Origin of the sequence: Methyloceanibacter sp. wino2 (assembly GCF_003071365.1) — a bacterium.
In the GTDB taxonomy this organism is placed as follows: Bacteria; Pseudomonadota; Alphaproteobacteria; order Rhizobiales; family Methyloligellaceae; genus Methyloceanibacter.
The window spans coordinates 2,939,869-2,994,358 of record NZ_CP028960.1 but is presented as its reverse complement, the minus strand read 5'-3'; the positions used below and the strand labels follow the sequence as shown (position 1 = coordinate 2,994,358).

Sequence of the window (54,490 nt, the reverse complement as noted above, 5' to 3'; positions counted from 1 at the left end):
CTTTGATGCGACCCTTGTGCATCTTGCGGAACTTTGTGCGTTTCGGTTGCAGCATAATTCTTAAGTCCTGCCCTTAGCCTTACGCCCGTGCGGAGTCGCGCCGACCACCGGAACGTCCGCCCTCTTGTGCCTCAAGGGCCTTGGTCTCCTGGGCCATGGGGTCGTGCTCCATGATCTCGCCCTTGAAGATCCAAACCTTGATGCCGATGATTCCATAGGCCGTACGCCCCAGCGCCGTCCCGTAGTCGATATTGGCGCGCAGCGTGTGCAGCGGCACACGGCCCTCGCGGTACCATTCCATGCGCGCGATTTCCGCGCCGCCAAGCCGGCCCGAGCAATTGATGCGAATGCCGAGCGCGCCCATGCGGACCGCCGACTGCACCGCCCGCTTCATGGCCCGGCGGAACGCCACGCGGCGTTCGAGCTGCTGGGCAATACCTTCAGCCACCAGCGTCGCGTCGACCTCCGGCTTCCGCACCTCGACGATGTTCAGGTGCACTTCGGAGTCCGTCATCGTCGCCAGCTCTTTGCGAAGCGTCTCGATGTCCGCGCCCTTCTTACCGATCAGGATGCCCGGACGAGCGGTGTAGACCGTAACGCGGCACTTCTTGTGCGGACGCTCCACGACGACCTTCGAAATGCCGGCCTGCTTGCGCGTCTTGAGAATGTGCTCACGCATCTTGAGATCTTCGTGCAGCAGGTCTGCGTACTCGCCACGCGAGGCAAACCAGCGCGAATCCCAAGTGCGGTTGACACCGAGCCTAAGCCCGATCGGGTTGACTTTCTGTCCCATCAAGCAGGCTCCTCAACTTGACGCACGACCACGGTCATCTGCGAAAACGGCTTCAAAATCCGAGCCGCCCGGCCCCGTGCACGCGCCTGAATGCGCTTCATCACAATGTTCTTGCCCACATAGGCTTCTGACACGACCAAGGCATCGACATCCAGGTCGTGATTGTTCTCTGCGTTCGCGATTGCCGACTCCAAGGTCTTCTTGACGTCCTTAGCGATACGCTTGCGCGAGAAGGCGAGATCGGCCAGGGCGCGATCGACCTTCTTGCCCCGAATGAGCTGAGCGACGAGGTTCAGCTTCTGCGGGCTCACGCGGATAAGCCGGGTGACGGCCTTCGCCTCGGTGTCCTTGAGCGTGCGCTCTCTCTGCGGCTTGCCCATGACTACTTGCCTCTCTTCACTTTCCTGTCGGCGGCGTGGCCGTGATAGGTGCGCGTCGGCGAAAACTCACCGAACTTGTGACCCACCATGTCTTCCGTCACCAGAACGGGCACATGCTTCTGCCCGTTATGAACACCAAACGTCAGTCCCACGAACTGAGGAAGAATGGTGGACCGGCGCGACCACATCTTGATCACGGCGTTGGAGCCGCTCTCACGCGCCTTCTCAGCCTTCTTCAAGAGAAAGCCGTCGACGAACGGGCCTTTCCAAATCGAACGTGCCACGTCTTATCCCTTCTTCTTCTTCAGATGGCGGCTGCGCAGAATGTACTTGTCGCTCGCCTTGTTGGTGCGCGTACGCTTGCCCTTGGTGGACTTACCCCAAGGGGTGACCGGGTGCCGGCCACCGGACGTCCGTCCTTCACCACCGCCATGCGGATGATCGATCGGGTTCATCGCCACACCGCGAACCACGGGCTTGCGGCCCTTCCAGCGGCTGCGGCCAGCCTTGGACAACGACACGTTCGCGTTGTCCGGGTTGGAGACCGCGCCGACCGTCGCCATGCAGGCGGCCGGAACCATGCGCGTTTCGCCAGAATTCAGACGCAGGATCGCGTAGCCGGAGTCACGGCCGACGAGCTGCACATAGGCACCCGCGGCGCGTGCGATCTGGCCGCCCTTGCCCTGCTTCATCTCCACATTGTGGACGATGGTGCCGATCGGCATGTTCGCCAGCGGCATCGCGTTGCCAGGCTTCACGTCGACCTTTTCGTCGGCGATCACCTTGTCGCCCGGCGCCAGACGCTGCGGCGCCAGAATGTAGGCCAGCTCGCCGTCATCATACTTGATCAGTGCGATGAACGCCGTGCGGTTCGGATCGTATTCCAGCCGCTCGACGGTCGCCGCGACGCCGTGCTTGGTCCGCTTGAAATCGACCATGCGGTACGAACGCTTATGACCGCCGCCGCGATGCCAGATCGAGACGCGTCCCGTGTTGTTACGGCCACCCGACTTGGTCAAGCCCTCCGTGAGCGGCTTGACCGGCTTGCCCTTCCACAGATGGCTGCGGTCCACGAGCACCAGTTGACGCTGGCTCGGCGTGGTCGGTTTGAATGTCTTCAACGCCATCGCGCTAGATCCCTGTCGTCACGTCGATCTTGTCGCCTTCGGCGAGCTTGACGACGGCCTTCTTCGTATCCTTCTGGGTACCCTTGATGCCCCGGAAGAACTTGGTCTTACCCTTGCGGGTCAGCGTGTTCACGGCCACTACCTTGACGCCGAACAGCTTCTCCACCGCGTTCTTGATCTGCGGCTTCGTCGCGTTGAGGCGAACCTTGAACACCACCTGATTGGATTCGGACGCCTCACTCGATTTCTCGGTGATCACCGGAGCCAAAATCACGTCATATGCTTGCAGCGCACTCATTTAAACCGAGCCTCCAGCGCCTCGAGGGCAGCCTTGGTCAGCACGAGCTTCTCGTGCCGCAAAATGTCGTACACGTTGATGCCCTGGATCGGCAGCACATCCACATGCGGGATGTTGCGCGCCGCGAGCGCGAAGTTCGTCTGCACCTCGGCGCCGTCCACGATCAGAGCGGACCCAAAGCCCAGCTTCTCGAACTGCGTCTTCAGCGCCTTCGTCTTGGCATCCTTCATGTCGCAGGAATCCAGGACGATGAGCTCTTCGGCCTTCGCCTTCGACGACAGCGCATGCTTCAGGGCCAGAGCGCGAACCTTCTTCGGCAAATCGAAACCGAAATTGCGCGGCTTCGGACCGAAAGCCTTACCGCCGCCACGGAAGATACCGGGCTTGGCGCTGCCGTGACGCGCACGGCCCGTCCCCTTCTGCCGGTACATTTTCGCGGTCGTCGCCGTGATCTCCGAACGGTCCTTCGTCGCAACCGTACCGGCGCGGCGCTTGGCCAGCTGGTAGCGCACCATCCGGTGCAGCAAGTCGGCGCGCGGCTCAAGCCCGAAGACATCTTCGGACAGTTCCACGGTTCCCGCCTTCTTGGCGTCGAGCGTTGTTACATCCGCTTTCATTACGCGTTCTCTCCGCCCTCTGCCGGCTGTGCCGCTTCTGCCTCGGCAGGAGCCTTAGCTGCAGACTCTTTGACCGGCGCTAGTTCCTCGGAGCCCTTCCGGAACGCACCGGGAACCGGTGCATCCTCGGGCAGCGCCCGCTTGACCGCATCGCGCAGGAGAACCCATCCGCCCTTGGCGCCGGGAACGGCGCCGCGGATCATGATGAGACCGCGCTCGGCATCCGTCTTCACCACGCGCAGATTCTGCGTCGTGACGCTGACGTCACCCATGTGGCCGGCCATCTTCTTGCCCTTGAACACCTTGCCGGGATCCTGGCACTGGCCGGTGGAGCCATGGCTTCTGTGGTTGATCGACACGCCGTGGCTGGCCCGGAGACCGCCGAACCCGTGCCGCTTCATGCCACCGGCAAAACCCTTACCGATAGACGTTCCCGAGGCGTCGACGAACTGCCCTTCGACGAAGTGGTCGGCGGTGATCTCCGCGCCCACATCGATCAAATTCTCCGGGCTCACCCGAAACTCGGCGACTTTGCGCTTCGGCTCGACATTCGCCACGGCGAAACCGCCGCGTTGAGCCCGCGTCAAACGCTTAACTTTGGCACGGCCGGCACCAAGCTGAACGGCGGTGTAGCCGTTCTTTTCCGCGGTCCGCTGACCGACGACCTGGCAGTTCTCCAGGCGCAGCACCGTTACCGGGATGTGTTCCCCGGCATCGGTGAAGATCCTGGTCATACCGACCTTTTGCGCGATAACACCTGATCGCATCGAACTAATTCCTTGCCTCGTCCCGCAACCGGTTAAAGCTTGATCTCAACATCCACGCCGGCGGCGAGATCGAGTTTCATCAAAGCGTCGACCGTCTGCGGCGTCGGATCGACAATGTCGAGCAGCCGCTTGTGCGTCCGCATCTCGAACTGCTCACGGCTCTTCTTGTCGATGTGCGGCGAGCGGTTCACGGTGAACTTCTCGATACGGGTCGGCAGCGGGATTGGCCCGCGGACATCCGCACCGGTACGTTTCGCCGTGTTGACGATTTCCTTGGTCGACGCATCGAGAATGCGATGGTCGAAGGCTTTCAGCCTAATTCTTATGTTCTGGCTCTGCATCTCGACGGCCTTAAGTTAGAGAAACGCGCCGCCCCAAAACGGAGCGGCGCACTTCCCAAATACCCTTACTCGATGATCGACGACACGACGCCGGCGCCGACGGTGCGGCCACCTTCACGGATAGCGAAGCGAAGCTTCTCTTCCATTGCGATCGGCACGATCAGCTCAACGGTCATGGCAACATTATCGCCCGGCATCACCATCTCGGTGCCTTCCGGCAGCTCGACCACACCCGTCACGTCGGTGGTGCGGAAGTAGAACTGCGGACGGTAGTTGCCGAAGAACGGCGTGTGGCGGCCACCCTCTTCTTTCGTGAGGATGTATGCCTCGGCCTTGAACTTCGTGTGCGGCGTCACGGAACCGGGCTTGGCCAGAACCTGACCACGCTCGACACCTTCACGGTCGATACCACGGAGCAGGCAGCCAACATTGTCGCCCGCCTGGCCCTGATCGAGCAGCTTACGGAACATCTCAACGCCGGTAACGGTCGTCTTCGTCGTCGGCTTAATACCAACGATCTCGACTTCCTCACCGACCTTGACGATGCCACGCTCGACGCGGCCGGTCACAACGGTACCGCGGCCGGAGATCGAGAACACGTCTTCGATCGGCATCAGGAACGCGCCGTCAACCGGACGATCCGGCTGCGGGATGTACTCGTCGACAGCCTTCATGAGCTCAAGAATGGCCTTCTGACCGATCTCGGGATTGCTATCCTCGATCGCGGCAAGAGCGGAGCCCTTGATGATCGGGATATCGTCTCCCGGGAACTCGTACTTGGACAGAAGCTCGCGAACTTCGAGCTCGACGAGGTCCAGAAGCTCCTCGTCATCGACCTGGTCGACCTTGTTCAGGAACACCACCAGCGCCGGCACACCGACCTGACGCGCAAGCAGAATATGCTCGCGGGTCTGCGGCATCGGGCCGTCGGCGGCCGACACCACAAGGATGGCGCCGTCCATCTGCGCCGCACCCGTGATCATGTTCTTCACGTAGTCGGCGTGACCCGGGCAGTCCACGTGCGCGTAGTGGCGGTTCTCGGTCTCGTACTCCACGTGTGCCGTGGAGATCGTGATGCCGCGAGCCTTTTCTTCAGGCGCCTTATCGATTTCATCGTAGGCGGTGAACGTGGCGCCGCCGGTCTCAGCCAATGTCTTGGTGATCGCAGCGGTCAGGGTCGTTTTACCGTGATCGACGTGACCAATCGTACCGATGTTACAATGCGGCTTTGACCGGTCGAATTTCTCTTTAGCCATTGTGGCTCTCCATTCCTCTCACCAGAAAGCTAAAACTCATACGCCCAATCGCTTAGGCGAACTTTGCTTGCACTTCTTCAGCCACCGCCTGCGGAACCTGCGCATAGCTGTCGAACTGCATCGTGAACTGTGCCCGTCCCTGACTCATGGAACGCAGCGTGTTCACATAACCAAACATGTTGGCTAGCGGGACCATGGCATTGATCACCGTCGCGTTGCCCCGGGGCTCTTGGCCTCGGACCTGACCGCGGCGGCTGGTAAGATCGCCAATGATACCGCCCACATATTCCTCCGGCGTCACCACTTCAACCTTCATCATCGGCTCAAGCAGTTTCGGCGCAGCCTTTTGGGCTGCTTCGCGGAAGGCCGCGCGGGACGCGATCTCAAACGCCATGACAGACGAGTCGACGTCATGCGACGCGCCGTCAACCAGCGTGCACTTTACGTCAAGGATCGGGAAGCCGGCGAGCACACCCGCATCGATGACGCTCCGCACGCCCTTCTCGACACCGGGAATGAACTCCTTCGGCACGTTACCACCGACAACCTTGTTCTCGAAAATGAAGCCCTCGCCCGCCTCGGCCGGCTCGATCTCCATTTTCACCCGAGCGAACTGACCCGAACCGCCAGTCTGCTTCTTATGGGTATAGTCCACATTGGCCGGCTTCGTGATCGTCTCGCGATACGCCACCTGCGGCGCGCCCACATTGGCCTCGACCTTAAACTCGCGCTTCATGCGATCGACAATGATGTCGAGGTGAAGCTCGCCCATGCCCTTAATGATCGTCTGTCCGGATTCGTGGTCGACCGTAACGCGGAAGGACGGATCCTCCTGAGCCAGCCGGTTGAGCGCCACGCCAAGTTTCTCCTGGTCGCTCTTGGTCTTGGGCTCCACGGCAACCTCGATAACAGGATCCGGGAACTCCATGCGCTCCAGAATTACCGCCTTGGCCGGATCGCAAAGCGTGTCACCGGTGGTGACGTCCTTGAGACCCGCAATGGCAACGATGTCGCCGGCATAGGCTTCCTTGATGTCTTCACGGTGATTGGAGTGCATCAGCAGCATACGGCCGATACGCTCTTTCTTGTCCTTCACCGTGTTGAGCAGGCTCATGCCGGTCTCGACCTTGCCCGAATAGATGCGGCAGAAGGTCAGCGAACCGACAAACGGGTCGTTCATGATCTTGAAGGCAAGCATCGACAGCGGCGCATCGTCAGAAGCCGGGCGATCGACCTCTTCCTCCGTCTTCACGTCGATGGCCTTGATGGCCGGCACGTCGAGCGGGGACGGAAGATAGTCGACCACCGCGTCAAGAAGCGGCTGCACACCCTTGTTTTTAAAGGCGGAACCGCAAAGGATGGGCACGAAATCGAGGTTGCAGGTGCCCTTCCGGATCAGCTCTTTCAGCTTCTCCTCGGAGATCTCCTTGCCTTCGAGATAGGCCTCCATGGCCGCCTCGTCGACTTCGACAGCCTGCTCGATGAGCGCCTCGTGATACTCCTGGGCCTTGCCCTGAAGGTCGGCCGGAATGTCCTCGTCGTGGAACGTGGCGCCGAGCGACTCGTCGTCCCAGATCACCGCCTTCATGCGTACGAGGTCAACGATGCCCGCAAAGTCCGACTCAGCACCGATCGGCAGCTGCAGCACGATCGGGTTGGCGCCGAGGCGCTCCTTGATCGTCTCGAGCGACATGAAAAAATCGGCACCGATCTTGTCCATCTTGTTGACGAAGATCATGCGCGGCACGTGGTACTTGTCGGCCTGACGCCACACCGTCTCGGTCTGCGGCTCCACGCCCTGGTTGGCGTCAAGCAGCGCGACGGCGCCGTCGAGCACACGCAAGGACCGCTCGACCTCGATCGTGAAGTCCACGTGGCCGGGTGTGTCGATGATGTTGATGCGCTTGTCGTTCCAGAACGCCGTCGTCGCAGCCGACGTAATGGTGATACCGCGCTCCTGCTCCTGCTCCATCCAGTCCATGGTGGCCGCGCCATCATGGACCTCGCCGATCTTGTGGCTCTTACCGGTGTAGTAGAGCACGCGCTCGGTCGTGGTGGTCTTGCCGGCATCGATATGCGCCATGATACCGATGTTGCGGTAGTCCTTGAGGGGCGTCTGACGGGACATCGTTCGAGTTCCTTGAGCCGGTTACCAGCGATAGTGCGAGAAGGCGCGGTTGGCCTCGGCCATCCGGTGCGTGTCCTCGCGCTTCTTCACGGCCGAGCCGCGGTTGTTGACGGCATCGAGAAGCTCACCCGACAGCCGCTCGACCATCGTGTTCTCGTTGCGCCCACGCGCCGCGGAGATAATCCAGCGAATGGCCAGCGCTTGGCGGCGATCGACACGGACTTCGACCGGCACCTGGTAGGTCGCACCGCCCACACGGCGGGAGCGCACCTCAATGGCCGGCATGACGTTCTGCAGCGCCTGATGAAACAATTCGATCGGGTTCTGCTTCACCTTGTCTTCCATCTGGTCGAGCGCGCCATAGACGATCCGCTCGGCGGCCGATTTCTTGCCGTCCAGCATGATGGAATTCATGAACTTGGTGAGCACCTGATCCCCAAACTTGGGATCGGGAATGATCTCCCGCTTATCAGCTTTGTGCCGCCTGGACATATCGCTTCAATCCGTTCCTTAAAGACCAAAAAAGCGCCCCACTACTTGGGCCGCTTGGCTCCGTATTTCGAGCGCCGCTGACGGCGGGCGCTGACGCCTTGCGTGTCAAGCACGCCGCGAATGATGTGGTAGCGCACACCGGGAAGATCCTTCACGCGACCGCCGCGGATCATGACCACGGAGTGCTCCTGAAGATTGTGACCCTCACCCGGGATGTAGCTCGTCACTTCCTGCTGGTTGGTCAGGCGCACGCGCGCGACCTTCCGGAGGGCCGAGTTCGGCTTCTTCGGCGTGGTGGTGTACACGCGGGTGCAAACGCCCCGCTTCTGCGGGCAGGCCTGCATGGCCGGCACTTTGTTGCGCTTCACCGGGGCCTTACGCGGCTTCCGGATCAATTGCTGAATCGTTGGCATAGCAGCCCTAGCGTCCAATCGTTTGCGACGGCGAACCGCCTCATTCACCTATGGGCGGATGCGCCCAAAACCACATGGGCGACACCGCCCGACAACCTGGGCGGATGGCCCAAAACACAAGAACTGAAGCTGCGAGTCATCCCTCGCGTTCTTCAGCGCTCAAAACAGAGGATCTTGAGGGGAAACCCCCAAGATCATGACCCCGATATGATCCCGGTTAGTCCGGCAGCGTCTAACCCGCGCCCCAAAGGGCATCCTTTCGGTGGGCTACCGCCTGCCGCTAAATGTGGCCGCGTTGTATCAGGCCACTTCTCGAAACGTCAAGGGTTCAACTACCTGAAATCGGGGCCAAGCTCCGTTTTTCACGGTTTTGGCGCTTGGCCCCCTATATCTCTGCAAAGCCTTAGGCCGACGGGCCCTCAGGGGTGTCTTCCGGCACCGCTTCCTCGGCCACTGCATCCTCCGGAACGGCCTCGCCGACCGGTTCCAGAGCGTCCTGGCCCGAGCGCTGGCGCTCTTCCAGAATCAGTTCATCACGATGCGTGGCAATCCGATTGAGCCGGGAGAGCATGCCGCCCGTACCGGCCGGGATGAGCCGGCCCACGATGACATTCTCCTTGAGCCCTTCGAGGGTGTCCTTCTTTCCGTTGACCGCCGCATCGGTAAGCACGCGCGTGGTCTCCTGGAAGGAGGCCGCCGAAATGAACGACCGGGTCTGAAGGCTCGCCTTCGTGATGCCGAGCAGGACGTGCTGGCCTTCGGCCTTCTTGCCGCCCGCCTCTTCCGCCGCCAGGTTGGCGTCTTCGAAGTCGATGCGGTCCACCTGCTCGCCCTTCAGGAACTCGGTATCGCCCGGATCGTCGACCTCGATCTTCTTGAGCATCTGGCTGACGATCACCTCGATATGCTTGTCGTTGATCGTCACGCCCTGGAGCCGGTAGACCTCCTGAATCTCGTTCACGAGATAGTTGGCCAACTCCTCGACGCCCTTAATGGCCAGGATGTCATGCGGCGCGGGATGTCCGTCGAGAAGGTACTCGCCCTTCTCAATCCGATCGCCCTCCTGCACCGTCAGATGCCGGCCCTTCGGGATCAAGAACTCCACGGGTTCCGCGCCGTCCTCATCGGGAACGATGCTGATCCGCCGCTTGTTCTTGTAGTCGCGGCCGAGCTGCACGATACCCGAGACTTCGGCGATGATGGCATGATCCTTCGGACGCCGTGCCTCGAACAGCTCGGCGACACGCGGCAGACCACCCGTGATATCGCGGGTCTTGGCGCTCTCCATCGGGATACGGGCCAACACGTCGCCGGCCTTCACCTCGCTGCCCGGCTCCACGGACAAGACCGCGTCCACCGGAAGCAGATAGCGGGCTTCACCACCACGCGAAAGCTTCCCGATTTCGCCCTTCTTGTCTTTGATTGCCATGGCCGGACGAAGATCAGCGCCACGGGGCGACGCACGCCAGTCGATGATCACACTGTTGGTGATACCCGTCGACTCATCGCGCTGCTCCGACACGGAGACGCCCTCGACCAGGTCCTCAAATTCAACCGTGCCTTCGATCTCGGTGAGAACCGGACGCGTATAGGGATCCCACTCGGCGAGACGATCGCCGCGCTTGACCTTGTCGCCGTCGTCGACACGCAGATGCGTACCGTAAGGCAGGCGATGGGTCGCGAGCTCGTTGCCCTCGTCGTCCACGATCACGATGGCCGTGTTCCGGCTCATGACCATGTGGCGCCCTTGGGAGTCTTCAACGACGTTGCGCTGCTTGATCTTCACCGTGCCCTCAAAGGCCGATTCCAGCGAAGACTGGTCCGCGACCTTGGAACTCGCCACGCCGCCCAAGTGGAAGGTCCGCATGGTGAGCTGCGTTCCGGGCTCGCCGATCGACTGTGCCGCAATAACACCCACGGCCTCGCCCATGTTGACGGGCGTGCCGCGCGCCAAATCGCGCCCATAGCAGCTTGCGCAGATACCGTTCCGGGTTTCACAGGTCAGGGCCGAGCGCACGCGAATCTCCTGGACCCGCGCATTTTCGATGGCCTCGACGTGCTCTTCCTCGATCAGCTGACCTTGCGCGACGATGACATCGCCGGTCGCCGGATCCTTGACGGGATCGGCTGCCGTACGGCCCAGCACGCGCTGGCCGAGCGACACGGTGACCTCGCCCGCATCGAGAACGGCGCGAACCGTGATACCGCCCTCGGTACCGCAATCCTCTTCGGTGACGATGCTGTCCTGCGCCACGTCCACGAGACGACGCGTCAGGTAACCGGAGTTCGCCGTCTTCAAGGCGGTATCGGCCAGGCCCTTACGGGCACCGTGAGTGGAGTTGAAGTACTCCATCACCGACAGGCCTTCCTTGAAGTTCGAAATGATCGGCGTCTCGATGATCTCGCCCGACGGCTTGGTCATCAGACCGCGCATACCCGCAAGCTGCTTCATCTGCGCCGGCGAACCACGCGCACCGGAATGCGACATCATGTAGATCGAGTTGATCGGCTTCTCGCGGCCGGTCTCCTCGTCGATCTGTACCGAGGAAATGCGCTTCATCATTTCCTTCGCGACGAGTTCGGTACATTCGGTCCAGGTGTCGACCACCTTGTTGTACTTCTCGCCACGGGTGATCAGACCGTCATTGTACTGCTGCTCGTACTCGCGCACGAGTTCGGTCGTCTTGTGGATGATGTCGTCCTTGGTCTCCGGAATCACCATGTCGTCCTTGCCGAACGAGATGCCGGCGCGGCACGCATAGCGGAACCCGAGGCCCATGATCTTGTCGCAGAAGATGACCGTCTCCTTCTGACCGCAGTGGCGGTAGACCACGTCGATCATCTTGGAGATCGCCTTCTTCGTCAGGAGCTGGTTGACCAGGTCGAAGCTGACCTCCGCACGGCGCGGCAACAGCTCGCCAAGGAGCATGCGGCCCGGCGTCGTGTCGTAGATATACGCGACCCAGTTGCCGTCCTCGTCCTTGGTGATGTAGCGGCCCTTGACCTTGGCGTGCAGCGTCACGGCGCCGGACTCGAGCGCGTGATGGATCTCGGCGACGTCGCCGAAGATCATCCCCTCACCCGGCTCGTTGTCCATGACCAGCGACAGGTAATAGAGGCCGAGCACGATATCCTGGGACGGCACGATGATCGGCGAACCGTTGGCCGGGTGCAGGATGTTGTTGGTCGACATCATCAGCACACGCGCTTCTAGCTGCGCTTCGAGCGACAGCGGCACGTGCACGGCCATTTGGTCGCCGTCGAAGTCGGCGTTGAACGCCGCGCAGACGAGCGGATGCAGCTGAATGGCCTTGCCTTCGATGAGCTTGGGCTCGAACGCCTGAATGCCCAACCGGTGCAGCGTCGGCGCGCGGTTCAGCATGACCGGATGTTCGCGAATGACCTCGTCGAGGATGTCCCAAACCTCGGGCTTCTCCTTCTCGACGAGCTTCTTCGCCTGCTTGACGGTCGAGGCATGGCCCTTCGCGTCCAGCCGCGAGTAGATGAACGGCTTGAACAGCTCGAGCGCCATCTTCTTCGGCAGACCGCACTGATGCAGCATCAGGTCGGGACCGACCACGATGACCGAACGGCCCGAATAGTCGACGCGCTTGCCGAGCAGGTTCTGACGGAACCGGCCCTGCTTGCCCTTCAACATATCGGCGAGCGACTTCAGCGGACGCTTGTTGGCGCCGGTGATGACGCGGCCGCGGCGGCCATTGTCGAACAGAGCGTCGACGGCCTCCTGCAGCATACGCTTTTCGTTCCGGATGATGATGTCCGGCGCGCGCAGCTCCATGAGCCGCTTCAGGCGGTTGTTACGGTTGATGACGCGGCGGTACAGATCGTTGAGGTCCGACGTCGCGAAGCGGCCACCGTCGAGCGGCACCAGCGGGCGCAGCTCCGGCGGAATGACCGGAACGACAGTCAGGATCATCCATTCGGGACGGTTGCCCGACTGGATGAAGGCCTCGACCACCTTCAGGCGCTTGGCCAGCTTCTTCGGCTTCAGCTCTGTGGTCGCCTCGGCGATTTCCACGCGCAGGTCCGCCGCGATCTTCTCAAGGTCGAGACCCTTGAGGAGTTCGCGGATCGCCTCGGCGCCGATACCCGCCGTGAACGAGTCCTCGCCGAAATCGTCCTGCGCCTGCATGAACTCTTCTTCGGACAGAAGCTGCAGCGGCTTGAGCGAGGTGAGCCCCGGCTCCAGCACGATGTAGTTCTCGAAATACAGGACGCGCTCGAGATCCTTCAGCGTCATATCCAGGAGAAGGCCGATCCGGGACGGAAGCGACTTCAGGAACCAGATATGCGCGACGGGCGCGGCGAGCTCGATATGGCCCATGCGCTCGCGGCGCACCTTGGCCAGCGTGACCTCGACGCCGCACTTCTCGCAGATGACGCCCTTGTACTTCATGCGCTTGTACTTGCCGCACAAGCACTCGTAGTCCTTCACCGGGCCGAAAATGCGCGCGCAGAACAGTCCGTCGCGCTCGGGCTTGAACGTCCGGTAGTTGATGGTCTCAGGCTTTTTGATCTCCCCGAACGACCACGACAGGATCTTTTCCGGGCTCGCAATACCGATCTGAATCTGATCGAAATTCTGCTGCGGAGTCTGCGGGTTGAACAGGTTCGCGAGATCTTGGTTCATTCTGCTTGTCTCCAAATGGGCGGGGCCGCCGCCCTTCGGTTGTCTTCAACTGGTGTGTAACGAAGCGTCCGGGCTTAACGCTTACTCCGCCGCCGGCTTCGGCAGCTGCATCGCATGCGGCTGCACTTCATCCGGCTTCGGCTGCACCAGTTCGACATTCAGTCCCAATGCACGCATTTCCTTGACGAGCACGTTGAACGACTCGGGGATACCGGCCTCGAACGTGTCGTCGCCGCGGACGATCGCCTCGTAGACCTTGGTACGGCCAGCGACGTCGTCCGACTTCACGGTCAACATTTCCTGGAGCGTGTATGCGGCGCCGTAAGCCTCGAGCGCCCACACCTCCATTTCACCGAAGCGCTGACCGCCGAACTGCGCCTTACCGCCCAGCGGCTGCTGGGTGACCAGGCTGTACGGGCCGATCGAACGGGCGTGGATCTTGTCGTCCACCAAGTGATGCAGCTTCAGCATATAGATGTAGCCCACCGTCACCTTACGCTCGAACGGCTCGCCGGAACGGCCGTCATACAACGTGACCTGACCGGACGGATCGTAACCGGCTACTTCGAGCAGGTCCGAAACATCCGCCTCGTGCGCCCCGTCGAACACGGGTGTCGCAACCGGAACGCCGCGGGTGAGGTCCTGACCCACTTCGATCAGCTTATCGTCGGCCAGGGCCGCGACAGCTTTGTCCGAGCCGTAGATCGTCTTGAGCAGATCCTTGACCGGCTTCGTCTTGTTGCTCTCGTGGTACTCCTCGAGCGCCTCGCCGATCTTCTTGCCAAGACCGCGGCACGCCCAGCCGAGATGGGTTTCCAGAATCTGACCGACATTCATGCGGCTCGGCACGCCGAGCGGGTTCAGCACGATGTCGACCGCCTGGCCGTCCTCGAGATAAGGCATATCCTCGACCGGGACGATCTGAGAGATCACGCCCTTGTTGCCGTGACGGCCGGCCATCTTGTCGCCCGGCTGGATCTTCCGCTTCACGGCCACGAAGACCTTGACCATCTTCATGACACCAGGCGGCAGCTCGTCGCCGCGCTGCAGCTTGTCGACCTTGTCCACGAAGCGCTGCTCGAGCCGCTTCTTGGCGTCGTCGTACTGCCGGCCGATGGCTTCGACCTCGCTCATGGCCTTCTCGTTCTTGAGCGCGATCTCCCACCACTGGCTGCGGGGCATCTCGTCGAGCATGGCCTCGGTGATCTTGGCGTCCTTCTTGACCGACTTCGGACCCTTCGCGGCAACCTTGTGCAGCAGCACGTCACGCAGACGGGCAAACACGTTGCGGTCCAGGATCGCCATTTCGTCGTCGCGGTCCTTGGCGAGACGCTCGATCTCCTCGCGCTCGATCGCCATGGCGCGCTCGTCTTTCTCGATCCCGTGGCGGTTGAACACCCGGACCTCGACGACCGTGCCGGCGACGCCCGGCGGCAACTTCAGCGACGTATCGCGAACGTCGGACGCCTTCTCACCGAAGATGGCGCGCAGAAGCTTTTCTTCCGGCGTCATGGGGCTCTCGCCCTTCGGCGTGATCTTGCCGACCAGGATGTCGCCCGGCTGAACCTCGGCGCCGATATAAACGATACCCGCCTCGTCGAGATTCTTCAGAGCCTCTTCGGAGACGTTCGGAATATCACGCGTGATTTCCTCCGGTCCGAGCTTGGTATCGCGCGCCATGACCTCGAACTCCTCGATGTGGATCGAGGTGAAGACGTCATCGCGCACAACGCGCTCGGAGATGAGGATGGAGTCCTCGAAGTTGTAGCCCATCCACGGCATGAAGGCGACGAGCACGTTCTTGCCGAGCGCAAGCTCGCCAAGGTCGGTCGACGGGCCGTCGGCGATGATCTCGCCGGCCTGGATGGCATCGCCCACACGCACCAGCGGCCGCTGGTTGATGCAGGTGTTCTGGTTCGAACGCTGGAACTTGCGCAGATTATAGATGTCGACGCCCGACTTCGACGGATCCGTCTCTTCCGTCGCACGGATGACGATACGGGTGGCATCCACCTGATCGACCACACCGGTCCGGCGCGCGCTGATCGCGGCGCCAGAATCCCGCGCCACCACGGACTCCATGCCCGTTCCCACGAGCGGAGCTTCCGCCATGAGCAACGGCACGGCCTGACGCTGCATGTTCGAACCCATCAGCGCGCGGTTGGCGTCGTCGTTCTCGAGGAACGGAATGAGCGCCGCGGCGACGGACACGAGCTGCTTGGGCGACACGTCGATGAGATCGACCCGCTCCTGCGGATACAGCTCCACGTCACCCGCGTGACGGCAGACGACGAGATCTTCGACGAAGCTGCCATCATCCTTCAGCGCCGCGTTGGCCTGGGCGATGATGTAACGCGCCTCTTCCATGGCGGAGAGATAGACCACCTCGTCGGTCACCTTGCTCTTCACCACGCGCCGGTACGGGCTCTCGATGAAGCCGTACTTGTTCACCCGCGCGAAGGTAGCGAGCGAATTGATGAGACCAATATTCGGACCTTCCGGCGTCTCAATCGGACAGATGCGGCCGTAATGGGTCGGGTGCACGTCGCGCACCTCGAAACCGGCCCTTTCCCGGGTAAGACCGCCCGGGCCAAGCGCCGACAGGCGCCGCTTGTGGGTGATCTCCGATAGCGGGTTGGTCTGGTCCATGAACTGCGACAGCTGCGAGGACCCGAAGAACTCGCGCACAGCGGCGGCGGCCGGCTTCGCGTTGATGAGGTCCTGCGGCATCACGGTATCGATGTCGACAGAGCTCATGCGCTCCTTGATGGCACGCTCCATGCGCAGCAGGCCGACACGGTACTGGTTCTCCATCAGCTCACCCACCGAGCGCACGCGCCGGTTGCCGAGATGATCGATGTCGTCGATTTCGCCCTTGCCGTCCCGCAGGCCGACCAGGGTCTTGATGACCGCGAGGATGTCCTCCTTGCGCAGCGTGCGCATGGTGTCCGGCGCATCGAGGTCGAGGCGCATGTTCATCTTCACACGGCCGACGGACGACAGGTCGTAGCGCTCGGCGTCGAAAAAGATGCCGTTGAACAGGGTCTGCGCGGCTTCCGGCGTCGGAGGCTCGCCCGGACGCATGACGCGGTAGATGTCGAGCAGCGCCTCGTCCGTGTTCGAATTCTTGTCGATCGCCAACGTGTTGCGGATGAACGCGCCCACGTTGACGTGGTCGATGTCGAGAACCGGGATCTCCTTGAGCTTCAGCTCCTTCAGGGTCTCCAGCAGCTTCTCGTCGATCTCCTCACCGGCCTCACCGTAGATCTCGCCCGATTCCAGGTTGAGGATGTCTTCGGCCAGATAGCGGCCATAGAGGTCCTCGTCGCTGACGAGCAGCTCTTTCAGGCCTTCCTCGGAGAGCTTCCGCGCCAGGCGCGCCGTGATCTTGCGGCCGGCCTCGATGGCCACCTTGCCGGTCTTGGCGTCGATGAGGTCCGTCGTCGGCTTGATGCCGCGCATACGATCCGCATTGAACGGCATCTTCCAGCCGTCTTTGGCCGCCTTCAGCGTGATGCGGTCGTAGAAGGTCGAAAGGATTTCCTCGTCGTCGAGCCCGAGCGCGTAGAGCAGCGTCGTCACCGGAAGCTTCCGGCGGCGGTCGATACGGACATAGACAATGTCCTTGGCGTCGAACTCGAAGTCGAGCCAGGAGCCGCGATAGGGAATGATACGCGCCGCGAACAGCAGCTTGCCCGAGGAGTGCGTCTTGCCGCGGTCGTGGTCGAAGAACACACCCGGCGAACGGTGCATCTGCGAGACGATCACGCGCTCGGTGCCGTTGATGACGAACGTACCGTTCGAGGTCATCAGCGGCATATCGCCCATATAGACGTCCTGCTCCTTGATGTCCTTGACGGAGCGCGCGCCGGTCTCCTCGTTCACATCGAACACGATGAGACGCAAGGTGACCTTCAGCGGCGCCGCGAAGGTCATGTCGCGCTGCTGGCACTCGTCCACGTCGTATTTGGGCGCTTCGAATGCATAACGCACGAACTCAAGCTGAGCACGCTCGCCGAAGTCCTTGATCGGAAACACAGAACGAAATACGGACTGCAGCCCCTCGTCCTCGCGGCCGCCTTCCGGCTCGTCCACCATGAGGAATTGATCATAGGACTGTTTCTGAACCTCGATGAGGTTCGGCATCTCGGCCACTTCGGTGATGTGGCCAAAAAATTTCCGATATCGCTTGTGACCGTTCGTTTGCGCCATGTGGTCCTCTCAAAGCTCGCCGCGACCGCTCTCCTAAACTCCCGCCTTGGCGGAAACTCAGGGGAACCGTCACGTCACACGAATATGGATGGGTTAGGGGCCCGGGCCGACCCCCTCATATGGGGACGGTCCGGGCCTCCTTCAACCCAAGTCTTTAACTCAAGCCTACTTGAGCTCGACAGACGCGCCGGCGTCCTCAAGCTGCTTCTTGATCTTCTCGGCCTCGTCCTTGGCAACGCCTTCCTTGACCGGCTTCGGCGCACCCTCGACCAGGTCCTTGGCCTCCTTCAGGCCGAGGCTGGTGATCGCACGCACTTCCTTGATGACGTTGATTTTCTTGTCGCCAGCTCCGGTCAGAATGACGTCGAACTCGTCCTTCTCCTCGGCTGCGGCCGCATCGCCACCCGCGCCGCCGGCGACAGCCGCCACGGCAACCGGAGCTGCAGCGGATACGCCCCACTTCTCCTCAAGGATCTTGGCCAGTTCGGCCGCCTCGAGCACCGTCAGGCCCGAAAGATCGTCTGCAATTTTCTGAAGATCTGCCATTGTCTTATCCTCGTACGTTCAACTCTTGTGTTTCGATGTATGTCGTCAAAGGCCTACGCTGCGTCCTTCGAGCCATATGCACTGAAGACCCGCGCAAGCTGAGAGGCCGGTGCGCTGACCGTCCGGGCAATCTTGCCCGCCGGTGCCTGAAGCAGACCAACCAGCTTTCCACGCAGTTCATCGAGCGAAGGCAGTTCGGCAAGCGAACCCACCCCCTTGGCATCGAGAACCGTGGCGCCCATCGCACCGCCGAGGATCACGAACTTGTCGTTCCCCTTGGCGAATTTGACGGCCACCTTCGGCGCCGTGACGGGATCGTCGGAATAGGCGAGGCACGTGGGCCCCGTCATGAGATCCGAAATTCCCTGGGCGTCGGTTCCATCCAGCGCGAGCTTCACGAGCCTATTCTTCGCCACCTTGACCGAGCCGCCAGCTTCTCTCATGTCGCTGCGCAGCTTGGTCATATCGGACACCGAAAGACCCGCGTAGTGAGCCACGACGACCACGCCGGTATTGGCGAAGACATCGCTAAGCGCCGATACAACTTCGCGCTTTTCAGCTCTTTCCATGCTCACTCCGTTCTTTCAAACCCGCGAAGGCGTTGAGCCGGTGCGGGCTTAGGCCACACTGAGCCGCGAAACTTTCGGGGGAGGCATCGACGCCGTCCCGCGAGCCTTCGCGGCACTCTGTTGCCTGTCCCGCTCGTCCGCGCAAAAACGCACGTGAGCCACATACGAGGTTCAACCGATCTTCCGGATGCGCCAGCGCCCTTTCGGACAAAAGCCACATCCCTTCGAACCGTTTGTCTCCCGTCTCATGCAGGCCCTAAAGGCTTAAGCGGTTTCCCACACCTGCAATCTCGGACAGGTTTGGGCCGCTCGGCGAACCGGACGGCCCTTCGGGACCAAAAGCCCCGAAACTCTATCGACTAAGCGCCGCCGACGCTGGCGGGCTCGATCTTGATGCCGGGACCCATCGTCGAGGTCACGGCAATCTTCTTCAAAAACGTGCCCTTTGCGCCCGAGGGCTTGGCCTTGATCACCGCCTCGGCGAAAGCGCGAATATTGTCGATCAGCGCCTCTTCGGTGAAGCTCGCCTTGCCGACGCCGGCGTGAATGACGCCGGCCTTCTCGACGCGGAACTCCACGGCGCCGCCCTTGGCAGCCTTGACGGCTTCGGCGACATCGGTGGTCACGGTACCGACCTTCGGGTTCGGCATCAGGCCGCGGGGCCCGAGAACCTTACCGAGACGGCCAACGAGCGGCATCATGTCGGGCGTCGCAATGCAGCGATCGAAGTCGATCGTGCCCTTCTGAACCTGCTCCACCAGATCCTCGGCGCCGACAACCTCGGCGCCAGCCTTCTTGGCTTCCTCGGCCTTGTCGCCCTTGGCGAACACGCCGACGCGAAGCGTACGCCCCGAACCGTGCGGCAACTGGCAAACGCCACGCACCATCTGGTCCGCATGGCGCGGATCGACACCGAGATTCATCGCGACCTCGATCGTCTCGTCGAACTTGGCCTTCGCGGCGCCCTTGAGCACCTTCACAGCCTCTTCGACACCGTAGAACTTGTCGTTGTCGACCGTCTCGACCGCTGCACGAAACCTCTTCCCGGGCTTGCTCATCGTCTCTACTCCTGAACCTCAAGACCCATCGAACGGGCGGAGCCGGCGATGATCTTCATCGCTTGTTCGACGGAATTGGCATTCAAATCCTGCATCTTCGCCTCGGCGATTTCGCGCAGCTGATCCTGCGTGACCTTACCGGCGACCGTGCGTCCAGGCTCCTTGGAGCCGCTCTTGGCCTTCGCCGCCTTCTTCAGCAGGTACGAGGCCGGCGGCGTCTTCGTCTCGAACGAGAACGACCGATCCGCGTAGACCGTAATCACGGTCGGGATCGGAGAGCCCGGCTCCACCTTCTGCGTCGCCGCATTGAAGGCTTTGCAGAACTCCTGAATGTTCACGCCACGCTGACCGAGCGCCGGACCGATCGGCGGCGAAGGATTCGCCTGCCCTGCCGGCACCTGCAGCTTGATGTAACCGTCAATCTTCTTCGCCATCCCAGTACGTCCTGCGTTTCATGTCTCGCGCGCTTGAAAATCAGCGCGCTCGTTAGAGTTTTTCCACCTGCGCGTATTCGAGCTCGACGGGCGTCGCCCGGCCGAAAATCGAAACTGCCACTTTGAGCCGCGCCCGCTCTTCGTCGACTTCTTCCACGAGACCGTTGAAGGATGCGAACGGGCCATCGGCCACGCGCACCTGCTCCCCGATCTCGAAGGTCACGGACGGCTTCGGCCGCTCGACACCTTCCTGAACCTGCTGGAGGATGCGGCCCGCCTCCTCCTCGGTGATCGGAATGGGCTTGTTGTCCGTGCCCAGAAAGCCGGTCACCTTCGGCGTGTCCTTGATCAGATGGTAGGTCTCGTCGCTGAGCTCCATCTTCACCAGCACATAGCCCGGAAAGAACTTGCGCTCCGACGCCACTTTCCGGCCGCGCCGCATCTCCACGACTTCTTCCATGGGGACAAGCACTTCCTCGAACTGCTCGCCGAGTCCGGCGGACTCGGCCCGCTCCTTGATGGATTCGGCGACCTTCCGCTCGAAGTTCGAGTAGGCGTGGACGATATACCAGCGCATAGCCATCGGACTAAAGCTTCGACCTCCTAGAAAAATCTAATGCCGAGAATGAGCTGGACGACCGTGCCGAGCACCCAGTCCACACCGAGGAAGAAGAGCGCGGCGATGATCGACATGACGACGACCATGATCGTGGTGATGATCGTCTCACGCCGCGTCGGCCAGGTGACTTTCGACACCTCGGTGCGCACCTGCTGCAGAAACTCAAACGGATTCGTTCTCGCCATCTCGTTCTTATCTCTCGGGAACCGCTTGTCCCGGCTTTCCTTAAACTCCGGACCGTGCGCCCTTGGCCGTCACCGCCAACCCGTGCCTCCGCGTCGTGGCAGGAGTGGAGGGACTCGAACCCCCAACCCCCGGTTTTGGAGACCGGTGCTCTAGCCAGTTGAGCTACACTCCTATCGTCCTCGTCGTCCTCAAACCAAATTCACTAATCAAACCAAAAGGCTAGAAGCCTAAGCTCTGGAGCGGGTGAAGGGAATCGAACCCTCATCGTCAGCTTGGAAGGCTGCTGCTCTACCATTGAGCTACACCCGCGACCGTCTTCCTCTGGCTCCACAGAGAGGTGGTGGAGGGGGTTGGATTCGAACCAACGTAGGCATAGCCAACGGGTTTACAGCCCGTCCCCTTTAGCCACTCGGGCACCCCTCCATAAGTCAAGAGCGTCAGATGGAATGACTGGTGATTTTAACCAAGCAAAAACACCCCGCCGTCGGCCGGCAGGGTCCGCAATAGCCGCTGTTTATGAGTAGCCAGACGGTCCCTGTCAACTGTAAATCAGGGGCGAGCGCCTGGAATCCTTGGGATTTATGCTAGGCCTCTACCCGGCCGCCACTTTTATCGGTGAAAAGCACTTTCTCTATGACACAGCAAAAAGCAAGGCATTCCAAATCCGTAGGCCGCGGCGGCGGACACCGCTCCCGAAAACCGGCAAAGAATACCGATTCCGATCGGGTGCAACTCTTCGGCATTCATGCGGTGGAGGCCGCCCTCGCCAACGATCGGCGCCCCGTCTACGCCATCCAGGCGACGGAGAACGCCGCCCACAAGCTTGCGCCCCTGATCGCCAAACGCGGCCTGGACCCGGAACGCGTACTGCCAAAGGCCCTCGACCGGCAGCTCGGCGCCGATACGGTCCACCAAGGCGTGCTGCTGGAGGCCGGACCGCTCGATTCGCTCAACCTGGACGATCTGGATCTGTCCGGAACGATTCTGGTGCTGGATCAGGTCACCGATCCCCACAATGTGGGGGCCGCGCTGCGGTCGGCGGCTGCCTTCGGTGCAAAGGGCCTCGTTATGACCCAGCGGCACAGCCCTCCTCTCGGCGGCGTGCTGGCGAAGTCGGCGAGCGGCGCGCTGGACCTCGTTCCCATCGTGCAGGTCCGCAATCTCGCGGAAGGCTTGGCGGAGCTCGGCGAGCGTGGCGTGAGTCGTTTGGGTTTGGCCGAAGAGGCCGAGACGGCGCTCGAGGACGTGCCCCTCACCAACCCGCTCGCGCTTGTCCTCGGGGCCGAAGGCCGGGGCTTGCGGCAGCTGACGCGGGAGCGCTGCGATGTGCTCTGCCGCATTTCGACGGCCAGCGCGCTGGCAAGCCTCAACGTATCGAACGCGGCGGCCATCGCCCTTCACTGGGCGCGGGTCAAAACCGCCTGAACGAAAACGAACGGGAGGGGGACGGCGCTCCCGCACCCTCCCCCTCACGTCCGGGAATCAACCAGTACGCACTGGAAGCTCAGATAGGCTAGTCGCAGAACCTGCGGCCGAACGAGTCGTACCAGCAGTTCCGCCGCCAATAGCAATTGCCGGGACCGAGGTTGCAGCCACCCGCATAGGCAGGCTGCTTGTAATAGGCGTAGTAGTTCGGGTTCCGATAATAGTAGGCGCGCGGTGCCGGCACGCCACAGGGCGCGACGCAAGGCGCTGCCGGGGCGACCACGGCGGGCCGCGCGACACAAGGCGAAACACAGGGGGCTGCGGCAGCAACCCGCGGCCGGCGCCAGCGCCGGCGCAGCGGAATGGGCTGAGGCGTCGGCACGAGCACTTGGGCGGCACACCCATAGGCGGCGCCACACCCGGCCTCTGCCTCAGGCGCGGACATCAGGCTGAAGCCAGCCGCCACGATCACGGCGGCAACAACAGTCATCAGGATCTTCATCTTGGAACTCCACTCGGGAACTTACAGAGCAGCCACCCTGGCCTCCCAGAGGCGGCGCGACTGACAAAACCGAGACTAGCGGAGCCAAGTATCGCTAAAGTTAATGCGATGAAGTTAACGCAAGAAAAAGCATTGAGACAGGCTTAACGACTGCCCCAAAACGGCACAACATTGCAGTGAGAAAGAAGTTCTTCTGGAAATACGCAGAAAGTCTTGAGAGCCTCGCGTGGCGGGCTCTACTTCATCGCGCGATCGACCCAGGCGTTCCCCGACCCACCACCATCGGAATAGTGGAAATAGGGCTCGCAGCGCGGGAAATCCTCGCCGGCCGTTGTGTACGGGCGGTAGAACCACCAATAGTTCCGGTCGAGGCAATGGGCTTCCGTGACCCGCTTCATATGGCCGAAGCCGATCAGCCCGCGGCTCGTCACGATCTCGGCCTGCTCGCCGGCGCGCGCCGGGCCGCTCGGGACAGCCGCAAGGGCGAGCACGAGGCCTGCGCCAAACGCAAACGCGAACCCCAATCGAAAGCCGGCCATGCTTGTCATCCCTCTTCGCGCCCCTTTGCGGCACCCCCGTTAAGCGTTCGGACTCTAAACGAAGCGAAAGGTGCGGGCAATCAAGGGAGTGCGCCGATTGCGCAACAGTCACGCAAGAAATGTCTGGGCATGTTATACCCGTTGAACCGTACACGGCCCCCCGCGCCGCGCGTGACCTCCACGCGACCACATCGTAAGTCAGAAGCTTTCGAAGGAGTATTCCCACATGGCGACCCAGAAATCCGAGACCGACGAGCTTGCCGCTCAGATTGAGGCCATCAAGGCCGAGATGCAGAACATCAGCGCCACCATGGGGCGCATCGCCGAAAAGGGCATGCACCGCGCGCAAGACAAGGCGTTCGAGACGAAGGAAAGTGCCGAGGAAGCCATCAAGCAGAACCCGCTGCAGGCGATCGCGATCGCGGTGGGACTCGGTCTGCTCATCGGCATCCTGACCCGCCGCTAGACGACTAGACTAGGAGAGGTTCCATGTTGCGGCTCGCGCTTTCACTGGTCTCCTCGCTGCAGGCCGGCGCCCGGATCAAGCAATCGGTCGAACAGTCCCTGCGACGGGCCGTGATCGTCGTGGCCGCAATCGTGGTCCTTCTCTTTGCGGTCGGCTTCGGCCTGGCCACGGGCTATCAGGCCCTGCTCGTGTACGACTTCACCCCGCTCGCAGCGGCCGGTCTGATTGCCGGGATCCTCGCGGCGATCGGCGTTGTGCTGTTGCTAATCGGGCTCCATAAGCCGCAACCCAAGCAGCCGAACCTCGTGAATGCGCCGGCCGAAGGCCTGGCCATGGTCGACCAGAGCATCAACAAGGCTATGAACCAGGTGGGACCGCTGACGCTGCTGGTCGGAGCCTTCGCCGCCGGCCTGCTCATGAGCCGCCGCCGCTAACCGTCAACACGCAATCCGAGCTCGCCGATGCGCCGCGACGGCCCTCTCTGCCGCGGCCTGATCGTCCCATTCCGGAACGCTCCTTAAGCCTCTCTTAACCATGCGCATTGCACCTTCTGGATAAGCAAAACGGTATCCAGCAAGGGGCGAGGCACAATCATGCAGCTTAGGAGCTTGGGTCTGGCGCTGCTGGCTTCGGCCTGCATGGCAGACGCGGCATCTGCGCAAGCGGTCGTAGAAAAATACGGCCCCCTGCAGAACGCCGTGGATGTCCCCCGCCCCTACGCCATTCCCCTGCCCCGAACGCCAATCCGCGCCCTCAATGGGAAGTCGGCACGCGCTACTGGTGGAGCGAGGGCTCGACTCGCTTCGACATCAACTCGTCTCGGCTCGACCCGACGCTCTACGGCAGCCCGACGTCCACACTCACTTATGACGGCGTGACCGGGAACTCGCTCGAGTTCTTCATGTCCGTCCGCAACGAGACGGACACATTCTTCAAGGGCTTTGTCGGCGGCGGCTGGCTCGGCGGCGGCAGCCTCGACGACGAGGACTTCTTCGCGGGCCAGGTGAAGTTCTCCGACACCTATAGCGAGATCGACGGCGAGGGGTCGGTCTACGTCACCCTGGACGTCGGTCAGGACTTCGAAGTCGGCTACGGCGGCAACCTCGTCATCAGCCCCTTTGTCGGCTTCAACTATTGGCAGGAATCGATCGACGCCTATGGCGCCCGCTGCAACAAGGATCAGGTCGGTGGCGCCTTCTGCGGGCCGCCGGGTTCGACGGCCGTCCCATTCGGCACGAAGGTCATCAACAACAAGTCGATGTGGTCGTCCTTGCGGCTCGGCACCGAGGTCACCGCACGCCTGTTCGACCGCGTGACCTTCCGCGGGGACGCGGCGATCTTGCCGGCGGCCTATCTCCTCAACGATGACAGCCACTACCTGCGCTCGGATCTGGGACCCACGCCCAATATCGAGGACAGCGGCACGGGCTGGGGGTACCAACTCGAGGGCGAACTGAAAATCGACGTGGACGACAACTGGACCGTCGGCGCAGGCGTGCGCTACTGGTACGCAGAGACTGGGGGGATCAGCGAATTCATCGAGAGCCGCACCGAGGTCGACCTCGAGGATTTCACGTCCGAGCGCTTCGGCGTTTTCGGCAACGTCTCGTATCGGTTCAGCACTTTCTAGAGTGCGACCCGGTGACAACCACGCCGCCGCCCACGCTTCAGACTTGAAGATGCGCTAGGTTAGGCGCTAGAAGCGCAAACCATCGTAGAGAATGCCGGCTTAGCTCAGTTGGTAGAGCGGCTGATTTGTAATCAGTAGGTCGCGGGTTCGACTCCTGCAGCCGGCACCACTACGCACCAACATCACCCGCGTTCGTGCTTTTGCGGCGAGAGCCGACCACTCATCCATCGCGATCCAACCCCGTAAGCAGCAAGCGCAGGCGCACCCCTACTTCGCGTCCACGAAGCGAACCGCTTTCTCGTAAATCAAGAGCGCCACGCAGCCGCCATGGCTGCCGGGCGAATGGCGCGTGCCGGGCGGATGGATGACGAAGCTGCCGGCCGGATACGTCCCGGCCTCGTCGTACTCGTCGCCTTCCAAAACGAGCATGTGCTCGTAGCCGACATGCTCGTGCTCGGCGACGCGAGATCCCGGCTCATAGCGCAGCAACACGGCAGCGGCACCGCCATCGGGCTCCTTGTAGAACCAATGGGCCGTGACGCCTGGATGGAAGGCCTGCCAATCGCTCTCTTGTAAGCCGCGCACATAGTCCAAAAGATTGGGAACTGTTAGTGGCGTCAAAAGTTCGGGCATGGGTCAGGCTCCAGAATGACCGCGTGGCGGAGTTTCCGACGTAGTCTGAGTCTGCTTTTCTGCACGAGCGGATCTCGCCGCAGGAATGGGCTCCGGCGCGGCGACCGCGTCCTCATCGAACCAGTGGTCTTCGATCCAACCGAGGACAAGCAAGAGCCAGGTCGTCAAAACGAATGGCGCCGATAGAACTTGCACGCCGAAATCGGCGATGGCCGGCATGAGCATGGTGGCAATCAGCGCACCCAGGATGGAAAGCCTCAGCTTCCCGCCGCAAACGACGAACACCGCGACCGCCGTGAGCACACCGTTGAAGCCATAGAGTCCGAGGTCAGCGCTTGCCGGATCGACATGGCGGTAATAGTAGGCCACCACGGTGCCGATGATCGCACCGGCGATGGCCAGAACGCCGTGGCGCCAGTTGCTCAGCAGAACCCCGGTGGCAAACAGCACACCCGACAAGACAGCCGGCGAGAACAGAGCCTGTCCCAGGCTCAACAACACGGCCGTGAGCGGCTGGAAGGCCGCACCTTCAGACGTCGACAGTGACAACAACTGAACGGCGTCGATATGCGGCTCCAGCGCGTAGAGCGCCCAGAACACGATCAGAAACGGCAGAGCCAGCGTCGGGAGCGGCAGGAGGGCAACGCATATTTTCACCAGCACAATGGTGATCGCGACGCAGACGACGAGCACGGCCCACATACCGACATTGGTCCAGCCGGTCTCGAAGAAGGCCGGGATCGCGAGCGCGATCAGGCACGGGTTCAAACCCGGAAGACCGCTCGACAGGACGACGCCCCTATCGCCAAGCAGCATGCGTCCGGCCGGGGCCATGATGCCCGCCACGAGCAGGTAGGCGGCGCTGATGGGCGAGGCGACGAGAACGGCCGCCAGGAAGAACAAGCCCGTCAGCTCGTTGCTCTGGAAGCACATCTGCGAGGCGCCCCGCAGAACGAGGCGCCAGTACGGAACCTCACCCGGAACGGCGGGCGCGAAGATGTAATCGACAGGCGCTTTCATCGCCGCACTCCGTCCCTTCATAGCGTCATCCGGGCCGCAAGTCTGAAACCTGCGTCCCCCGGTCGGCCGCCTCGATGGCGCGCCCTATCAGCGTGCGGCGAGGATGGGCTCGAGCGACTTCAGCACCTGATCGGACGTCGCCGTCCAGCCGACAATGCCGCCCTGCGCGACCAGCGCCTTCAGTGTCATCTCCTTGAACTCGGGAAAGAAGCTGTCGGTGCCGTCCTCCACCAGGACGCAGTCGTAGCCGCGGTCGTTCGCACAGCGCATGGTCGTCTGCACACAGACCTCGGTGGTCACACCGGTGATGATCAGATGGGTGATCTTCCGCATCTTCAAGTAGTCGTCGAATTCGGTGTTGTAGAACGTGTCCTTGCCCGGCTTGGAGATGACGAGTTCCCACTCTTGGGGGTAGCACTCGGGAATGAAGTCCGCGCCCGGTTCGCCGTCGATCAAAATCCGCCCCATGGGGCCTACGTCACCGATCTTCAGCTTGGGATTGCCGCGATTGCGCTTTGCGGTCGGAAGATCCGAAAGATCCGGCTTATGGCATTCCTTGGTGTGAATGATTGGCAGCTCGGCCTTGCGGAAGGCGTCCTGGAGCTTCGCGATTACCGGGATGCACGGCTGGAGTTTCGAGATGTCGTCTCCAAGCGACTCGGCAAATCCGCCCGCCTGGCAGAAGTCCCGCTGCATATCGATGCAAACGAGGGCAACGTGATCGATGCCATACTCGTAGTGGAACGGCTTGGCGTCGGGAATTGTGGGCATGTCTCGTTCTCCTACTCCGTATGCGTCGGGTGATCCGAAAACGATCGCCACAGCCTCGCCCGGGTGATCTCGGAATGCTTGTTCAATAAGCGCCGCAACTTAAGACTAGATTGAAAACTTCCTATGAATTGGTGGGGTCGACGGTCTAACTCCGCTCTTCTTCTAAAATGGCACGATGAGCTGCTGCGTCACGGCTAAGGCGGCGTCGAGCCCGGGCTCCGCGGCAGGATCCGGGATGTAACTCAGAGCGGTCTCTGTATAGATGCTGCCCGCGACATGCGCCTGATAGTAGGCCTGAAGAGCGAGCTCGGTATCTTGTTGGAAGTTGTTCGGGTTGAGCCACCCGAGCGCCATGCCGATGCCGAACGAATCCTTCGGCCGACTGGGAACGAGGGCCCGGCCGGTGAGACCGGCCCCGAAATAGTAATTGAAGAGTTGCGTTTCGGAGTCGTTCCACCCGAATTGCACATAGCCGCTGACGCCAGCATCGTTCGTCGGTTTGGGATCGCGGTACCAGAGGAGCTGTGACGCAATAAAATAGGCGCCCTCCGCGCCATCCTCCGTGATCAGACCGTCGTCGGTCGACAGTTTTCCTGTTTGCCGCCAACCACCGACGGAGAGGAATCCGGGTTTCTGTTCGGGTCCGAGCGCCCAATTCGTGCCCGCCTCCGCGATATGGAAATAGTAGCCATTGAACTCGGGGCCCGTCAGGCCGGTGGAAACGCCACGCGCCTTGTTGCCGTCGTACGCGCCGTAGGAGACGTAGAACGCCTCGCTCGGGACCCACGTGGTCGTGACGCCATAGACCGTATCGTAGAAAGAGCCGAGGGACTGGTACAGCGTCGGCAGCACAAAGATCGGCGCATAAAGAAGGCTGCTGACCGCGCTGATGTTGCGGCCTTGGTGAGTACTCGGTGCGGGACGCACGACGTCCTGAAAGTCGATCGACGGATTCGACTTGCCGATGCGCACGATGAGATGCTCGTCGAACAACTCCTGCCGCCACCACGCTTCCAGCAACTCGGACCGATTGAAGGGTTCGTCGTTCACGATGCCGATATATCCCAGCACGGAACCCGCGTCGGTGTTGGTCGCTTGGCTGTTCAGCTGGAGAAAGTCGACGCCGATCGAGCTGCCCTTCAGCCCGGCGAAACGTTCGAGATCGACGAACAAGTCGACAACGAGTGAACTGTTGCCGGTGAAGCCCGGATCGACACCCCCCGTCACGAGGTCGTTGACCCCTCCGACCCAGACGCCGCCGAGGCGGATACCATGCTTGTCGATGCCGAGCTGCTCTCCGAGCCAGCCCGTGCCCGTCACCGCATTTGTCGCCGCCGGATTGGCGCTGATGCCGATCTCATCGACCTGAGAGGAAGCGGCAACGTGCTGATCTTCCGCCTGCGCCGGCAGAGCGGTGCAAACGCAGCCGAGGAGCGAACACAGCACGGCTAAAGCGATTTTTCCTTTTGGCTTCAGCCTGACCATCGTCCCCCGCCGAACTGAGCTGCGAGCAACAGTATGACGCCCTAGGCGAGCGTCGCTAAGCAAAATGACACTCCCATCCACGGTCTTGGTCGGCTTGCGACTATCAGCGCACGCACGGTCCGACAGCTTCGGCGGGGACCTCGTGCCGGGGCGCTCTTAGTTGGATGGCGCGGCGGGCTTGGACGGCTCTGTGGACTTGGCCGGTGCTGCGTGCTTGGACGCTTTCTCACGCGGGCCATCGTCCCAACCCAGCATCTGCTTGACCGATTGCATCAGCGGCGGCACGCCTGCGTTGATTTCGCCGGCGTCGACGCCTTCGAGCCGTCGCGCCGCGTATGCGAACACGAGGACGATGACGGCGAGCACCAGAACTTCTTTCAGGACACGCATCGAACGAATCTCAGTCACCCTCTCCGGTCACATCTACCGAGGCCCAAGCGAGCCAGCGGTCCAGCGCCTCCACGGCCGCACTTGCATGAGCGCTCATGAGTAGCACCCCCGTCTCGTTCGGCGCGAACCATTTCATCGCCTGGCCCTCCCCGAGGATCAGCTCGGCGCCGTCATATGGTTCAAGGAAAATGTGTTGCGCGTAAGCCCGCCCCGCATTGCTGAAGCGCTGGCTGAGCCAATGGCTGGGTGCCTTGAGCGTATAGGACAACTCCTCGTACGCTTCCCGGACCGCCGCCTCTTCCAGCGTCTCGCCCGGCTCCACGCCCCCGCCGAAAAACGACCAGTAGCCCGGAAACGTCGGCGCATCGTCGGTACGGTGCTGCAGCAGAATCCGGTCTTGGTCGTCGTAGAGAATGACGGCGGAGAGGTCGATCACGGCCATGGGCGTATACAGGGCCTCGCGGCCCCAGGCGTCAACGCGCGCCGGCACGATTGCTGTGGACGCGAGGCGCCCCGAATGACGCGCCCCGCAAACGATTTGGGGCGGCCCCGCAGGAGCCGCCCCAATAGTCATTAGACCAGCGAACGGGAAGCCGGAACGCTACTCTTCGATCACGTTCACATTCTTCGCCTTGATGCCGTCCTTGAACTCCGAGGCGATGATGCGAAGGGTGGCTTCGCCGGTGCCCACCTGCTCGACCTTGAGCCCCGTTTCGTCGCCGTCGTCGTTATCGGCCGTCCGGGACTGATCGACGGTGACGTTCAACGTCCCTTCGTCGATCTGCTTGAAGGCTGCGCCGTAACCGCCATTGTTCTTGGAGGTGAGCTTGGCCAGAAGCGCGGAGAGATCGCCGTCCTCGCTCTCGACCATCTTCAGAGCATCGTCGGTGTTGTCTTTCGCGTCCACGTTCCAGACGCCGAGCTTGAGGTTGCCCTCACCTTCCTCGCCGAAGTCCAGCCCCTCGTCATGGTTGCCCTTGACGGACGTGTCGACGATCAGCGCCCACAGATCGCCGGGGCCCGCCTCGTCAATATCGAACCCGTCGTCGTAGTCGATGCTGATCTCATACTCTTTGACCGAACCGGACTCGTAGAGCTCGACCTCGTGCTCGAAGCACGAATCGTCGGGCGAACCGGTCACCTTGGCGGGAACATCGGCTTCCTTAAATGCGCCGTCCTCGAACTCGCCTTCGGCTTCCTTGGGCAGAAAGCTCTCCAAGAGCTTCCCGTCGCAATAGTTGCCGTTGTCGTCGAACCTGGAATCGACCGCCGTGGCGAAAACGCCACCTTCTTGGCCCTCGTCCAGCTCAATGCCGTCGGCGCCGGCATGGGTGAACTCGGAGTCCTTAGCATAGAAAAAGATGTCGCCCGGCCCTCTCTCGTCCACACGCAGGCCGTCGGCATCGAAATGACCGTTGCCCACATCGTCGATCTTGACGTCGTTTAAGCGCACGAGGATGGATGCGGGCGAGCCGTTGCCCTTGCCGCCACGCCCCGCGCCGCAATTCTCCACGACGTCGCAATCTGAAATAAGCACGCCGTAGTCGGCGAAACCCGAGATCTCCACGTCGTCCAGAATGAAAGTGACGGTACCGGTCTGGTCGTCGCGTACGTCGACGAAGATGCCTTTCCCGGTTCCGCCCTGATTCTCGATGTTGAATTTTCCGGGCCCCTCCAGGTTCAGCTCCGTCACGGTGAGATCGGCTCCCTGACTGATGTTGAATAGATTCGTGTCCACTGACGTCTTCACGGTTTGGCCCTTGCCGAGAATCGCAAGCGGCGCCGTGCCCGCGTAGTCGAGCGTCGACTTGATCTCGATGTTGCCATCGGTCGCGATCAGAACCTGCGTCAGGCCTTCCGATTTGGACGCGGCCTCGAGCGCGGCGCGCAGCGTGCCCTCGCCGCTGTCTTCGGCGCTCGTGACGAGAATGGGACCGTCCGCAAGCGCGGAAAGGGTGGACATGGCCGTCATGGCGGCGGCAAGAGCAAGGGTCGAAAAACCGTTCAGGGCGTGTTTCACCGAAGTTTCCTCAAGGCCATAGGGATTGTGTGCAGCCGCATAGGTAGCTCGGTAATGCGATGGTTTTGCAACAGTGCAAGCGGCAACGGACGCAAGAGGCTCAAAGACGCGCGCCTGTCTTCAAACTGCCGTGTTGCATGGCAGAATGCGTTTCTCATCCCCCGGCGGGGCCCCTATGATGGCGCCGCCGCGGGCGGCCACCCGCCAGCGGCCGCGGGGTTCCCGGCGAGGGACGAGTTCGAAAATTGAGGTCGAGAGGGTGACGCGTCACATGACACGGTTTGGGTTGCTTTTGCTTGGGGTCCTGTTTCTTGGCGGCGCGGCGTTCGCGCAAACGACAACGCAGCCGGCCCAATCGCTGAAGCCCACACCGTCGGCCTGCAGTGCTGGCAGCCAGTCCATGCGCGTCTGCACCAATGGTCTCAGGTCATGCAACGATGTCTGCGCGGCGCAGGCGCTGTCGGCGAATTCGCAGATCGTCGGCTGCGAGACCTCCTGCTGCACCCGCTACAATGTGTGCGTCAAGACGCGTGGCTGCGGCTCGCGTGTGATCGACTGCCAATAACAATCCTGCGCTCAGGAGCCGCCTGCTTCGGCCGAGACTTCGTCGAGCTGCGCTTTCAGCATCTCCGGATCCAAATATTGGATCACGGATCGCTCCGCACCGTCCGCGTCATAGCGAAGCTTGAGCAGCAATCCGCCATAGGATTCGAAGAACTCGTCGACCGAGATCCCGTCCGCGCTTCCCGTCGCCTCGGGCGGAAACAAGAAGGTCAGCCGGAAGGGTTCTCCCGGCGGCACGGTGGCAACCGGGCCCCGCGCCGACGGCCCCTTGCCCTCGGCCTCCACAACCACGTCGAGCAGGAGATCGGGCCGCTGCACGTCCGAGCTGAGAGCGCCCTCCAAGTCGGTCAGGGCCTCGTCTGAATTGTTCACCCCGGCGATGGAGATGCCGTTGATCAGGAAGGCCTCGGGCGTGCCCGAGAGGGTGAAGACGGAGCGCTCGGGCAACGGTAGGTCGGGGTGATGGAAGGCCCAGGAAATCTTGGAGAACGTCTCGTCCCCGGGCTCCGCGGCAAGCACGGAGTCGGAGGTCGAGCGCAACAGGAAGCCGCCTCCGATCAGAAGGCCGCCAAGGACGAGCAACACGGCACCGGCGAATATCATCATCTGACTGAGATCCAGCCCCCTCTTTTGCGCCCACGCCGCGCCTTGAGCCACCGCTCCCGCCTGCGCGCGGGCCAAGGCACCCGCCCCGGCTTGCGCCGATGCCATGCCGCGTGCCGCTTGCCGGCGTAGCCAGACGGATCCGGCACCGGCCTTGCGCTGAACTTCGCGAGCAAGACCGCTGGCCCGTACGTTGGCGCTTTGGCCCCAGGATGACAGCACATCGCCCGTCCGGGCGGCAACGCCTGACCCCAGATCAGCTAGAGCTGCCGCAGCGGCCGTGCGCCCCTCACCCTGCACCTCAGCTTCCGCCGGCACCGCCCCGTCAGGCCCGTCGGCAGGGCTTGCCTCCTGCACCCACGGATCGTTCGCGGGCTGGCCAAAAAGCTTGGTCCCCTCCGTATGCGGTCCGTAGGTCTCGAACAGGTGGACCGAGGCCGTGTGAGCCGCGTCCGGAGCCTCGTCGTTCTGGAATTGGGCCGTCCCCTCGCCCCCGCCAGCTTGGTGCGGGAGCGGCGGGAGCCCCGGCCAGCGCGGCTCCGGCGCGCGGACACGCGCGAAATGCTGGACCTCGCGCCCGACCCGCGCCAGATGAATGAAGAGCTTCGAGGGGATGGACGCCGCGCGCGACGCCGTCCACGCGCTTGCGCGGGAGAGACTTCGCCCGCTTGTCGCGCCGAGCTTGGCCGCCTTCGCGGCCGCCACGGACGCACCGGAGGCAAGACCGTTACGGGTGGCGGCGGCCAGTGCCGCCGCACTGTCACCGCCAGAGGACAATCGGCCGCCGATCACGCTCCCGCCGCTGCCAATGGCTTGACCGGTCTTGCGAGACAGTTTCCCGGCCTCGGCGGCCACGACCTGCGAACCAGCGGCGAGAGCCTGGCTGCCAGCCCTAACCGACGCCTTTGCCTTCGAACCGCTCCACGCGGCGCCTGCCGCAACGCCTGCGCCCGCCCCGCGCGCCGCCAAACCGACCTTCCGGCCGGTCCACTGCGCCGCTTGCGTCAGACCCCGGCCGGCGGCAGCGAAAGTGTGGGCCAGCACGCGGGCCAGGGAAGACAGGCCGGAACCAATGTGACGGAAGGCCGACGCCGCCGCATGCGCAAGCCCCTGCCACACGACCACCGCACCACGGGCGATGGACCGGGCGAAGAAGCGCACGGCCCCCGTAATTTTCGTGGCCCCGAAAACGATCCAAGAGCGGAAGAACAGGTAGAGATCGACCAGCGCATCGCGGATCGCTTGAAGCGCGCGCTGCCGCACCAGACGCCGATGACGGCGGACACGATCCTTCTTGGCGTTGGCGGCGCGAAGATCCTGTTGCCGCTGAAGCCAGCGCTCGTGACGGTCCCGGTCCCGCTGGACGGCGTTGCTCTGGGCCCGAAGCCAGCGCTGATGGTCGGTCAGATCTTCTTTCGCGCTCGATAGAAGGGCACCTGATCGCGCGGCCGTATCCTTGGCCGCGGCAACGGACGCCGCCAGGGCCGCGGACTCCTGATCGTCCACGTCCTCGTCCAAGGTTGACCAGGCACGTCGTTTTTTCATCGGACTGCCCACGCGATGGCCCTCAACGGACTCCGGGCCGGACTCCCGCCCGCAGACGGGCATCCAACCGCCATCGGCCTTGCGCCCTGGCGCAAGCCTCGATCGGCAACGGAGTCGAAACTCGCGGTCGCCCGGCAGCCACGAAGCGTGTCATCAGCCGAAGCGCCATTCCCCACGGCGGAAATCCGGAAGTCTACAAGGCTCGCCCAACTCAAGCCGCGTAGAACCAAAGCTTATCAATTTCCGCCAAGACACCTTAACGGTCATCGAGACGACGGCCAATAGGCCTTCGCCAACGCGTTCTACGGCAAGGCGTTCTGTAGCAAGTCAGTCAGCGGGGGATCGCTCTTGGAGCGGGGAGACGTGGGCGGGGCTTAGAACTCGTTCAGGCCGCCGAGAACCCGGTCGAAATCACGGGCTTTCTGATAGTCGATCTCAGCCTTTGCGGCCCTTTTGGTCGCCCGCTCCTGGCGGCAGACCTCATAGGCCGCCTCACCCGGCTCCGCGTTCGTGCGCCGGCATTGCGCATCGTCCTCGGCGTTGGCGGCATCCTCTTTGGCCAAGCGGCCAGCCTCGATGTCGCTGCGCGAAGCGCAGCCAGGAACCGCAATCGCGAGGGACACGAGGGCCAGCGGGACTAGAAAAGGTCTCAACATCACGGGTTGGATTGGCCCCCAAACATGGCACGGTCAAGGTCAAAGCTGCGTGATTGTAACCATGCTGCCTTGAGAGCGCCCGTTTGAGCCCTTAGCTGCGACAGAGGAGTATGCGTCCTCAGACGAGTAAATCGGAGAAATCGTGATCCCGTTCCACCAACGCCGCACCGCAAGCACCGTCCTGTCCCTCGTCGCCGCTGTCTTGATTATCGCCGCACCGGTCGCCGCCCACGCGGACAAGGCGCATGACGCCGAGAGCACGTTCCTCGACGGTGTGAAACTGGCTTCCGCCGACGAGACAACCGAGGCATCGGAGACTGCGGGCTCGGAGAACGGCAGCGAGAACGGTTCGGACGAAGACACAAAGGAATCCAAGAGCGCCGAAAAGCCGTTGCGTCTGCCCGCAGACGTCACCACCCAGCACGTTCTCAAACAGAACGGGAAAGAGATTCCTTACACGGCCGTGGCCGGCACGATCAAACCGCATGACGGCAGCGGCAAGCCCGAGGCGGAGATCTTCTATACCTCGTACACGACGAACCCTACGGACACCGACCGGCCAATCACTTTCGTCTTCAACGGCGGCCCGGCGCCGCATCGACCTATCTGCATCTGGGCGCCATGGGACCGAAAGTGGTGGCCACCACCGAGGATGGCGCGCTGACCGGCCCTCCCGCCAAGCTCATTCCGAACGAAGCAAGCTGGCTGGACTTCACTGACCTTGTCTTCGTCGATCCGGTCGGGACCGGCTTCAGCGGCCCCGCCGGCAGCAAGAAAGGTAAGGACTTCTGGGGCGTCGACCAGGACGCAGAATCGCTCGCCGACTTCATTCGCCTCTATCTGACCGAGACGGGCCGCATGGGCTCGCCGGTGTTTCTCGCAGGCGAAAGCTATGGCGGCTTTCGTGTGGCCGTCCTTGCGCGGAAACTGCAGGAGAAAGGAAGTGTCTCCCCGAGTGGTCTCGTGTTGATCTCACCGGCGCTGGAATTCTCGATGCTCCGCGGCGAGGATTTCGATCCGCTTCCTTGGGCGCTGCAACTCCCCTCCTTCGCCGCAGTGAAACTGGAGGCCGAGGGAACCACCTCGCGCGAAGGGCTGGCGGCCGCGCTGAAGGACGTCGAAGACTACGCCATGACCGACTACCTCGTGGCTCTCGCCTCAGGCGTCCAGCAGGGAGGCGAAGCCGCGAGCACAAAGGTGGCCGAACTGACAGGTCTGCCGTTGGAGAAGGTCGAGCGCTACTTTGCCCGCATTCCGCAATCGGTCTTCGTCAAGGAGTTCGACCGGGACGACGGTCAGGTCCTGAGCATGTATGACGGGAGCGTCGGCGGCCCCGATCCGCACCCGTCGAGCGCCTGGCCGCGTGGTCCCGACCCCGTTCTCGACGCCACGGTGCCGCTGTGGTCGTCGGCCTTCGTCCGCTATGCCGCCGAGGATCTCGGCTACAAGACCGACGAGGAGTTCACGCTGCTCAACCGGAAGATCAGCAATCGCTGGGACTACGGCACGAGCCCGACCAAGCAGGGCTATGCCGGCGTCATGGATGACATTCAGGACGCGAGGGCCGCCAACCGGAACCTCGAAGTCCTGATCGCCAGCGGCTACACCGATCTGATCACACCCTATTCCGTGCCGGCCTATCTCGTGGGGCAACTGCCACCGTTGAAGGGCGCGAAGCCAATCGAGCTCAAGAACTACGCCGGGGGCCACATGCTCTATTTGCGCGCGCCGTCACGGCTGCACCTGAAAGAGGATGTACGAGCCATGTACGCCCGCGCGACCGGCGAAAAAGGATCCTAGGCGTTTGTCGAAAGAGCCGGCTTTTCGCGTGCTCTAACGCGAAGCCAATGCTTCCTCGACAAGCCGACGAGCGCGCTCAACGCGAGCAACCCGATGACCGCAATGGCGAGGCTGTCGGATCCGAACGCCACCAATTGCTGCCCGGCCGCGACCACGAGCAGCGTGTAAGGCAGCAGCGCAGCGAAACTTGCCAGGCAGAAGCGCCAGGTGCTCAGCGGGGTGATGCCGGCCACATAGCTGAGCGCGTCCATGTTGAACCCCGGCAAGAGCCGGCACAGGAATACCGCCAGCATCAATTGCGATTGCGGCGTGTTCTCATCCAGCAGCCAGCGGCCGATGCGTGTCTGCGCAACCCGATCGAGCCAGCCGCGTCGCACCACGAAGTCACGGCCGACGCGCCTGCCAATCAGGAAACCAACGAGTGCCCCGAGTTGCGCGCCAATCAACACATAGAGTGTTCCGAGGAAGACACCTTGCGTCGCGCCCGCCGCCAGCAGCAGCGGCGAGGTTGGCACGACGCCGATAAGGCTTGCGAGAAAACGCAAGACCACGATGGCGATGGGGCCGAAGACACCGAGCGAAGGCAAGCTCCGCTGCAGATCGAAATTATCGAGCGCGACGGCACAAGCCGGCGTTGCAGACATCAGCAGAGCCAGCGTGCACAGGCCGATGAAGGCTGTTGGAATCGCTCGACGAACTTTCCGCGTCATGTTCCGTCCTTACGGCAATCGCATAACCGAAGGACGACACTCTAAAGCAACGAGCCTTCAAGTGTCGCGCCATCGTCGTCTTGAGTTCCACCGTGCCCTGAGCTTGTCAAATTGCGCCATTGTGCGGTCAGAACGGTGCTGCCCCCTTGCGGACGCCCTTTTTTTGTGGTCCACGGGCTCTCCACTGGATCGGCGACTTTGAGGATTGGTGATGTCTCTTGGAGGTCTCACGGACTCTGTACGTTCAACTCTGGCCTTTGCGATGGCCGGCGCGGCAGTAGCTGCGTTTGGTTTCGCGAGCCCAGCAAGCGCACAGGATGCTGCGAAGACGGACACCGACGCGGCGCAGGTTCTCGTTTGGCACGAGTTCCATTATCCCGAACGCGGCTTCGTCATCTCGTTCCCGGGCGTCACGGAACGGCCCAAGGCCGAGAGCACGCCGGTGCCTGGGCAGAATCCCCTGCTGCAGCACGAGTACAAGGTCGAAGCCGGAAAGGACACGGTCTACTCCGTCGTCGTGTTCGAGTATCCGGAGGGACGTGCGCCGAACCCGCCGAAGCAGGACTATTTCGAGAAAGTCGTGACGGCTTACGCCAAGGGCAGCGATACGAATCTGCGCCGCAAAACGCCTTTAAAGATCGACGAGCGTCCGGGCTACGAAGCGAAGGCCGAAGACAGCAAGGGCAAGCTCAACCACTTGATTACGATGGTCGCCAATGGCGACCGGGTCTACATGCTGATTTCGGCCGGCCCCAACAAGCACGCCACCAGCGAGGACGCGCTGCGCTTTCGCGATAGCTTCCGGCTGCTCGGCGGACCGCCGCCGCCCGAGCAGGCCAAGAAGGAAGGCTAGGTCCGGCGCGGTGACCTGCGGCCGCCCAGGCTAGATAGGTTTCGCCCGAAGATTGTCGAAGAAGCGCTGCCGCCGGGCCGACGGCGCGGGCGCGAACAGCCCTACCAGGATCGCGACGAGGAACCCGACCGGTACGGCAAAGACGCCGGCCAGGGACCCGTGCACACCCAGCCAGTTCGCAATCGGCCGCACCGACTCTCTCCACTCCGCCAGCAGGGCCGCCTGCGCCGCGGTATCACGTGTCAGGTAATACTCGTGGCGCAGGGCCTCGAAGGCCGCCGTCTGCGCCGCTGTCGCGTCCGACAAGAGGCTCGAAGACTCGTAGAACAGGATGGGGATCGTGTGCGGCACGATCATGTAATAGAGGCACACCAAGAGCCCCGCAATCATGCCGGCCAAGGCCGCGTCGCTCCCAAGCCGCTTCCACCAGATCCCCAACACCAGCACCGGCAGGAAAGCGCTTGCCGCCAATGACAACGCCGTCGCGGCGCCGACCAGCGTCTCTTGCGGCCAGCGCAACGCCACGGCACCAGCCGCCACGGCGACAGCGACCACCGACAGGCGCGCGATCGTAAGCTGCCGACCGGCGGACGCATTGGGCGCCAGGCTTTTGAAGTAGACGTCGTGGGCGATCATGTTCGCGATCGACAAGGTGAGCGCCGCGCCCGTGGACAGGAGGGCCGCCACGGACACGACGGCAAGGACGGCTTCACTCAGCATCGACAGCCCGTCACCGACGGCCAAGGCGGCCGGCTCGTATAGAGCCGTCAGCGCGGGGATCGCGGCACAGATGAGGAAAAGAAATATGGGCGCCCCGACGAAGGACAGCCGCGCATCACCCATGTCCGGCGCCGTGAAGCTCCGCATGAGCAGACAGGGCAGAGACGCGAAGCCCGTCACGAGGCAGAAGAACAGCGCAATAGAATTGACCGGGCTCGACTGCGCGAAGGGCTGCCAGGACAACGCCGGGATGACCTCATCGACGAGAAGCGTATCGGCGGCCGCGAGCGACCCTGTCTGCCAAAGCACGGTCAGGATGGCGATCAGCCCCGCCAACAGCATCACCATGTAATAGGCGAGCTGCGACAGGCTGAGTGACCGCATGCCACCGAGCAGCGTCGCCACGAAGATCAGGACGATGCCGCCCGCCATGCCGATCCAGGCGGGCAGCGCCAGCGCCGCCTGCCCCAGCAATCCGAAGCCGAGCATCACGGCCCCCAGCGCCGGGAACGAGCACAGCAAAGCGGCGAAAACGCCGAGCGGCCGCATCGTCTCGGCATTGAACCGTTCCGCCAGGAAGTCCGGCAACGTGTAGCCGCCATAGCCGCGCAAATACGGCGCGATCAGCAGGCCTGCCAGGACAAGGCCGAGCCCCGCGCCCACAAGGAGCAGTGTCGCGCCTTGCCAGCCGAAATCGAGTCCGCCGGCCCCGCCCACGAAGACGAGAACCGCCACCGATGACCCGGCGATGGCGATACCATTGAGGAAGGCTGGCATGAGACGGCCCGCCGCAAAGAAGTCGGCGATCGGGCGGGTCAGGCGAACGAGCCCCGCCCGCGCGAACAGCAGCGCCGCCATCAGAAGAGAAAGCTGGGTACTTAGCGTTTGGGGCCTCCCTTCGGCCGTTGCGGCCGTGCCTTGTCCGGCGGTGCGGGCGCCGCTTCGCGCAGCAATTCGCCAAGCTGCATGAACTCCGCCTTTCGGGGCGAACTCTTGCGCCAGGCGAGTCCGATCTCTCGTTTGGGCTCCGGCTCGGTGAAACGCAAGAGCCGAATATCGTCGTTCGGATGAATCTCGATCGCCGTCGCCATTTCCGGCAGCAAGGTCACGCCATAGCCGTTCGCCACCATCTGCACGATCGTGGTGAGGCTGGAAGCACCAAAACTCTGGCGCATGTCGGGCGCCATCAGATGGCAATAGGACAAGGCCTGATCCCGGAGACAGTGCCCCTCCTCCAGCAGCAGCAAGCGGTCCTGCGCCAGCATGTCCTGGGTCGCCGAGACGATGCCCGAGTTGTCCGGCGTGGCCTTGGTCGCGAGAATGAAGGCGTCGTCGAACAAGTAATGAGTCTCCACGGCAGGATCGTCGATCGGCAAGGCCACGAGAATAACGTCGAGGTCGCCGCTTACAAGCTCGCGCACCAATGTTTCGGTGACCGTCTCGCGAAGGCGCAGCGACAGATCCGGAAAATGCGCCTGCAGGGCCGGCAAGGCGGCCGGCAACAGGTATGGGGCGATCGACGGGATCGCGCCGAGGTTCAGCACACCCTTGAGGAGGCCTTCCTGCCCCTTGGCGTAATCTACGAGGTCCCGGACCGACGCAAGGATGGTCCGGGCCCTCCCCGCGATCTCTTCGCCCTTGTCCGTTAGTCCGACGCCGGACTTGCGGCGCTCGACGAGTTTGAGCTTCAGTTCGTCCTCGAGATCCTTGATCTGCATGCTGAGCGCGGGCTGGCTGACGGCGCAGTCTCGCGCCGCCTGCCCGAAATGGCGTGTGCGGGCCAGCGCCTCCAGGTAGCGCAACTGTCGGAAAGACACCATGGGCTATAACTATTGGTTATGGGATCGGCGGGATCAGCGGAGTTTTTCTTATCATGGCATCGGCGCACGCGCCATTTGGGATGCGCCGGGCGCGCAATGGAACAGCAGGATTTCTTCCGGTAGAGTTCAAATATTGGGCTGCCAGGCTGACGGCCCAGATCAGCGGCTTCAGATGTTCTTAATCCGGGTTCAAGCCCGTGTTCATGAACGAGTCATAGATTCCTCGCGGATTCTCCCCATTTATCTAGGGAGAGACCGTTTCGAGGCGCCATGAAGAAGTGCCGTATTTGGAAACCCAATGAGGAAGTAGGCCCGTGACCAAGATTCTAAGTCCCGAGGAACTCGAGGAGGAGCTGCGCGCCATCGGTGCCGCGCAGTACCACGACAAACACCCGTTTCATAAGCTCTTGCACGGCGGCAAGCTCAACAAGGGCCAAGTCCAAGCCTGGGCGCTGAACCGCTACTGCTACCAGTCGGCGGTGCCGCGCAAGGACGCGGCGCTGATGAGCCGCTGCCACGACCGCGAATTGCGGCGCGAGTGGATTCACCGCATCACCGACCACGACGGCGAAGGCCCCGAAGAAGGCGGCATCGAGCGCTGGCTCGTGCTCACCGACGGCCTTGGGCTCGACCGCGACTACGTGGTCTCCCGGAAAGGCGCCCTGCCCGAGACGGTCTTCGCCGTCGAGGCTTATGTGAACTTCGTGCGCGAGAAGACCCTCGTCGAAGCCGTCGCTTCGTCGCTCACCGAGCTCTTCGCGCCGAGCATTCACAAGGAGCGCATCTCGGGCATGCTCGAGAACTACGACTTCATCAGCGACGACGTGATGGCGTACTTCAAGCGCCGCCTCACCCAGGCGCCACGCGATGCGAACTTCGCGCTCGAGTACTGCAAGCAGAACGCCCGGACGCCCGAGGCGCAGCAGGGCGTGCTCGACGCGCTCCGCTTCAAAACGCACGTCTTGTGGGCCCAGCTCGATGCGCTTTACCTCGCCTATGTCGATCCGGGCATGATCCCGCCCGGCGCCTTCGTGCCGGATGCGGCCTGATGGCAGATGTGAAGCAGCCCGGCCGGCTTGTCGTCGACCGGGCGACCAAACCGGTGATGCCCCGCTATCTGAAACTGCGCCACGATGCGGGGCGAGACCGTTGGGTGCTGCTCGCGCCCGAACGGATCATGACGCCGGATGCAATCGCCGTGGAGGTGCTGAAGCTGTGCGACGGAGAGCGCACCGTGGAGGACATCGCCGCGAAATTGGCCGAGGAGTATTCCGCGCCCGTCGACGTGATCACCGCCGACGTGACCGAGTTGCTCCAAGACATGGCCGACAAAGGATATATCAAGGGATAGTGCGATGACGGACGATCTCAAGATTGACAGACATATCGACGCCATTGCCGTCGACGACGAACCGACGACAGGCGTCATTGGCAGCGGGGAAGAGTCGAACATGCTGTGCGCCGTCGCGCCGGTGGGTCTGCTCGCGGAGCTCACGCATCGCTGCCCGCTGCAATGCCCCTATTGTTCGAATCCGGTGGAGCTGGAAAGCGTCAAGAACGAGCTGACCACGGAAGAGTGGTGCTCAGTCATGAGCCAGGCCGGCGAGATGGGCATCTTGCAGGTTCACCTGTCCGGCGGCGAGCCCACGGCACGCAAAGACCTTGAGGAGATCGTCAAGACCGCGGCAGACGCAGGCCTCTACACGAACCTCATCACCGCCGCCGTCAACGTGAAGCGCGAGCGCTTGGAGAAACTCCAGGAGCTCGGGCTCGATCACGTTCAGGTCTCGGTCCAGGACGTAGACCCCGCCGGCGCGGACCGCATCGGCGCCTTCAAGAACGCACTCGAGAAGAAGCTGGAGGTCTGCCATTGGGTCACCGAGCTCGGCATGCCGCTGACCATCAACGCCCCTATCCACCGCCACAACATCCACAATGTGCCGCGTTATATCGATCTGGCCGTGGAACTCGGCGCGCAGCGCATCGAGATCGCCCATGCGCAATATTACGGCTGGGCCTTTCTCAACCGCGCCGCATTGATCCCCACCTATGAAGAGACGATCGCCTCGATCGAATATGTCGAGGCCGCGCGCGAGCGTCTGAAAGGCGTGCTGACGATCGACATGGTGGTGCCCGACTACTACGCCAAGCGTCCCAAGCCCTGCATGGGCGGGTGGGGCAAGGGCTTCATGAACATCACGCCCGCCGGCAAGGTCCTGCCCTGCCACGCGGCGGAGAGCATCCCGGAGCTCAATTTCGACAACGTGCGCGACAAGAAGCTGCTGGACATCTGGATGGACTCCGAAGCGTTCAACGCCTTCCGGGGCACCGATTGGATGAAGGAGCCCTGCCGGTCTTGCGCGTTCAAGGAAGTCGACTTCGGCGGCTGCCGCTGCCAGGCCATGGCGATCAGCAAGGATCCCCGCAACACGGACCCGGCATGTTCGCTATCGCCCTATCACAGCGAGATGGTGAAGCTGGCGAAGTCCGAGGCCGCGAAGCCTGCGACTGCGTTCGTCTACCGCAATACGCGCAACGCCGCCCAAATCGGCAAGGCGCACGGCGAGGAACTCGTCCCCGCCGAATAGATAGCACTAGACGCCCTGTGCCAAAGGCGCCCTCCTCGCGGGGCGCCTTTCTTTTTGGACGGCTGCTGGACCTACCGAGCGCGCATCTGCCTCAGGCTGCGAGCCGTGCATCGGCCGCCGCAGCGGCGTCGGGTCCACCCGACAGGAGCCGGTAGGCATAGGCCGTAGCGAGGCCCACGATCGGGACCGCCACGAGAAGGCCGACCCCGAGCGCCAACACGCCAAGCGCGATGATGAGCGCCGTGAGGACGGCAAAGCCGAACAATGGCCACCGATTACCCTTCGTCATCTCCATGCTCGTCTTGAGCGCGTCAAGCGGCCCTAGGCCACGGTCGACGACGAGGAAGGTGGAGAACATAAACAGCACCATGGCGATCAGGCCCGGCACGATCAGAAGTACGAGTCCAAAGCCAATGGCCAGCGACGTCAAAAACGAGGTGGCGAAAAACTTCCAATAGGGCGTCGGATGCCACAGGGCCGAGTATTCAACACCGTCGGGATTGTCATGAGCGGCCAGGAAGAACGCCACCGCACCCATCAAGATCAAGGCGCTGATCGCAAGGTTCACGAGGTTCGACACAATGGTCGGCTCCTCGAGGGTACCCCCTGTCAGGCTGTTGACCCCGCTGGTGATGCCAACGTTCAGGAAGTTCGCCACCAGCAGAATGGCGACGGCGCCAGCGAAAAACCAGGGACGCTTCTTGAACGTCTCCCAGCCAAACTGGATTGCAGACGTGGGTGAAAACCGCATGAGCACCACTTAGCCTCGTTGCGTGACGGCACTCTGAGACAGACTGGACACGACGCACTGCCGATGTCGTCAGGGGATCGCCGCCAGACAAACTGTGCCCGTCGACCCCAGCCGTCTACTCAGATGTCGAGCCGCGCGTCCGGCGGCGCAACCTGCGCCGCATAGCCGGACAAGAGCCGGTAGGCATAGGCGAAAGCGATGCCGACGATCGGCGCGGCGACGAGAAGCCCGACACCGAGCGCCAGCGCGCCCACGAGAATGATCAGCAAGCACAGCAGAATGAACCAGAACAGCGGCCAGCGATTGCCTCTGGTCATTTCCATGCTCGCCTTCAACGCGTCGACGGGCCCCAAGCCGCGATCGATCACGAGGAACGTCGAAAACATGACGAGAACCATGGCGATCAAGCCGGGCACGATCAGGAGCACCAACCCTATGCCCACGGCCAGCGAGGCCAGAATGGAGGTTCCGAGAAACTTCAAGTAGGGGCTCGGATGCCAGAGCGTCGCGAAGTCGACCCCTTGCGGATTGTCGTGGGAGGCGAGGAAAAACGCCGTCATGCCCATGCTTATCAGCACGCCCAACGCATAGCTGACGAGGTTCCCGAGGACGGTCGGCTCCTCGTAGGAACCGCCCGTGATGGTGTCGACCGCACCGCTGACAATGCCGACGGCGATGTTCGCCACCGCCAGGATCACCATCGCGCCAATGAAGAACCAGGGACGCTTCTTGAACGTCTCCCAGCCAAACCGAATTGCGTCACCGGGTGAGAACTGCATAGGGGTAACCTATCACTTCCGCGCCACATTTTGGGAACGGATCGCCGTTCTCCAACAGAATCCACAGATTCCTTGAGAGGACACACTTGCCCGGCAGATTGCCACTTAATCCCGTCGTTGTTTCCAACTTGCCATCCCATTGTTGCCATTTGTACCATGCCGGAAAAGAACACGGCCCCCTGAAGACGCCGCCGGCAAGGGGTGAACTGTGATCTGAGGAAACGCACGCCCGGCGCCCAAGGTCCGATCATGCGCATCGACACGCTTCCGGTAGGTCTCGCCCGTGCGACCGCGATTGCCGCGGTCATGGTTCTCGGATTGACGGCCGGCCTCGCATCAGCCGCCGACAACAACAAGCCCGCCCAGCGGAAAGACGGCGGCGTCGCGATCAAGCTACCGCAGTCACCGCCCATGATGCCGGTCGATATCGGCTACCTCCGCGAGGAGGTTGCCGGACCACGGCCAGCCTCGCGCCTGGACGTCGAGCCGGACAACGCAGGCATTGCCGGTGCCGAAATGGGCATCAAAGAGAACAATGCCGGCGGCCGCTTCATGGGACATCTCTACGGGCTTGACGTCGAGACGGCGTCATCGCCCGAAGAAGCGGTCGATGCCCTGACGAAGCTCTACGAGTCGGGTCACAACTATATTGTGGTCGACGCCTCGGCCCCGACATTGCTCAAGCTGTCCGATTGGGCGGCCGACAAGGACATTCTCCTCTTCAACATCCGCGCCGAGGACGTCTCGCTGCGTCAGGAAGATTGCCGTGCGAACGTCATGCATGTCGTGCCGGACCGCTACATGCTCGCCGATGCCCTCGCCCAATATCTCGTCAAGATGGGGTGGACCGATTGGCTTGTCGTTCATGGGTCAACGGATGCGGACAAGGCTTACCGTGACGCGGTCCTGCGCGCGGCCGAGCGCTTTGGCGGCAACATCGTCGATGACCGTGAGTATGTCGACGTGTCCGGAGGACGGCGCGACGGCGTCGGGCCCATCCCGCCGGCGAAGCCCCACAAGGAAGCCAATGCCAGCCACCAGATGATCAAAGCGACCGACTACGACGTGATCGTGGTTGCAGACGAAGACCAGATCTTTGGGCCGCTGATGCCCTATCGCGGCGGAGGTCAGCCGCGGGTCGTGGCCGGCACGACAGGCCTCACGGCTACCACCTGGAGCCGCGGCCACGAGAAATGGGGCGCGACCCAAGCGAACAATAATTTCGAGAAGGCCAACGATCGGCTCATGCTGCCGATCGACCACATGGCCTATGTGGCCACGCGAACCATCGGAGAGGCGGTCACCCGCAAGCCCAAGAACGACTTCGAAACCGTCTCGGCCTTCATCCATGGCCCCGACCTGCAGCTGGCACCCTTCAAAGGTATCAAGCAGCAATTCCGGCCTTGGGACGGCCAATTCCGCCAGCCGATCCTGATCGCGACCGAGAAGGTGCCGGTGTCCGTATCACCGCAAAAGGGTTTTCCCCACGCGAGCCACCCGGAGATCGAGGTCGACACGCTCGGCATCGACGAGCCGGAAAGCAAATGCAAGATGTAGGCTTATTGGCCTGCCGGCGCGGCGCCCCCGGCTGTCAGCAGTTGCCCTTCCCGGTCTAGAACCGGGACGTTGTACTCTTCCAGGATTGCTACGATCTCGTCGGCGTTGTCAGCCAGAACCTTGTTCACCTGATGCTTGAACTGGGGTTCGTTCGGACGAATGCCGAGCGTGATCGGGTAGAACGTCGCCGGCCCCGCGCGCTCCTTGACCAGCGGCACAACGTTCAGAGGACCATCGGAAAGCGCGGCGTAGTAGCCGCCGATGGGACCCCAAAGAAGACCCGCATCGAGTTTGCCCGAAACGATCTCCGCGATCATGTCCTGTGCTATGGCGGACTGGCTCTCTTCGGAGCGTCCATCGAACGGTTTCGAATTCGCGATCAGGCCGTTCATGGCGAGGATGCTTGCCGGCGGCGTGCGCGCAACGAGTCCGATGCGCTTCGACTTGAGCCGCGGATCCGATAACGAGATCACGCCGTTCAGGGCCGTATCGTCGGCGCGCGTGATCAGAACGTAGGACGCGTAATAGTAGGGGTTCGTGTCTTCGATGAGCCCGGTGCCTTGCGCATAGCCCATCACCATCGCGCAGGCGTTCTCTCCGATCGTATTCGGCACGTAACCGGTGTCCTCCGGGAACCACGTATAGACGAGCTCCCGGTCCAGACGCTCGGCGATGAGCTTCGCGAGCTTGTTTTCGAAGCCTTCTTCTTTGTCGTTCGAGAACGGCATGTTGTCGGGGTCGGCGCAGACGCGGAGCACCCCTTCCTCCATGGCGCGCGCCTGGCCGGCGACGCACAAGAACGCAACAGCCAGCGCGACGGCCGCCCAAACCGGGCCGCTCAATCGGGCAACCGCGTACCTCGTTCGTGATCGAGCTTCGCTCAAGGCCGTTCCTCTGCCGCGCGTCCTGCGCTGTCTCTTCTATCCGGGGCCGAATGGTCTGGCCACGCGCTCCTCGAAGTAAGATGGGGGTGTTCGAGACCGTCTTAAACGATGACTGCCGTCTCGGAGCAAGGGCGACCTCCGGAAAACCTTGCCCCCTTGCCAACGGACTATGGGTCGAGGCCCGCGCAACGGCGAATGTTGTCCACCCGTTCCAAACCCGTCGGGTAATGAGCCCCGGTGGGCTTGTCGCCGAATTCAGCCATCGCAACCGACCCGGCGTCGATACCGTCGTCCTCGTGCCGCTCACGGAGCAGCCGGGCGGCACAGCAGTCGGCCTCGAGTTCCATGCGCTTCAGCTCCGGGGCAATGTAGTAGAAGGCCTGCGGTCCGACGTGACCCAGCCCCTTCTTGGCGTTTGCCACATGGCCGAGCGTGTGGTGGCAGCACTCATGCGCCAACAGAAACCGGCTGTAGCTCGGCTGATCCCGCAGCGTCATGGCGTTGACCACGATGACAGGACGCCCGAGGCGATCCGTCATGGAGGAGGCTTGCTCCTCGACGCCGCGCAGCTTGTAGGTCCGGATATCGCAATATGGATTATCCACCTCCGGCAGGAAGCGCCCTGCCCGGGCCGGCGACGATGGCTGGAAAACAAGGAATACGACGAGTGCGACCGGAAGCGCGGCCACGAGGACAACCGGCAGCCGCGAGAAAACCTGTATTCTTCTTCTATCGGGCCCGGCACCCCACAAACCGGGCAGTCGGCGGACCGGCCATCTGATCTGGCGCATTTGGTGGATATTAGCGGAAACTGGCAGGCGGCACGATAAATACTGCGTTATTTGGGAACTGTGACGTTCGTCACACCCCGTACAAGGCCACGTTGATCCCGGTCATGCCCCCACCATATACGGAAGACCCCCAACCGCCGATCGGCGAGTTTTCGCCCCGGAGGACCCAACGATGATGACCGAACTGATGAAACAGCTGACTCTCTCCGTTTTTGGCCTCGTTCTTGGCGTGGCCGTTCTCGCCGCCAACAGCAATCCGGCGATGGCCGACCGCGGCAAGGCCTACTGGATCGACGGCGCGCCGCGCTATTCCAACGAGGCGACGGTGATCAAGCGGAAGCCCAAGAGCGCACAGGCAGCCAACACCAAAGGCAAGTTTCAGAACAATCTCGATTTCGAGACCGAAGCCGTCTGGCGCAACCTTCGCCCGAACCGGTTCACCGACTAAGGACAGCCGAAACGCCCCAAATCGGGGCGTTTCGTTTTTTGGACCGCCCGTCCGCCTCCCGGCGCGCCAATTGACAGGCCCGTATCAGCCGATAGGGTCTGGCCGCTGCGGGCCCCTCGCCCGGCCAAAAACGACGGAATTACGAGCGGGATGGGTCCACGCCTTCTTTATAGCCTCATCATTGGGGCGGCCATTCTGGCTTCCCTGGTGCTACGCGTCTGGGACCCCACGCCGGTCGCGCGGCTGAGGTCCCTCGTCTTCGATTCCTATCAACGCCTGGCACCCCTCAAATTCGACCCCGAGTTGCCCGTCCGCATCGTCGACATCGACGAGGAATCGCTGCAACGGATCGGCCAATGGCCCTGGCCACGGACGGTCCTGAGCGACCTCCTGGTTAAACTGCGCGATGCCGGCGCCGCCACGGTCGGTTTCGATATGGTGTTCCCGGAACCAGACCGGATGTCACCGGCCAATGCCGTAAAGTTCTGGCCTCAGTCGGACCAGCTGACCCAGCTCAAGACCGAGCTCGACGCGCTTCCCTCCAATGACGAGATCTTCGCAGAGACCATCGGCACGGCGCCGGTCGTGATGGGCTTCATCGCCTCGCCCATGAACCAGCACGCACTGCCGGAAGCCAAGGCGGGCATGTCCTTCGGCGGCGACGACCCGCGCCTGTTCGCACCCCACTACCCCAGCGCGACGTCGAGCCTCAAGGAACTGCAGACCCCCGCGGTCGGCGCAGGCGCGCTCAACTGGGTCCCTGAATACGACCAAATCATTCGGCGCATGCCCATTCTGGTGACCCTCGATGAAACGCTGTACCCGTCATTTTCCGCCGACCTCCTGCGCGTCGCGCAAGGCGCATCGACCTATGTCGTCAAGTCCTCCGGCGCCAGCGGCGAGAAGGCGTTCGGCGAGCAGACCGGCATCGTCAAAGTCCGAGTCGGCGATTTTGAAATTCCGACCGATGCGAACGGCCAAATGTGGCTTCATTTTTCGCCACAGACCCGCGACCGCTATCTGCCGGCCTGGAAAATCCTGGACGGCGAGATCGGCGAAGACGAAATTGCCGGCCGCATTCTTCTGATCGGCACCAGTGCTGCAGGCCTGTTGGACCTGCGCGCGACGCCGCTCGAAGCCTCCGTGCCGGGCGTCGAACTGCATGCTCAGGCCGTGGAACAGATCATTCGCGGCAGCTATCTGATGCGGCCTGATTTCGCGACGCCCGCGGAGCTCCTTTACATCCTCATCCTCGGCCTCCTGATCGCCGTCCTAATTTACCGTGCCGGTGCTTTGGGTAGCGCCGTGCTCGGCGGGCTTGCCGTTGCTTTCGTCGTTTGGCTGTCATGGCATGCATTCAACAGCTGGGGCTGGCTGGTCGACCCCGTCTATCCGACGATCGCCTTGACGGCGATCTACCTGACCGGCTCGTCGTTCGTGTTCCTGCGGACCGAGCGCGAACGCAACCGCGTGCGCAACGCCTTCTCGCACTACATGGCGCCGGCACTTGTTGAGAAGCTGGCGGACGATCCCGAGCGGCTCAAGCTCGGCGGCGAGAACCGCGACATGACGCTTCTCTTCAGCGACGTGCGAGGCTTCACGACGATCTCGGAAGGACTGGATGCGGAGGAACTCACCCGCTTTCTCAATGACCTGTTCACGCCGCTCAGCAACATCATCCTCGACGAGGAAGGTACGATCGACAAATTCATGGGCGACGCCTTGATGGCCTTTTGGAACGCGCCTCTCGATGACCCCAACCATCCGGGACACGCCTGCGCCGCCGCGCTTCGCATGGTCGACGAGATGGCCATTCTCAACGAGCGCTGGGAGAAGGCTGCCGAAGAAGCGGGCCGCCCCTACAAGCCGGTGAAGCTCGGCATCGGCCTGAACACGGGCGTTTGCTGCGTCGGTAATCTCGGGTCGGAAACGCGGTTCGACTATTCGGTGATCGGCGACAACGTGAACGTCGCCTCCCGCCTGGAAGGACAGTCGAAGACCTACGACCTCGTGATCATTGTCGGCGAGGAAACGGCGGCCCGCGCGCCGGACTTCGCCTTCCTTGAACTCGACCTCCTGAAGGTCAAAGGTAAGACCGAAGCCAACCGCATCTTCGGCCTGCTGGGCGACGACAGCGTACAGCAGAGCGAGGCCTTCGGCGCCCTCACCGCCAAGCATCAGGACTTCTTGTCGAAATACCGCGCGATGGACTGGGACGGTGCCGAAGTGCTACTGGCCGAGTGCGAGGCCTTGGGCGGCGACAAGCTGAAAGGCCTCTACGCGCTCTATCGCGAACGCATCAATGCCTTCCGTGTCACGCCGCCGCCGGAGAATTGGGACGGCACCACTCAAGCCACCTCCAAATAAATCATCCACCAACGCAATACGCCAAACGCTTACAGTCGAACTTTCATATGCCTGAGATTGCCATTCTTTGCCTTGCCGCGATCGCCATCTTGATGGTCAAGCACACCGTGGCCGACTTCTTCCTTCAAACGCCATTCCAGTACTGCAACAAGGGTACGTACGGCCATCCGGGCGGCTTCGTTCATGCAGGGATCCACGTCGCGATGACGCCGCTCGCCTATCTCGCGCTGGCGCCCGCCTCCTTGTTGCTGGCACTCTGGATCGCACTGGGAGAGTTCGTCGTTCACTACCATGTGGATTGGGCCAAGGAGCAGTTCGGCCGCCGCACGAAGGCGACGCCGCAGACGGCGAGTTATTGGCATGCGCTCGGCCTCGACCAACTCGCGCATGGTCTGACCTATGTCGGCATCGTCGCCGTGCTGGTTTGGGCGATGAACTGAACCACAGGCAGAACGAGTGCACTGGGCACGGCCCGGCCTGAATTGTATGCTCGACGCCATGGATGGTTTCTCCATCGGTGAACACGTGCTGCGGGAGGCAAGTCGTGAACGTCTTGATCGTCTATGGAACCACCGAGGGACAAACCCGCAAGATTGCCGAGCGCGTGGCGAAGGATGTGTCCGACCGCGGACACAGCGTCGAGGTACACGACGCCGGAGAGTCGGATGCCCACGTAGACCTCAACGCGTTTCAAGCGGTTGTCGTCGCGGGGTCGGTACACCAGGAGCAGCACCAGAAGGCCATCAAGAACTTCGCGACCGCCCATAGCGAACAGCTGAATGCTCGTCCGTCGGCCTTCATCTCAGTCAGCTTTTCGGCGGCCTTGGACGACACCCGGCCCGAAGCACAACGCTACGTGGATCAGTTTGTCGAACTGACCGGATGGCAGCCGCGCATGACGCTTCTGCTAGGCGGCGCTGTCCGCTTCACCGAATATGACTATTTCCAAGAGCAAGTCGTGAAGTTCATCGTCATGAAGCGGGGCCTCGCCGCCGACGATGGCGGCGATCGCGAGTTCACGGACTGGGACGCTTTGGACGGTTTCGTCGACGCGTTTCTTAAGGGCGCCGCTGGCTAACGCTCGCTGGGGAAGTGGTAGAACTCGTCGTTCAAGTATTTGAGCAGGTCCTGCGTCTCGGTCGCAGAGAACTCCGCGCTCGCCATATGGCTGCAGCTGGCGAGCTGCTCCTTCAATTCATCCAGAGACTGAACGGCGCGATCCGGGCGTGAGAGAACGCTGGTGTCGTGGCAGTCCGTGCAATGGGTGTCGTACAGGCGTTTGCCGTTGGCGCTGTCGCCCGGTAGCGACGCAGCGTGCGCCGTTGTTACGAGCAGCATCGATGCCAACACGCTCAGAAGGCTGTTCATGGCTCACCTCCCCGGATCCTCACGCACGTGCCCCTCGCCGGCTTTTAGCTGCGCAGGCGAAATACCGCAACGTCGCTCCAAAGGCCTACCAGCCGCGCCAGTAGCGGCGCGCATCCCGCCTCAGAAACCGCTTGGGCACACGGTAGACGGCGTAGCCTTGCGCATCGTCGTCATCGTCCCTGTATTCGGGCCGTTCGTAGCGGTACCGGGGGTAGTCGCCGCGATATCGGGGGTAATCGTAGCCATAGGGCGGATCGACGTAGACGCGGACACGCCCCGCCGACGCCGGGGCTGGGACAAGCGTCGTCAGGAAAAGAGCGACGCCTGCAATGAGAAGTGGTGATTTTGTCATTGCATTGCTCCGTTCGCAAAGAAAGGGAGTCTCTCACTGCCGTCACGGAGTGTCAAAGTGACCGGCCTAGGGGCCCGTTTTCCTGGCGCTAGCGATCGCTCACAAAGCACGCCCTTGACTTCCGCGGTCATTGCAGGCTTCACGGTAGGGTATTCGACTCCGCCGCTGGTTGCCTCAACCTCCCGGGAGAGTTCTCTTGTGACGACACCTGGACTGAGATCGTTGATACGTTCCATCGCTGACAATCCCCGTCCGAGCATTCAGGACGGCCTGCTCCTCGTCAGCGTGATGCTCGTAGGCGCGCTGCTTGCGCTGCAATACAATCTCTTCTGGTTCAGTGCCGAGCTCTCCGAGCCGCAGCGCAAAGTCTCGCTTGCCGAAGCGATGGCGCTCACGGTCCTGCTGGCTCTGTGTGTTTGTGCTTTCGCCGTCCGGCGACTGCGCGAGGTCCGGTATGAAGCTGCGCGCCGCGCCGTGACGCGGTCTCAGATGCGCCAACTGCGCACGATGGCGTCGCATGATCCCCTGACGGGGCTGGCAAATCGCCGCGAGTTGGATTCGGCCCTGGCAGCGGCGATCGCCTCATCGGCCAGCGGGCAGGAGCACGCGTTCTTCCTGATCGACCTGAACGGCTTCAAAAGCATCAACGATCTTTTTGGCCACGCCATGGGAGACCGCGTCCTGCAAGCCGTCGCCGGACGATTTCAGTCCGCGGCCCGGCCAAGCGATCTGTTGGCGCGCCTCGGCGGCGACGAATTCGCGCTCCTATCCTACGATGTCGACCGGGACACCGCCCACGCCATCGGTCAACGCATGATGGCCACCCTGGACAGCGAGATTCGCGTCGGCGGACGATCCCACGAACCCGGTGCCTCGATCGGCGTGGCTCTCATTCCCCAAAACGGGTCCACACCGGACGAGATCATCCATCACGCCGATATCGCGATGTACCGCGCGAAAAGCGAAGATAAGACGGCGCTGGTGTTCTTCGAGCCGCCGGCCGCGATCAACTGACCGGCCGCTTGTCCCGGGGAGCACGGGGTAGAGACGCGCCACTGTCTAATGTGACGACGCGCTCCACGCTCAAAGCTAATGCAGCGCGGAGATCTCGCGGTTGGCGAATTCGAGCCGGTCGGACAGGAGCCGGATGATGAGCTTGTGGAGGGCGGCGGCAGCCGACGGATCTTCCTCCTGCATCTTGTCGAAGGACTCGCGGGTGAGGATATAGACGACGCTCGCGCCCTCCGCGACCACGTTCGCCCCGCGCGGCACGTCGCGGTAGAAACCCATCTCGCCGACGACCGTATGGCCCAGCATACGCCGCAGACGGATAGACTTACCGTATTCGCCCGCAATCGTGATCGCCACACAGCCTGAAGCCTGGAACACGACGGAGTCGGACGGCTCCCCCTGCCGGAACAGCACGACGCCGCTGTCGAGCTCACGACGGGTCATATAGGGCTCGACCCGTTCGAAGGTGATATCGCCACCGAGCTCGTTCTGAAGCCAGGACTCGAACGTGTGCGACGAAGCCTCGCCGACCTCGTGATACAAGAGCACCATGTC

Annotated in this window: 59 protein-coding genes and 4 tRNA genes (2 of these 63 running past the window's edge); 18 read left to right on the top strand and 45 right to left on the bottom strand. The window is 62.5% G+C overall.

Annotated features, from left to right (window positions below):
- From rplP to DCY11_RS14185, 24 genes are all read right to left on the bottom strand, one after another.
- A protein-coding gene (rplP, locus tag DCY11_RS14300) for a 50S ribosomal protein L16 (protein ID WP_069444869.1) crosses the window boundary here: on the bottom strand, positions 1–55 show its 5' portion. The gene continues 359 nt to the left of window position 1, outside the view; only the first 55 of its 414 coding nucleotides appear in the window; it begins with the start codon at positions 53–55; its stop codon lies off the left edge, out of view.
- A 24-nt stretch (positions 56–79) separates the two neighbouring features.
- A complete protein-coding gene (rpsC, locus tag DCY11_RS14295; protein ID WP_108683442.1) occupies positions 80–793 on the bottom strand; it encodes a 30S ribosomal protein S3 in 714 nt (237 codons plus the stop codon).
- Positions 793–1,173: a 50S ribosomal protein L22 gene (gene rplV / locus DCY11_RS14290; RefSeq protein WP_108683441.1), complete on the bottom strand. Its 381-nt coding sequence runs from the start codon at positions 1,171–1,173 to the stop codon at positions 793–795. Before rplV ends, rpsC begins: the two co-directional genes overlap by 1 nt.
- Before the next feature lie 2 nt (positions 1,174–1,175).
- Complete coding sequence (gene rpsS / locus DCY11_RS14285) at positions 1,176–1,457, bottom strand: 30S ribosomal protein S19 (RefSeq protein ID WP_069444872.1); 282 nt, start codon at positions 1,455–1,457, stop codon at positions 1,176–1,178.
- Between the two features lie 3 nt (positions 1,458–1,460).
- Positions 1,461–2,300, bottom strand: coding sequence for a 50S ribosomal protein L2 (rplB, locus tag DCY11_RS14280; protein WP_108683440.1), 840 nt, complete (start codon positions 2,298–2,300; stop codon positions 1,461–1,463).
- Positions 2,301–2,304: 4 nt separating this feature from the next.
- Complete coding sequence (locus DCY11_RS14275; protein WP_069444874.1) at positions 2,305–2,598, bottom strand: 50S ribosomal protein L23; 294 nt, start codon at positions 2,596–2,598, stop codon at positions 2,305–2,307.
- On the bottom strand, positions 2,595–3,215 hold the full coding sequence (gene rplD / locus DCY11_RS14270; RefSeq protein WP_108683439.1) for a 50S ribosomal protein L4: 621 nt from the start codon (positions 3,213–3,215) through the stop codon (positions 2,595–2,597). The genes DCY11_RS14275 and rplD overlap by 4 nt, the downstream gene beginning before the upstream one ends.
- A complete protein-coding gene (gene rplC, locus DCY11_RS14265) occupies positions 3,215–3,982 on the bottom strand; it encodes a 50S ribosomal protein L3 (protein ID WP_108683438.1) in 768 nt (255 codons plus the stop codon). Before rplC ends, rplD begins: the two co-directional genes overlap by 1 nt.
- A 32-nt stretch (positions 3,983–4,014) precedes the next feature.
- Positions 4,015–4,323, bottom strand: coding sequence for a 30S ribosomal protein S10 (gene rpsJ, locus DCY11_RS14260; protein ID WP_045367562.1), 309 nt, complete (start codon positions 4,321–4,323; stop codon positions 4,015–4,017).
- A gap of 65 nt (positions 4,324–4,388) precedes the next feature.
- A complete protein-coding gene (gene tuf, locus DCY11_RS14255) occupies positions 4,389–5,579 on the bottom strand; it encodes an elongation factor Tu (RefSeq protein ID WP_108683437.1) in 1,191 nt (396 codons plus the stop codon).
- A gap of 52 nt (positions 5,580–5,631) precedes the next feature.
- On the bottom strand, positions 5,632–7,707 hold the full coding sequence (fusA, locus tag DCY11_RS14250) for an elongation factor G (RefSeq protein WP_108683436.1): 2,076 nt from the start codon (positions 7,705–7,707) through the stop codon (positions 5,632–5,634).
- A 21-nt stretch (positions 7,708–7,728) separates the two neighbouring features.
- Positions 7,729–8,199 carry a 30S ribosomal protein S7 gene (gene rpsG, locus DCY11_RS14245; RefSeq protein ID WP_069438067.1) on the bottom strand — a complete coding sequence of 157 codons (471 nt, stop codon included), beginning with the start codon at positions 8,197–8,199 and terminating at the stop codon, positions 7,729–7,731.
- Positions 8,200–8,240: 41 nt separating this feature from the next.
- Positions 8,241–8,612 carry a 30S ribosomal protein S12 gene (rpsL, locus tag DCY11_RS14240; protein ID WP_045367566.1) on the bottom strand — a complete coding sequence of 124 codons (372 nt, stop codon included), beginning with the start codon at positions 8,610–8,612 and terminating at the stop codon, positions 8,241–8,243.
- 403 nt (positions 8,613–9,015) lie between these two features.
- Positions 9,016–13,263, bottom strand: a complete 4,248-nt coding sequence (gene rpoC / locus DCY11_RS14235) for a DNA-directed RNA polymerase subunit beta' (RefSeq protein WP_108683435.1) — start codon at positions 13,261–13,263, stop codon at positions 9,016–9,018.
- Positions 13,264–13,344: 81 nt separating this feature from the next.
- Positions 13,345–17,475 carry a DNA-directed RNA polymerase subunit beta gene (rpoB, locus tag DCY11_RS14230; protein WP_108683434.1) on the bottom strand — a complete coding sequence of 1,377 codons (4,131 nt, stop codon included), beginning with the start codon at positions 17,473–17,475 and terminating at the stop codon, positions 13,345–13,347.
- Between the two features lie 165 nt (positions 17,476–17,640).
- Complete coding sequence (rplL, locus tag DCY11_RS14225) at positions 17,641–18,021, bottom strand: 50S ribosomal protein L7/L12 (RefSeq protein WP_108683433.1); 381 nt, start codon at positions 18,019–18,021, stop codon at positions 17,641–17,643.
- Between the two features lie 53 nt (positions 18,022–18,074).
- Complete coding sequence (rplJ, locus tag DCY11_RS14220; RefSeq protein WP_108683432.1) at positions 18,075–18,590, bottom strand: 50S ribosomal protein L10; 516 nt, start codon at positions 18,588–18,590, stop codon at positions 18,075–18,077.
- 359 nt (positions 18,591–18,949) lie between these two features.
- Positions 18,950–19,648, bottom strand: coding sequence for a 50S ribosomal protein L1 (gene rplA / locus DCY11_RS14215; protein WP_108683431.1), 699 nt, complete (start codon positions 19,646–19,648; stop codon positions 18,950–18,952).
- A 5-nt stretch (positions 19,649–19,653) separates the two neighbouring features.
- Positions 19,654–20,082 (bottom strand): 50S ribosomal protein L11, encoded by a 429-nt coding sequence (rplK, locus tag DCY11_RS14210; protein WP_069444882.1) that lies wholly within the window; start codon positions 20,080–20,082, stop codon positions 19,654–19,656.
- 52 nt (positions 20,083–20,134) lie between these two features.
- Positions 20,135–20,665, bottom strand: coding sequence for a transcription termination/antitermination protein NusG (nusG, locus tag DCY11_RS14205; protein ID WP_069444883.1), 531 nt, complete (start codon positions 20,663–20,665; stop codon positions 20,135–20,137).
- A 20-nt stretch (positions 20,666–20,685) separates the two neighbouring features.
- Positions 20,686–20,886: a preprotein translocase subunit SecE gene (secE, locus tag DCY11_RS14200; RefSeq protein WP_069444884.1), complete on the bottom strand. Its 201-nt coding sequence runs from the start codon at positions 20,884–20,886 to the stop codon at positions 20,686–20,688.
- A 96-nt stretch (positions 20,887–20,982) separates the two neighbouring features.
- Positions 20,983–21,059, bottom strand: a tRNA-Trp gene (locus tag DCY11_RS14195).
- A 63-nt stretch (positions 21,060–21,122) separates the two neighbouring features.
- Positions 21,123–21,196, bottom strand: a tRNA-Gly gene (locus DCY11_RS14190).
- A 29-nt stretch (positions 21,197–21,225) separates the two neighbouring features.
- Positions 21,226–21,310, bottom strand: a tRNA-Tyr gene (locus tag DCY11_RS14185).
- A 303-nt stretch (positions 21,311–21,613) separates the two neighbouring features.
- On the opposite strand from DCY11_RS14185, the gene rlmB reads away from it, so the two are divergent.
- Positions 21,614–22,312 (top strand): 23S rRNA (guanosine(2251)-2'-O)-methyltransferase RlmB, encoded by a 699-nt coding sequence (gene rlmB, locus DCY11_RS14180; RefSeq protein WP_245409384.1) that lies wholly within the window; start codon positions 21,614–21,616, stop codon positions 22,310–22,312.
- Between the two features lie 88 nt (positions 22,313–22,400).
- Here the strand turns inward: rlmB and DCY11_RS14175 are convergent, their stop codons facing one another.
- Together DCY11_RS14175 and DCY11_RS14170 are read right to left on the bottom strand one after the other, a co-directional pair.
- Positions 22,401–22,814, bottom strand: a complete 414-nt coding sequence (locus tag DCY11_RS14175; protein WP_108683429.1) for a hypothetical protein — start codon at positions 22,812–22,814, stop codon at positions 22,401–22,403.
- 236 nt (positions 22,815–23,050) lie between these two features.
- Positions 23,051–23,353: a hypothetical protein gene (locus DCY11_RS14170; RefSeq protein WP_159080047.1), complete on the bottom strand. Its 303-nt coding sequence runs from the start codon at positions 23,351–23,353 to the stop codon at positions 23,051–23,053.
- Positions 23,354–23,579: 226 nt separating this feature from the next.
- Between DCY11_RS14170 and DCY11_RS14165 the strand changes: the two genes are divergently transcribed.
- From DCY11_RS14165 to DCY11_RS14150, 4 genes are all read left to right on the top strand, one after another.
- The gene (locus DCY11_RS14165; protein ID WP_108683427.1) at positions 23,580–23,819 is read left to right on the top strand and encodes a DUF883 family protein; all 240 of its coding nucleotides are present in this window, start codon (positions 23,580–23,582) and stop codon (positions 23,817–23,819) included.
- A gap of 23 nt (positions 23,820–23,842) precedes the next feature.
- A complete protein-coding gene (locus tag DCY11_RS14160) occupies positions 23,843–24,253 on the top strand; it encodes a phage holin family protein (protein ID WP_069444888.1) in 411 nt (136 codons plus the stop codon).
- Between the two features lie 467 nt (positions 24,254–24,720).
- Positions 24,721–25,449, top strand: coding sequence for a hypothetical protein (locus DCY11_RS14155; protein ID WP_159080046.1), 729 nt, complete (start codon positions 24,721–24,723; stop codon positions 25,447–25,449).
- Positions 25,450–25,542: 93 nt separating this feature from the next.
- A tRNA-Thr gene (locus DCY11_RS14150) sits at positions 25,543–25,618 on the top strand.
- A gap of 98 nt (positions 25,619–25,716) precedes the next feature.
- On the opposite strand, the gene DCY11_RS15795 is transcribed toward DCY11_RS14150, so the two are convergent.
- From DCY11_RS15795 to DCY11_RS14120, 7 genes are all read right to left on the bottom strand, one after another.
- Complete coding sequence (locus DCY11_RS15795; RefSeq protein WP_208430477.1) at positions 25,717–26,082, bottom strand: cupin domain-containing protein; 366 nt, start codon at positions 26,080–26,082, stop codon at positions 25,717–25,719.
- Positions 26,083–26,085: 3 nt separating this feature from the next.
- Positions 26,086–27,102 carry an urea transporter gene (locus tag DCY11_RS14145; RefSeq protein WP_208430476.1) on the bottom strand — a complete coding sequence of 339 codons (1,017 nt, stop codon included), beginning with the start codon at positions 27,100–27,102 and terminating at the stop codon, positions 26,086–26,088.
- An 87-nt stretch (positions 27,103–27,189) separates the two neighbouring features.
- Positions 27,190–27,873 carry a cysteine hydrolase family protein gene (locus DCY11_RS14140; RefSeq protein ID WP_108683425.1) on the bottom strand — a complete coding sequence of 228 codons (684 nt, stop codon included), beginning with the start codon at positions 27,871–27,873 and terminating at the stop codon, positions 27,190–27,192.
- Between the two features lie 162 nt (positions 27,874–28,035).
- The gene (locus DCY11_RS14135) at positions 28,036–29,358 is read right to left on the bottom strand and encodes a carbohydrate porin (RefSeq protein WP_108683424.1); all 1,323 of its coding nucleotides are present in this window, start codon (positions 29,356–29,358) and stop codon (positions 28,036–28,038) included.
- 156 nt (positions 29,359–29,514) lie between these two features.
- On the bottom strand, positions 29,515–29,748 hold the full coding sequence (locus DCY11_RS14130) for a hypothetical protein (RefSeq protein WP_108683423.1): 234 nt from the start codon (positions 29,746–29,748) through the stop codon (positions 29,515–29,517).
- Positions 29,749–29,758: 10 nt separating this feature from the next.
- Positions 29,759–30,238, bottom strand: coding sequence for an NUDIX domain-containing protein (locus DCY11_RS14125; protein WP_208430475.1), 480 nt, complete (start codon positions 30,236–30,238; stop codon positions 29,759–29,761).
- A 111-nt stretch (positions 30,239–30,349) separates the two neighbouring features.
- Complete coding sequence (locus tag DCY11_RS14120; RefSeq protein ID WP_108683422.1) at positions 30,350–31,768, bottom strand: hypothetical protein; 1,419 nt, start codon at positions 31,766–31,768, stop codon at positions 30,350–30,352.
- Between the two features lie 271 nt (positions 31,769–32,039).
- Here DCY11_RS14120 and DCY11_RS14115 point away from each other — a divergent pair, with 271 nt between their 5' ends.
- On the top strand, positions 32,040–32,333 hold the full coding sequence (locus DCY11_RS14115) for a hypothetical protein (protein ID WP_108683421.1): 294 nt from the start codon (positions 32,040–32,042) through the stop codon (positions 32,331–32,333).
- Positions 32,334–32,344: 11 nt separating this feature from the next.
- Here DCY11_RS14115 and DCY11_RS14110 read toward each other — a convergent pair whose 3' ends face one another.
- Together DCY11_RS14110 and DCY11_RS14105 are read right to left on the bottom strand one after the other, a co-directional pair.
- Positions 32,345–34,480 carry a hypothetical protein gene (locus DCY11_RS14110; protein WP_108683420.1) on the bottom strand — a complete coding sequence of 712 codons (2,136 nt, stop codon included), beginning with the start codon at positions 34,478–34,480 and terminating at the stop codon, positions 32,345–32,347.
- A 374-nt stretch (positions 34,481–34,854) separates the two neighbouring features.
- Positions 34,855–35,139, bottom strand: coding sequence for a hypothetical protein (locus tag DCY11_RS14105; protein ID WP_208430474.1), 285 nt, complete (start codon positions 35,137–35,139; stop codon positions 34,855–34,857).
- A gap of 139 nt (positions 35,140–35,278) precedes the next feature.
- Between DCY11_RS14105 and DCY11_RS14100 the strand changes: the two genes are divergently transcribed.
- Complete coding sequence (locus DCY11_RS14100) at positions 35,279–35,800, top strand: hypothetical protein (RefSeq protein ID WP_108683418.1); 522 nt, start codon at positions 35,279–35,281, stop codon at positions 35,798–35,800.
- Entirely contained in the window at positions 35,758–36,936 is a 1,179-nt protein-coding gene (locus DCY11_RS14095) for a S10 family peptidase (RefSeq protein ID WP_108683417.1), read from the top strand. The genes DCY11_RS14100 and DCY11_RS14095 overlap by 43 nt, the downstream gene beginning before the upstream one ends.
- Here DCY11_RS14095 and DCY11_RS14090 read toward each other — a convergent pair.
- Entirely contained in the window at positions 36,933–37,646 is a 714-nt protein-coding gene (locus DCY11_RS14090; protein WP_108683416.1) for a TVP38/TMEM64 family protein, read from the bottom strand. The two genes, DCY11_RS14095 and DCY11_RS14090, sit on opposite strands and share 4 nt — an antisense overlap.
- Positions 37,647–37,908: 262 nt before the next feature.
- Between DCY11_RS14090 and DCY11_RS14085 the strand changes: the two genes are divergently transcribed.
- Positions 37,909–38,499, top strand: a complete 591-nt coding sequence (locus tag DCY11_RS14085; protein ID WP_108683415.1) for a hypothetical protein — start codon at positions 37,909–37,911, stop codon at positions 38,497–38,499.
- A gap of 30 nt (positions 38,500–38,529) precedes the next feature.
- Here DCY11_RS14085 and DCY11_RS14080 read toward each other — a convergent pair whose 3' ends face one another.
- Positions 38,530–40,077 carry a hypothetical protein gene (locus tag DCY11_RS14080; protein ID WP_108683414.1) on the bottom strand — a complete coding sequence of 516 codons (1,548 nt, stop codon included), beginning with the start codon at positions 40,075–40,077 and terminating at the stop codon, positions 38,530–38,532.
- Positions 40,078–40,097: 20 nt separating this feature from the next.
- The gene (locus DCY11_RS14075; protein WP_108683413.1) at positions 40,098–41,039 is read right to left on the bottom strand and encodes a hydrogen peroxide-inducible genes activator; all 942 of its coding nucleotides are present in this window, start codon (positions 41,037–41,039) and stop codon (positions 40,098–40,100) included.
- A 314-nt stretch (positions 41,040–41,353) separates the two neighbouring features.
- Here DCY11_RS14075 and pqqC point away from each other — a divergent pair, with 314 nt between their 5' ends.
- Genes pqqC through pqqE form a run of 3 tightly spaced genes read left to right on the top strand, consistent with a single transcriptional unit; the run spans position 41,354 to position 43,627 of the window.
- On the top strand, positions 41,354–42,088 hold the full coding sequence (pqqC, locus tag DCY11_RS14070) for a pyrroloquinoline-quinone synthase PqqC (protein ID WP_108683412.1): 735 nt from the start codon (positions 41,354–41,356) through the stop codon (positions 42,086–42,088).
- Positions 42,088–42,390 (top strand): pyrroloquinoline quinone biosynthesis peptide chaperone PqqD, encoded by a 303-nt coding sequence (gene pqqD, locus DCY11_RS14065; RefSeq protein ID WP_045367630.1) that lies wholly within the window; start codon positions 42,088–42,090, stop codon positions 42,388–42,390. Before pqqC ends, pqqD begins: the two co-directional genes overlap by 1 nt.
- Positions 42,391–42,394: 4 nt before the next feature.
- Complete coding sequence (gene pqqE / locus DCY11_RS14060) at positions 42,395–43,627, top strand: pyrroloquinoline quinone biosynthesis protein PqqE (RefSeq protein WP_108683411.1); 1,233 nt, start codon at positions 42,395–42,397, stop codon at positions 43,625–43,627.
- A 91-nt stretch (positions 43,628–43,718) separates the two neighbouring features.
- Here pqqE and DCY11_RS14055 read toward each other — a convergent pair whose 3' ends face one another.
- A complete protein-coding gene (locus tag DCY11_RS14055) occupies positions 43,719–44,378 on the bottom strand; it encodes a YciC family protein (protein WP_108683410.1) in 660 nt (219 codons plus the stop codon).
- A 119-nt stretch (positions 44,379–44,497) separates the two neighbouring features.
- On the bottom strand, positions 44,498–45,157 hold the full coding sequence (locus DCY11_RS14050) for a hypothetical protein (protein ID WP_108683409.1): 660 nt from the start codon (positions 45,155–45,157) through the stop codon (positions 44,498–44,500).
- 249 nt (positions 45,158–45,406) lie between these two features.
- Here DCY11_RS14050 and DCY11_RS14045 point away from each other — a divergent pair, with 249 nt between their 5' ends.
- Positions 45,407–46,714 carry an ABC transporter substrate-binding protein gene (locus DCY11_RS14045; protein ID WP_108683408.1) on the top strand — a complete coding sequence of 436 codons (1,308 nt, stop codon included), beginning with the start codon at positions 45,407–45,409 and terminating at the stop codon, positions 46,712–46,714.
- A gap of 2 nt (positions 46,715–46,716) precedes the next feature.
- Here DCY11_RS14045 and DCY11_RS14040 read toward each other — a convergent pair whose 3' ends face one another.
- Both DCY11_RS14040 and DCY11_RS14035 read right to left on the bottom strand, forming a co-directional pair.
- Positions 46,717–47,556, bottom strand: a complete 840-nt coding sequence (locus tag DCY11_RS14040; protein ID WP_108683407.1) for a quinoprotein dehydrogenase-associated putative ABC transporter substrate-binding protein — start codon at positions 47,554–47,556, stop codon at positions 46,717–46,719.
- Positions 47,557–47,765: 209 nt separating this feature from the next.
- Complete coding sequence (locus tag DCY11_RS14035) at positions 47,766–48,287, bottom strand: ImmA/IrrE family metallo-endopeptidase (RefSeq protein WP_108683406.1); 522 nt, start codon at positions 48,285–48,287, stop codon at positions 47,766–47,768.
- 274 nt (positions 48,288–48,561) lie between these two features.
- Between DCY11_RS14035 and DCY11_RS14030 the strand changes: the two genes are divergently transcribed.
- From DCY11_RS14030 to DCY11_RS14015, 4 genes are all read left to right on the top strand, one after another.
- Positions 48,562–48,837: a hypothetical protein gene (locus DCY11_RS14030; protein WP_108683405.1), complete on the top strand. Its 276-nt coding sequence runs from the start codon at positions 48,562–48,564 to the stop codon at positions 48,835–48,837.
- Between the two features lie 150 nt (positions 48,838–48,987).
- On the top strand, positions 48,988–51,204 hold the full coding sequence (locus tag DCY11_RS14025; RefSeq protein WP_108683404.1) for a CHASE2 domain-containing protein: 2,217 nt from the start codon (positions 48,988–48,990) through the stop codon (positions 51,202–51,204).
- Positions 51,205–51,251: 47 nt separating this feature from the next.
- Positions 51,252–51,644: a DUF3307 domain-containing protein gene (locus DCY11_RS14020; protein WP_108683403.1), complete on the top strand. Its 393-nt coding sequence runs from the start codon at positions 51,252–51,254 to the stop codon at positions 51,642–51,644.
- 104 nt (positions 51,645–51,748) lie between these two features.
- Positions 51,749–52,282: a flavodoxin domain-containing protein gene (locus DCY11_RS14015; RefSeq protein ID WP_108683402.1), complete on the top strand. Its 534-nt coding sequence runs from the start codon at positions 51,749–51,751 to the stop codon at positions 52,280–52,282.
- Here DCY11_RS14015 and DCY11_RS14010 read toward each other — a convergent pair.
- Together DCY11_RS14010 and DCY11_RS14005 are read right to left on the bottom strand one after the other, a co-directional pair.
- Positions 52,279–52,572 carry a hypothetical protein gene (locus tag DCY11_RS14010; RefSeq protein WP_108683401.1) on the bottom strand — a complete coding sequence of 98 codons (294 nt, stop codon included), beginning with the start codon at positions 52,570–52,572 and terminating at the stop codon, positions 52,279–52,281. The two genes, DCY11_RS14015 and DCY11_RS14010, sit on opposite strands and share 4 nt — an antisense overlap.
- 85 nt (positions 52,573–52,657) lie before the next feature.
- Complete coding sequence (locus DCY11_RS14005) at positions 52,658–52,924, bottom strand: hypothetical protein (RefSeq protein WP_108683400.1); 267 nt, start codon at positions 52,922–52,924, stop codon at positions 52,658–52,660.
- A gap of 198 nt (positions 52,925–53,122) precedes the next feature.
- Here DCY11_RS14005 and DCY11_RS14000 point away from each other — a divergent pair, with 198 nt between their 5' ends.
- Positions 53,123–53,938, top strand: coding sequence for a GGDEF domain-containing protein (locus tag DCY11_RS14000; protein ID WP_159080043.1), 816 nt, complete (start codon positions 53,123–53,125; stop codon positions 53,936–53,938).
- A 75-nt stretch (positions 53,939–54,013) separates the two neighbouring features.
- Here the strand turns inward: DCY11_RS14000 and DCY11_RS13995 are convergent, their stop codons facing one another.
- Positions 54,014–54,490, bottom strand: partial view of a SulP family inorganic anion transporter gene (locus DCY11_RS13995; protein ID WP_108683398.1) — the 3' portion only. Its footprint extends 1,677 nt past the window's final position; only the last 477 of its 2,154 coding nucleotides appear in the window; its start codon lies beyond the right edge, outside the window — the gene reads right to left on this strand; the stop codon is at positions 54,014–54,016.

Excerpts from the sequence above, each read along its gene's own strand:
- DCY11_RS14025 (WP_108683404.1), top strand. The coding sequence starts at position 48,988 with ATGGGTCCACGCCTTCTTTATAGCCTCATCATTGGGGCGGCCATTCTG.
- nusG (WP_069444883.1), bottom strand. The coding sequence starts at position 20,665 with ATGGCTATGCGCTGGTATATCGTCCACGCCTACTCGAACTTCGAGCGG.
- DCY11_RS14075 (WP_108683413.1), bottom strand. The coding sequence starts at position 41,039 with ATGGTGTCTTTCCGACAGTTGCGCTACCTGGAGGCGCTGGCCCGCACA.
- rplA (WP_108683431.1), bottom strand. The coding sequence starts at position 19,648 with ATGAGCAAGCCCGGGAAGAGGTTTCGTGCAGCGGTCGAGACGGTCGAC.
- DCY11_RS14165 (WP_108683427.1), top strand. The coding sequence starts at position 23,580 with ATGGCGACCCAGAAATCCGAGACCGACGAGCTTGCCGCTCAGATTGAG.
- secE (WP_069444884.1), bottom strand. The coding sequence starts at position 20,886 with ATGGCGAGAACGAATCCGTTTGAGTTTCTGCAGCAGGTGCGCACCGAG.
- DCY11_RS14115 (WP_108683421.1), top strand. The coding sequence starts at position 32,040 with ATGACACGGTTTGGGTTGCTTTTGCTTGGGGTCCTGTTTCTTGGCGGC.
- rpsJ (WP_045367562.1), bottom strand. The coding sequence starts at position 4,323 with ATGCAGAGCCAGAACATAAGAATTAGGCTGAAAGCCTTCGACCATCGC.
- DCY11_RS14055 (WP_108683410.1), bottom strand. The coding sequence starts at position 44,378 with ATGCGGTTTTCACCCACGTCTGCAATCCAGTTTGGCTGGGAGACGTTC.
- DCY11_RS14010 (WP_108683401.1), bottom strand. The coding sequence starts at position 52,572 with ATGAACAGCCTTCTGAGCGTGTTGGCATCGATGCTGCTCGTAACAACG.
- DCY11_RS14145 (WP_208430476.1), bottom strand. The coding sequence starts at position 27,102 with ATGAAAGCGCCTGTCGATTACATCTTCGCGCCCGCCGTTCCGGGTGAG.
- rpsL (WP_045367566.1), bottom strand. The coding sequence starts at position 8,612 with ATGCCAACGATTCAGCAATTGATCCGGAAGCCGCGTAAGGCCCCGGTG.
- DCY11_RS14085 (WP_108683415.1), top strand. The coding sequence starts at position 37,909 with ATGGCCGGCGCGGCAGTAGCTGCGTTTGGTTTCGCGAGCCCAGCAAGC.
- pqqD (WP_045367630.1), top strand. The coding sequence starts at position 42,088 with ATGGCAGATGTGAAGCAGCCCGGCCGGCTTGTCGTCGACCGGGCGACC.
- DCY11_RS14175 (WP_108683429.1), bottom strand. The coding sequence starts at position 22,814 with ATGAAGATCCTGATGACTGTTGTTGCCGCCGTGATCGTGGCGGCTGGC.
- DCY11_RS14005 (WP_108683400.1), bottom strand. The coding sequence starts at position 52,924 with ATGACAAAATCACCACTTCTCATTGCAGGCGTCGCTCTTTTCCTGACG.
- DCY11_RS14170 (WP_159080047.1), bottom strand. The coding sequence starts at position 23,353 with ATGGCCGGCTTTCGATTGGGGTTCGCGTTTGCGTTTGGCGCAGGCCTC.
- rpoC (WP_108683435.1), bottom strand. The coding sequence starts at position 13,263 with ATGAACCAAGATCTCGCGAACCTGTTCAACCCGCAGACTCCGCAGCAG.
- fusA (WP_108683436.1), bottom strand. The coding sequence starts at position 7,707 with ATGTCCCGTCAGACGCCCCTCAAGGACTACCGCAACATCGGTATCATG.
- DCY11_RS15795 (WP_208430477.1), bottom strand. The coding sequence starts at position 26,082 with ATGCCCGAACTTTTGACGCCACTAACAGTTCCCAATCTTTTGGACTAT.
- rplC (WP_108683438.1), bottom strand. The coding sequence starts at position 3,982 with ATGCGATCAGGTGTTATCGCGCAAAAGGTCGGTATGACCAGGATCTTC.
- DCY11_RS14045 (WP_108683408.1), top strand. The coding sequence starts at position 45,407 with ATGCGCATCGACACGCTTCCGGTAGGTCTCGCCCGTGCGACCGCGATT.
- rplK (WP_069444882.1), bottom strand. The coding sequence starts at position 20,082 with ATGGCGAAGAAGATTGACGGTTACATCAAGCTGCAGGTGCCGGCAGGG.
- rplL (WP_108683433.1), bottom strand. The coding sequence starts at position 18,021 with ATGGCAGATCTTCAGAAAATTGCAGACGATCTTTCGGGCCTGACGGTG.
- DCY11_RS14030 (WP_108683405.1), top strand. The coding sequence starts at position 48,562 with ATGATGACCGAACTGATGAAACAGCTGACTCTCTCCGTTTTTGGCCTC.
- DCY11_RS14140 (WP_108683425.1), bottom strand. The coding sequence starts at position 27,873 with ATGCCCACAATTCCCGACGCCAAGCCGTTCCACTACGAGTATGGCATC.
- DCY11_RS14155 (WP_159080046.1), top strand. The coding sequence starts at position 24,721 with ATGTCCGTCCGCAACGAGACGGACACATTCTTCAAGGGCTTTGTCGGC.
- rpoB (WP_108683434.1), bottom strand. The coding sequence starts at position 17,475 with ATGGCGCAAACGAACGGTCACAAGCGATATCGGAAATTTTTTGGCCAC.
- DCY11_RS14090 (WP_108683416.1), bottom strand. The coding sequence starts at position 37,646 with ATGACGCGGAAAGTTCGTCGAGCGATTCCAACAGCCTTCATCGGCCTG.
- DCY11_RS14095 (WP_108683417.1), top strand. The coding sequence starts at position 35,758 with ATGGGACCGAAAGTGGTGGCCACCACCGAGGATGGCGCGCTGACCGGC.
- DCY11_RS14080 (WP_108683414.1), bottom strand. The coding sequence starts at position 40,077 with ATGGCGGCGCTGCTGTTCGCGCGGGCGGGGCTCGTTCGCCTGACCCGC.
- DCY11_RS14050 (WP_108683409.1), bottom strand. The coding sequence starts at position 45,157 with ATGCAGTTCTCACCCGGTGACGCAATTCGGTTTGGCTGGGAGACGTTC.
- rplV (WP_108683441.1), bottom strand. The coding sequence starts at position 1,173 with ATGGGCAAGCCGCAGAGAGAGCGCACGCTCAAGGACACCGAGGCGAAG.
- DCY11_RS14130 (WP_108683423.1), bottom strand. The coding sequence starts at position 29,748 with ATGCGTGTCCTGAAAGAAGTTCTGGTGCTCGCCGTCATCGTCCTCGTG.
- DCY11_RS14160 (WP_069444888.1), top strand. The coding sequence starts at position 23,843 with ATGTTGCGGCTCGCGCTTTCACTGGTCTCCTCGCTGCAGGCCGGCGCC.
- DCY11_RS14110 (WP_108683420.1), bottom strand. The coding sequence starts at position 34,480 with ATGAAAAAACGACGTGCCTGGTCAACCTTGGACGAGGACGTGGACGAT.
- rplJ (WP_108683432.1), bottom strand. The coding sequence starts at position 18,590 with ATGGAAAGAGCTGAAAAGCGCGAAGTTGTATCGGCGCTTAGCGATGTC.
- DCY11_RS14020 (WP_108683403.1), top strand. The coding sequence starts at position 51,252 with ATGCCTGAGATTGCCATTCTTTGCCTTGCCGCGATCGCCATCTTGATG.
- DCY11_RS14135 (WP_108683424.1), bottom strand. The coding sequence starts at position 29,358 with ATGGTCAGGCTGAAGCCAAAAGGAAAAATCGCTTTAGCCGTGCTGTGT.
- DCY11_RS14275 (WP_069444874.1), bottom strand. The coding sequence starts at position 2,598 with ATGAGTGCGCTGCAAGCATATGACGTGATTTTGGCTCCGGTGATCACC.
- rpsC (WP_108683442.1), bottom strand. The coding sequence starts at position 793 with ATGGGACAGAAAGTCAACCCGATCGGGCTTAGGCTCGGTGTCAACCGC.
- tuf (WP_108683437.1), bottom strand. The coding sequence starts at position 5,579 with ATGGCTAAAGAGAAATTCGACCGGTCAAAGCCGCATTGTAACATCGGT.
- pqqE (WP_108683411.1), top strand. The coding sequence starts at position 42,395 with ATGACGGACGATCTCAAGATTGACAGACATATCGACGCCATTGCCGTC.
- rplD (WP_108683439.1), bottom strand. The coding sequence starts at position 3,215 with ATGAAAGCGGATGTAACAACGCTCGACGCCAAGAAGGCGGGAACCGTG.
- rplB (WP_108683440.1), bottom strand. The coding sequence starts at position 2,300 with ATGGCGTTGAAGACATTCAAACCGACCACGCCGAGCCAGCGTCAACTG.
- rpsG (WP_069438067.1), bottom strand. The coding sequence starts at position 8,199 with ATGTCCAGGCGGCACAAAGCTGATAAGCGGGAGATCATTCCCGATCCC.